Here is a 57,671-nt window from a genome sequence, read left to right as displayed (position 1 = left end):
ATGGGCCGGCCAGCGTGTGGTACCAAATCTCCATGGTGCCGTTCACCATCGCCATTCTGCGCTATGCCGCCGATGTGGACCGCGGCAATGGCGGTGCACCGGACGAGATCGCCTTGGAGGACCGCGTCCTCCAGATTCTGGCCCTGGTGTGGCTGGCATGCATTGCCATGGCGGTCTACATCATGCCGGTAATGGTGGGCTAGCCAGCGGCGATCGGGAACAGGGCAAGGCAAGTGCTAAACTCTCTCCTCATGCGAAAATCCGATACACGTACCGCGGCCGCGCTCAGCGCGCTGGCCTCGGTCATCGTGATCGGAGTTTTCTCGTTTTGGGGTGGATTCGCCCGCCGCTGGATCTCCGACGACGGTTTGATCGTCCTGCGCACTGTGCGCAACCTTGAGGAGGGAAACGGGCCCGTTTTCAACGCGGGGGAGCGCGTCGAGGCGAATACCTCGACGCTGTGGCAATACCTGATCCTCCTCGTGCGGTGGGTAACGAACGCCCCGCTGGAATCCATCGCCGTCAACCTGGGCCTCGTGCTGGCAGTTGCGGCGATGGTGCTGGGGGCGTGGGCCACGGCACGCGCCTTCTTCCGCTCGGGCCAGTTTGCCGCACCGCTGGTGGCTCCCGCGGGCGCGCTGGTCTACCTCGCGCTGCCCCCGGCCCGTGACTTCTTCACCTCCGGGCTCGAATGGGGCCTGTCCATTTTCTACCTCGCGGCCCTATGGGCGCTGCTGCAGCACTGGGCGCAGTCCCGCGATAGCGCCAGCGCCTACTGGCTAGCGCTGTGGGCCGGGCTGTCCTGGCTCGTACGCCCGGAGTTCGCGCTCTACGGCGGACTGGCCGGCCTGCTGCTTTTGGCAGCACACCGTAATTGGAAGGCGTGGCTGGGCATCCTCGGCGCGGCCCTTCCCATTCCCGCGGGCTACCAATTCTTCCGCATGGGCTACTACGGCCTGGTGACTCCGCACACGGCGGTGGCCAAGTCGGCGTCGTCAAGCGCGTGGGGCAGCGGCCTGAACTACCTGAAGGATTTCGTGGGGCCTTATGCCCTGTATCTGCCCGTTCTCGTGCTGGTGGGTGCGGCATTGTGGACCTTCCGCACCCAGCTGCGCCCGGCGGCGCTGCGCAGCGCCACGACCGTGACCTACCTGATGGTCGGGGCCGCGGCGGTGCACGTGCTGTACGTGCTGCGCGTTGGCGGTGACTTCATGCACGGCCGCATGCTGCTGCTACCGCTCTTTGCCGCGCTTCTCCCCGTTTTCGTTCTGCCGCTCAAGGGCCTTGTGTCTTCGCTCGCGGTGGCCTTCTGTGCGGCGTGGGCATTCATCATCGTGCTGCGCGGGCATCCGACGGATTGGGATGCCTATGAAAAGCCGCTGTCCATCGTGGACGAGCGTGATTTCTGGACCTATGCCACCAACCGCGAGGCGGGCCACCCGCCGCGCTCGGCGCGGGATTACCTGGGGATGAAGTTCATGCGCGGCTATGAAGAAGCCGGCGAGAAACTCGTCGGCGGAGATGCCCTGGCCACCATCTATGTGGAGGATAAAGAAAAGGACCTGCTCAACTGGCTCACCGTTCCGCGCGAGCCGGGAATGAACGAGCCGCCGACGGTGTACTTGGTGAACTTGGGTATGACGTCGATGAACGCGCCGCTCGATGTCCGGGTTCTCGACACGATCGGTCTGGCCACGCCGATGGCCGCACGCATGCCCCGCGAGGAAGGCGGGCGCGTGGGCCACGACAAATCCCTCGAGCTGGAATGGCAAGCAGCACTCACGGGCGCGGACATCGAGTATCTCCCGCCGTGGTATGACAAGGATAAGACCCGCCAGGCGCGCGCCGCGCTGGACAGCCCAGAAGTGCAGGAACTCATCGCTTCCTATAGCGCGCCCCTGACATGGGAGCGCTTCCGCGCGAACCTAGCTTTCTCGCTGACCTCGGGGCGCACGCTCATGTTGCCGTCTGACCCGAGCGATTATCCTGTCCATTAGCTTGGCGTGAGCTGGGGAGCACCCCCATGGGTAGGCGAAAATTGCCAGGGTGCGTTACGCTAAACAAGATTCTTGTTATTGATCTGTAACTATCGCTGGCGTGTTGGCGATGTAGTAGTGGCAGTAAAAACGTTAAGGAGAAACATGAGTTCACTAAGCTCTGGCCTGCGGACTCGGGTCCTCTCAGTGGTGGCAGCCATCGCTGTGGCTTTGGGCCTGGTAGTGACCGCGGGTACGCAAGAAGCATCCGCCGCCAACCGGGACTGGCTGCGTGGCGACGCCACCGGTGCCTGCGAGTGGGACCGCGTCGGCTACTGGGTACAGCGCTGCGACGTGTGGTCCCAGGCAATGGGCCGCAACATCCCAGTGCAGATCCAGCCGGCTAAGAACGGCGGCAACGCAGGTCTGTACCTGCTCGATGGCCTGCGCGCTACCGATACCACCAATGCCTGGATCAATGACGTCAACGCCGCGCGCACCTATGTCGACCACAACATCACCCTGGTGATGCCGGTGGGTGGCGCAGCGTCCTTCTACGCGGACTGGAACGGCCCGGCCACCTATGACTTGGTCAAGCCGGTCAACTACCAGTGGGAGACCTTCCTGACCCAGGAGCTGCCGGCCTACCTGGAGGGCAACTTCGGAGTGGCCCGCAACAACAACTCAGTTGCCGGCCTGTCCATGGGCGCTACCGCTGCCATCACCCTCGCTGGCAAGCACCCGGGGCAGTTTCGCCAGGCGCTGTCCTACTCCGGCTACCTCACCACGACCTTGCCGGGCGCTCAGACGTTCATGCGCTTGGCGCTTCTCGACGCCGGCGGCTTCAACATCAACGCCATGTACGGGTCCATCATCAACCCGAAGCGCTTCAGCAATGATCCGTTCAATCTGATCCCGGAACTGGCTGCGAACGGAACGGATGTTTATGTCTCCGCCGCGTCCGGCATCCCGGGGCCGGTGGATCAGCAGCGCTACCGTCCGGAGCACATCGCGGCCGGCGTGGCCCTGGAAGGCTTTGCCAACGGCACCACCCGCCTGTGGGAGCTGAAGGCCCGCGCAATGGGCGTTCGCCTGCAGACGAATTACCCGGCACAGGGCCTGCACAACTGGGAGCAGTTCGGATACCAACTCGAACGCTCCAAGCCACAGGTGCTTAACGTAATGAACGCTTGGTAATCATCTCCTGCGTGGCCGCCGTGCTCTTGAGCACGGCGGCTTTTTCATAGCCATGGTGGGCGTGTCCCCCTTCCCAAAGTCTCAAGTTAAACTTAAACTTGAGAACACATTAGACCGCTCACTACGCGTACGGTGGCGAGTTCCGCAGGAGGGGAACCTGCGGAGCCCGCTCGCGGTAGCGCGTGCCCTCATCTCGATTTACCCCTAACAAGGACTCTTCAATGCCGAACACTGCGTCAACTCAGCCCCGCCGGTCCGCCAAGGCTTCCGGCCTGCGTTCCCCGTCCGCAGCCCGCAAGGGCCTGACCATCGCTGCACTGCCCACCGCCGTGGCCGTGGGCTTTGCGCTGCTGCCTATTGCAAACGCGCAGTCCTCCGGCTCTTCCAGCGACGGAATTACCGATCTTCTGGGCAGCTCCAACCTCTCCGATTCCTTCGCCCCGTCCAATCCGCCGCAGCGCACTCCGGTGGAGACGGAATACCCGAAGATCGAGGGCTTGCCGGAGGGCGTGTCCGTGTCCCGCGTTGAGTACCTGACCAACCGCCACCTCAAGGTCTACATCAAGTCCGCCGCCATGCCGGACAAGGAACAGGTTGTGCAGATCCAGCTCGCGCGTGACTGGTACTCCAACCCGGACAAGACCTTCCCGGAGGTCTGGGCGCTCGACGGCCTGCGTGCCCGCGACGACGAGTCCGGCTGGACCATCGAGACCAACATCTTGTCCCAGTACGCTGACCGCAACGTCAACCTCATCATGCCGGTGGGCGGCGAGTCCTCCTTCTACTCCGACTGGCAGAAGGAAGACAACGGCAGGCACTACATGTGGGAGACCTTCCTGATGAAGGAACTCATCCCGATCCTGGAGAAGGGCTACCGCTCCAACGGCAAGCGCGCCGTCACCGGCATCTCCATGGGCGGTACCGCCGCTGTCAACCTTGCTGAGCGCAACCCCTGGGCCTTCAAGTACGTTGGCTCCTTCTCGGGCTACCTCGATACCACCACCACCGGCATGCCGGAGGCCATTACCGCCGCGCAGGCCGATGCCGGCGGATTCACCTCTACCAATATGTGGGGTGACCTGTACTCCCAGGATTGGATCGACCACGATCCGAAGCTGGGCATCGAGAACCTCAAGGACATGAAGGTCTATGTCTCCGCCGGTAACGGCAAGGATGACTACGGCCAGATCGGCTCGGTGGCCAAGGGCCAGGCCAACATGGCCGGCGTGGGCCTGGAGGCCATCTCCCGCATGTCCACCCAGACCTTCGTTGATTACGCTAAGCGCGCTGGCGTCGAGCCGGTGGTCAAGTTCCGTCCGACCGGCGTTCACAGCTGGGAATACTGGCAGTTTGAGATGACCGAGGCATGGCCTTACATCGCTGATTCTCTCGGCCTGGACAAGAGCGACCGCGGCGCGGACTGCACCCCGGTCGGGGCCATTGCGGAGGCCACCAAGTCCGGCATCATCGGTAACTGCGTGAACAACGAGTATGACGTCGCCGAGCGCGGCAAGGCCCAGGACTTCCAGGCTGGTACCGCCTACTGGTCCCCGGAGACCGGCGCACACGCCGTGATTGGCCGCATCGGCGCTCGCTACTCCGAGCTCGGTGGCCCGACCTCCTGGCTGGGCTTCCCGACGACCGGCGAGGAAAAGACCCCCGACGGCCGCGGCCGCTACGTCCACTTCGAGCACGGCTCCATCTACTGGACCCCGGAGACCGGCGCTTGGCCGATCCCGAAGGACTTCTTCGATGCATGGGGCAAGAACGGCTTCGAGGGCGGCGACCTCAAGTACCCGGTTGCCGAGGCCCGCAAGGTCGGCGACGGCCAGGTCCAGGATTTCGAGGACGGCGTGCTGACCCGCAACCTGGACGGTTCCTTCCACATCGTGCACGGCGCTATCGGCGCGAAGTACAAGGAGCTGAAGGCTGCTGAGTCCGAGCTGGGCTTCCCGGTTGGTGAGGAAAAGGCCGTCAACGGCGGCTTCTTCCAGGAATTCGAGCACGGCAACATCTACTGGTCCATGGACTCCGGCGCGCACTACATCCTCAAGGGCAAGATTTTCGATGAGTGGGGCAAGCACGGCTGGGAGCAGGGCGAGTTTGGCTGGCCGACGGAGGACTACGCCTCCATTCCGGCCGGTGGGCTGACCCAGTCCTTCCAGCATGGCGTCATCCGTGAGGTCATGGGCCAGGTCCAGGCGGATAAGAAGTAGGAGAACCGCCATGCGTCTTTTCTCCGCGCGTCCCGCCGCGGCAGCCGGCGCGGCCGTGCTGCTCGCCGCCGGTGCCCTGTTGAGCGGTTGCGGTTCCGCCACCGTCGAGGAGGGCGAGGCCACCGACACCTCCGTGGCGCCGTTGGAGCGTTCCTCCGCGGCGAGCGGCGGGGCGTCGGCAAGCTCGGCGTCAGCTAGTGGGGCGTCGGAAAGCTCTTCGTCGGCGTCGCGCACCGAAGAGGAACAGGACGGGGAGCCGGAAGACCGCGGCGCACACGAGATCTCCGAGATCCCCGCCCCCGCTCCCGCGCAAGGCCCAGACCAGGACTTCCTGGCTGCGGTGGCGAAGGCCGGCGTAAACGTCGACGGCGTGGAAGACCAAGTGGTGGGTGCCGCGCAGGCCTCCTGCCAGGGCGATGCCGTCACCGCACCGGCAGTGGCCGGACAGCTCATCGAGCAGGGCCGCACCGAGCTTAGCCACGAGGAACTAGTCCGGCTCATCACCGAGCAGGGCCGCAAGCTCTGCGCTCAGTAACGTGGCAGGGATTTTCCAGACAATCCCGTGCCTTCTCGAGGTAGAAATTTCTTCATGCGTAAAACACTTACCGTCCTTGCCGTCGTTGTTCTCCTCGCCGTGATTGGCGGGGGAGCGGTCCACTTCCTCAACACCCGCGAGGAAGGAGAGCAAGGAAACCTTGCGGAGCCCGCCCCCTCCCAGGGGGAGGGCGAAGAAAACGCAACCCCCGAGCAACCGGATTGGTGCCCGCGCGTGGAGTTCATCTCCGCGCCGGGAACGTGGGAATCCGCCGCGGACGATGATCCGATCAACCCGGGGGCGAACCCGAACTCCTTCATGCTGTCGATTACGAATCCGCTGAAGGAGGCCTACGTTCCCGAGGACGTCAAGGTGTGGACGCTGCCGTACACCGCGCAGTTCAAGAACATTAACGCGCAGCACGAGATGAGCTACGACGATTCCCGCAACGAGGGCACCTCGCGCCTGGAGGGCGAGCTGACCTACATGCACGAAACCTGCCCGAACACGAAGTTCATCCTGAGCGGCTTTTCGCAGGGCGCGGTCATCGCGGGTGATGTGGCGGACCGAATCGGCGGCGGCAACGGGCCCGTGCCCGCAGAGAGCGTGGCGGGTGTCGCACTCATCGCGGACGGGCGGCGCCAGGACGGCGTGGGCATTAACCCGGGCGCGCACGTCGGGGGCGTGGGCGCGGAGATTGCCCTGCAGCCGGTCTCAACGTTGATTCAGGGCATCGTCCCGGGCGCCACGATGCGCGGTGAGCGCGCCAACGGTTTCGGAACGCTAGCGGACCGCACCTTCCAAATCTGCGCGCCGAATGACTCCATCTGTGATGCGCCACTGGACGTTAGCAACGGTCTGGAGCGCGCCCGCGATCTCATCGACGCCAACGGCGTCCACGCACTGTATGCCTCTAATCCGGACACTATCGAAGGCACCACCGCCAACCAATGGGTGACGCAGTGGGCCAAGGACACCATCGACGCACAATAGCGCTTGGCGACGTCCCGCCTGCGCGCCATGTAACGGTCGGCGTAGTCCTTCTGATATTTTTAATGTCAAAAGTACGTGATGCAGGGGTATGTGCCCCGCTCTACCCTACGAAGGAGCTTTCCCACATGGACCTGAAAGCCTTGATCGGCCAGTTCTTCGACGAGAAGGGCAACATCGCCCTGCCGCCCCACCTCACGTTGGCGGGCCTTGCCGAACACGTCTATGCCGCGGAGCAGCAGGCGGGTATCCCGGACCGCCCGGTAATGCGCCAATGGGTCTATAGCGATAACCCGGAGGGAACGCCGCGCGATGTCACCCGTTCCCAGGTCAATACCCGCATCAAGGCAGTGGCTGCGCGCCTGCAGCAGGTAGGCAAGATGGGGGACCGCGTGGCGATCCTGGCGGGCAACTCCCCCGAGTACATCTTCGGCTTCCTCGGCGCGATGTACGCGGGCATGACCCCGATCCCACTCTATGATCCGAACGAGCCCGGCCACACCGACCACCTGCGGGCGGTCTTTGGTGACGCAAACCCGTCGATCGTGCTGACCAATAACATCTCGGCCGCCGCGAACCGTGCATACTTCTCGGACCGCCCGGCGGCCGAGCGCCCGCGCATCATCTCCATCGACTCCCTGCCGGATTCCCTGGCGCAGAGCTGGGTGAACCCGCTGGAGACGGAGGAGGGCAAGGCGGCCTTGGCCGCGCTGCAGACCGCGCCGGTGGACCACCCGGCCTTCCTGCAGTACACCTCCGGCTCCACCCGGACACCTGCGGGCGTGCTGCTGACCAACCGCAACATCATGACCAACGTGCTGCAGATCTTCACCGCGGTACAGATCAAGCTGCCAGCGCGCGTGGTGTCCTGGCTGCCGATGCACCACGATATGGGCATCATCCTGGCGGTCTTCGTGACGATTCTGGGCCTCAACCTGGAAATCATGACGCCGCGCGACTTCGTGCAGCAGCCCAAGCGCTGGATTGATCAGCTCAAGCGCCAGCCCATCGATGAGCAGCTGCAAGGTACCTATGCCGTGGTTCCGAACTTCGCCCTCGAGCTCGCCGCGCGCTACGGCGCCCCGGCGGAGGGGGAGAAGCTGGACTTCAGCAACGTCGACGGCATCGTGATCGGCTCGGAGCCGGTGACCGAGTCTGCGGTGAATTCCTTCTGGGAGACCTTCGGCAAGGAAGAGTTTGGCCTGCGCCGCGATGCCCTGCGCCCGTCCTATGGCATGGCGGAGGCCTCGTTGATTGTCACCACGCCGCAGACCCCGGAGCGCCCGATCATTTCTCACTTTGACCGCGAGCGTCTGGCCGAGGGTGAGGCGGTCATCGTGGAGAAGTCCGCGGACTCCGTGGCCTATGCCTCCTGTGGCCAGAGCGTCGTGGCCCAGCACTTGACCATCGTGGACCCGGAGACCAAGACCGAGCTGCCGGATGGCCGCGTGGGCGAGATTTGGCTGCACGGCGAGAACCGAGCCGCCGGCTACCTGGACCGCGCAGAGGAAACCGCCTCGACATTCCACAACACGCTGGGGGAGCGCTTGGCGGAGGGCACCCGCGTGCCGAATGCCCCGGAGGACAATAACTGGTTGGCCACCGGTGACCTCGCGGCAATCGTGGATAACCAGCTCTACATCACCGGCCGCCTCAAGGACCTCATCGTGGTCGCAGGCCGCAACCACTACCCGCAGGACATCGAGGGCACCGTGCAGGAGGCCTCGGGCCACGTCCGTGCGGATTCCATCGCGGCCTTCTCCGTGGAGGGCGGCAGCACCGAGGAGCTTGTGCTGCTCATCGAGCGCGCCGATGGCGCCAACCCGGCCGATGACGCCGCCGCGTCCGAAGCCATCCGCTCCGCGGTCTCCGCGAACCACGGCGTGACCCCGGCGGTCATCCAGTGGTTTAACGCAAACGAGATCAAGCGCACCTCCTCGGGCAAGATTGCCCGCCGCGTGGCCAAGAAGATCTACCTCGCTTCCTAAAGCCCACGCCGCTTAAACCCCCGTTCCCGCGCTACTGCGGGGCGGGGGTTGCTGCTGCCTGTGGGTATGTCGGTTATGAAACCCAAGTTAACAAAGTGAGATAATTGGTCGATAACCCCTATGTACGCTTCGACGTGCGCGTTTTCGTGCTGCGCAAAATCGAATGCAGAGTTAGATATTTTTTAGTCCGCGTAAGAAAGCTAGAGATTTATGACCGTTGAAGAGCTTCGTGGCTGGTTGCGCACCTGGGTTGCGCAGACCACCGGCCTGTCGGCAGAGGAAATCACGGACACCAAACCGCTGGAGAATTTTGGGCTGTCCTCGCGTGACGCAGTGGTCCTTTCCGGCGAATTAGAAAACCTCCTCGGCATTAAGCTCGAGCCCACCGTGGCCTACGAGTACCCCACCATCGCGCAGCTGGCTGAGCGCCTGGTCAACGGTGCGGCCGCTGCAGGGGAGAGCGCACCGAAGGAGGCGTCGCCACGCCCGGCCACCATCGCGGGCGGTGACATCGCTGTCATCGGTTACGCTGGCCGCTTCCCGGGGGCTAAGAACGTTGATGAGTTCTGGACCATGCTCGTCGAAGGCCGCGCCGGCACCGGCCCGCTGCCTGTCGGGCGCTGGTCGGAATACTCTTCTGATCCCATTACCAGCGAGAAGATTGAGCAGCAGAACACCGACGGTGGCTATATCGAGGACATCGCTTCCTTCGACCCCGAGTTCTTTGGTCTCTCCCCGCTGGAGGCGGCTAACATGGACCCGCAGCAGCGCATCCTCATGGAGGTCTCGTGGGAGGCCCTCGAGGACGCCGGCGTACCCGCCAACCAGCTGCGCGGCACGGCCACCGGTGTCTACATGGGCTCCACCAACAATGACTACGGCATGCTCATTACCGCCGACCCGGCGGAGATGCACCCTTATGCCATGACGGGTACGTCCTCAGCGATCGTGGCTAACCGCCTTTCCTACGCCTTCGATCTGCGCGGCCCTTCCATCAACGTGGACACCGCGTGCTCCGCCTCCCTCGTGGCGGTCAACCAGGCGGTCAAGGACCTGCGCGTGGGTGCGGCTGATACGGCACTCGCCGGCGGCGTGAACATCCTGGCTTCACCCCACGCCTCCATCGCCTTTAGTGAGCTGGGTGTCACCTCTCCCACCAGCGCCATCCACGCCTTTTCCGATGATGCCGATGGCATCGTCCGCGCGGATGCCGCGGGCGTGCTCGTGCTCAAGCGCCTCGAGGACGCCGAGCGCGATGGCGACACCATCCATGCCGTCATCAAGGGCACCGCGGTCAACTCCGACGGCCACTCCAACGGCCTGACCGCCCCCAACCCGGAGGCGCAGGTCGACGTCCTCGAGCGCGCCTATGCCGACGCCGGCATCCGCCCGCAGGACGTGGACTACGTCGAGGCCCACGGCACCGGCACCATCCTCGGTGACCCCATCGAGGCCACCGCGCTCGGCCGCGTGTTGGGCCCGGGCCGCCAGGCCGCGAACCCGACCCTGCTGGGTTCTGCCAAGACCAACATCGGCCACTCCGAGTCCGCCGCCGGCGTGGTGGGCCTCATCAAGGTCATCGAAGGAATGCGCCACGGCGTCATCCCGCCGAATATCAACTACGCGGGCCCCAACCGCTATATCGATTTCGACGCCGAGCACCTCGAAGTGGTCGAGGATCCGCGCGAATGGCCCGAATATTCCGGCCAGAAGGTCGCGGGTGTCTCCGGCTTCGGCTTCGGCGGCACCAATGCCCACGTGGTGTTGACCGACTACCGCGGGCTGACCCACCAGGACGCCCCGCAGGTCGCCATCGGCGAGGGGCAGCCAGTGGCCCTGCCGGTCTCCGGCCTGCTGCCCTCCCGCCGCGCCGCAGCGGCTTCCGACTTGGCGGACTATATCGAGGCAGAGAACCCGAACCTGCTTTCCCTGGCCCGTACCCTTGCGCGCCGCAACCATGGGCGCTCGCGTGCGGTAGTGGTGGCGTCGTCCAGCGAGGAAGCTGTCAAGCGCCTGCGACAGGTCGCCGAGGGAACCGTCTCCGTGGGCATCGCCGCGGCGGATTCTCCCTCCGTCCACGGCCCCGTCTTCATGTACTCCGGCTTTGGCTCCCAGCACCGCAAGATGGCCAAGGACATGATTGAGATCTCGCCGCTGTTCAAGGAGCGCCTGGAGGAGCTCGACGCCATCGTGCAGCGCGAATCCGGCTGGTCCATCCTGGAGCTGGTGCACGACGACGCCCAGACCTACAACACCGAAACCGCGCAGGTGGCCATCACCGCCATCCAGATAGCGCTGACGGATCTGCTCGCCACCTTCGGCGTGCGCCCTGCCGGCGTTATCGGCATGTCCATGGGTGAGATCGGCGCGGCCTATGCTGCGGGCGGCATCACGGCGGCCGACGCCATGCTCATCGCCTGCCACCGCGCACGCCTGATGGGGGAGGGCGAGGCCTCGCTTCCCGACGATCAGCAGGGCGCCATGGCCGTCGTCGAGCTCTCCGCCGAGGAGATTGACGCCCTTCCGGGTTCCATCGAACCTGCCGTGTACACCGGCCCCGGCATGACCACCGTCGGTGGTCCGCGCGAAGAGGTCCTCGCGCTGGTGGAGCGCCTCGAAGGCGAGGGCAAGTTCGCCCGCGCGCTCAACGTCAAGGGCGCGGGCCACACCTCCGCCGTCGACCCGCTCCTCGGTGAGCTCTATGCGGAAATCGCTGGCATCGAGACCCGCCCGCTGCACACGACGCTCTTCTCCTCCGTCGACCGCGGCAAGGTCTACCGCCCCGGTACGGTGCTGCACGATGAGGACTACTGGATCCGCATGACCCGCAAGCCCGTCTACCTGCAGGACGCAGCGGAGGCAGCCTTTGCGGCGGGCCACATGCAGATCGTTGAGATTTCCCCGAACCCGATTGCGCTCATGGGCCTGATGTCCACCGCCTTTGCCGCGGGCAAGGCGGATGCGCAGCTGCTTTACAGCCTGAAGCGCAAGGTGGACCCTACCGAGTCGCTGCTGGATCTGCTGGGCAAGCTCTACGTCGCGGGAACTCCGGTGAACTACACCAAGGTCTTTGGTTCCGGCGCGCTTGTCGCCGCCCCGCATACCCGCTTCCGCCGCCAGCGTTTCTGGACCAACGCTCGTCCCTCGTCGGGCGTGTCCGGCCTGCCGGGCGCGCGCGTGACGCTGCCGGAGGGCGCGGTGGCGTTCTCCACGAACGCTGACCAGGCGCCGAGCGCGCTGGCCATCCTGGAGGCCGCCGCCGAGGCCGTCACCCCGGGCGCGCACATCGCGGCGAGCGAGGAGCACCTGGATCTGCCCGCGAAGGGCGAGGTCACCACCATTGTTCGCCGCACGCTGGGCGGGCTGTCGGTGGCGGTGCACTACGTGGATGGAGCGACCACCAAGCTTGTTGCGGAAGGTTTTGCCTCGACCCTCAACCTTGCAGAACCCACCCCGACGGCCGAGCCGAGCCTGCCGCAGGCCGTGACCGCGCCGCAGTTTGCTGACCCCGACGTGGGCGTCGACGCCGTGCGCTGGGACCCGGAGAAGGAGAGCGTGGAGGAGCGCTTGGCGCTCATCGTGTCGGAGTCCATGGGCTACGACGTCTCCGATCTCCCGCGCGAGCTGCCGCTCATTGATCTGGGCCTGGATTCGCTCATGGGCATGCGCATCAAGAACCGGGTGGAGAATGACTTCCAGATTCCGCCGCTGCAGGTGCAGGCGCTTCGCGACGCCTCCCTCGCCGACGTCATCACCATGGTCGAAGAGGCCGTGTCCGAGCAGCCCGATGCCGCAACCGCAAGCGCCGACGCGACCGCCGACGCACCCTCCGCGCTCACCGAGAGCGACGACACCACCCCAGACGCCTCCGCGGTGAGCGCGAAGGGCGGCGAAGGCGTGGGCGTTGCACCGCGCGATGCCTCCGAGCGCATGGTCTTCGGCACCTGGGCCACCTTCACAGGTACGGCCGCAGCCGGCGTGACCTCCGCGCTACCGCAGGTCAGCGATGAGGTGGCAGAAAAGATTGCCGAACGCCTCACCGAGCGCGCTGGCATCGAGGTCACTGCGCACCAGGTCCACGAGGCCGAAGCGCTGGAGAACCTGGCGGACCTCGTCCGCGAGGGCCTGGAGACTGAGGTCGAGGGCAATATCCGTGTCCTGCGCGAGGCCGATGGCCCCGCCGTCTTCATGTTCCACCCGGCCGGCGGCACCACCGTGGTCTACCAGCCGCTGACCCGCCGCCTGCCTGCCGACGTCGCCGTCTACGGCGTGGAGCGCCTTGAAGGCAGCCTGGAGGAGCGCGCCGCCGCCTACATCGAGGACATCCTGCACTACGCGCGCGGCCGCAAGGTCGTGCTTGGCGGCTGGTCCTTCGGCGGCGCGCTGGCCTATGAGGTGGCCTACCAGCTGCAGGAGCGTCAAGCTCGCGGCGAGGATACTGCTGAGGTTGCCTTTATCGCTCTGCTGGATACCACCCAGCCGGCTAACCCAGCGCCGAAGACACTGGAGGAAACCAAGGCCCGCTGGGGGCGCTACGCCGCCTTCGCCAAGAAGACCTATGGCCTCGACTTCGAGCCGCCCTACGAGATGCTGGAGACCGTGGGCGAGGATGCACTCATGGCCATGCTCGCGGAATTCCTTAGCTCCACCGACGCCTCTGAGCACGGCCTGTCCGCCGGCGTGCTCGAACACCAACGTGCGTCCTTCGTGGATAACCAGATTCTGGGCTCGCTGGATATGGGACGGTGGGCGTCGGTAAGCGTGCCCGTCATCCTCTTCCGCTCCGAGCGCATGCATGACGGCGCCATCGAGCTCGAGCCTGCCTATGCGGAGATTAACCCGGACGGTGGCTGGGGCGTTATCGTGAAGGATCTGGAGATTGTGCAGCTGCCGGGCGACCACCTGGCGGTTCCCGACGAGCCCGCAATCGGTATCGTGGGCAAGCACATGGAGGAATGGATCGAGGAGAAGATTCGGAAGTGACTAGCACCGCTGACAAGCTAGCGGACCTACGCGAGCGCCTCGAGCGTGCCCAGGATCCCGGCAGTGAACGCTCCCGGGCACGCCGCGATGAGGCCGGCCGCTCGACTCCGCGCCAACGCATCGCCGCGCTTCTCGACGAAGGCTCTTTCGTCGAAACCGGCGCCCTGGGCAAGACCCCCGGCGACCCGGATGCGATTTACTCCGACGGCGTGGTCACCGGCCACGGCCGCATCAACGGCCGCCCGGTGTGCATTTATGCGCACGATAAGACTGTGTACGGCGGTTCCGTGGGCGTGACCTTTGGCAAGAAGGTCACGGACATCATGGATTTGGCCATCAAGATTGGCTGCCCGGTTATCGGCATCCAGGATTCCGGCGGCGCGCGTATTCAGGACGCGGTGACGTCGCTGGCCATGTACTCGGAGATTGCCCGCCGCCAGCTGCCGCTGTCCGGCCGCAGCCCGCAGATTTCCATCATGATGGGCAAGTCCGCCGGTGGTGCGGTGTATGCGCCGGTGACCACGGACTTCATCATCGCCGTCGATGGTGAGGCGGAGATGTACGTGACGGGCCCGAACGTGATCAAGGAGGTCACGGGCGAGGAGATTTCTTCCCACGACTTGGGTTCCGCCCGCCAGCAGGAGCTCAACGGCAACGTGTCCGTCGTGGTGCCCTCGGAGGACGAGGCCTTCGACATGGTGCGCGATTTGCTCGACCACCTGCCGCTGACCTGCTTCGACGAGTCCCCGGTCTTCGACGCGCCTACTGATGACGAGGTAGCTGAGGACACCGAGCTGGATTCCTTCATGCCGGATGATACGAACGCCGGCTACGACATGATGGACCTGCTCACGCAGCTTGGCGACGATGACGATCTCATCGAAATCCAGGAAAACTACGCCCCCAACGTCATCACCGCCTTTGGGCGCATCGACGGCAAGGCCGTGGGCTTTGTGGCGAATAACCCGATGCATTCGGCGGGCTGTATCGACGCGGATGCCGCCGATAAGGGCGCGCGCTTTATCCGCATCTGCGATGCCTATAACATTCCGCTGGTCTTCGTGGTCGATACGCCGGGCTACCTGCCGGGCGTGGACCAGGAGAAGGCTGGTCTGATTCACCGCGGCGCGAAGTTCGCGTTTGCCGTGGTGGAGGCCACCGTGCCAAAGGTTTCGCTCATCGTGCGCAAGGCTTATGGCGGTGCATACGCCGTGATGGGTTCGAAGAACCTGACCGGTGATATCAACCTGGCGTGGCCGACAGCCCAGATCGCCGTGATGGGCTCGGCCGCCGCGGTGGTCATGATTGCCGGCAAGCAGCTCGAGGCTGCCGAGACCCCGGAGCAGCGCGCCATGACGAAGAAGGTGTTCATGGACTTCTACGACGAGACCATGACCGCGCCTTATGTCGCCGCGGAGCGTGGCTACCTCGACGGCATGATTAAGCCCTCCGAGTCGCGCTTGGCTCTGCGCCGCGCGCTGCGCCAGCTTGCCGATAAGCAGGAGAAGGACCTGCCCAAGAAGCACACCATCTCCCCGCTCTAGCGTCGTTTAAGCCTGGCGGCGGGCGAAGAAGGCCTGCGGATCGCGCTGAATTTTGTGTCTCGGCGTAACATGTGAGCCTGTTTTATCCGATAAGCCTAAAGACTAGGAATTCAATCAAAGGAGAAACCCAATGCTCTCTAGCGTTCTTGACCTCAGCGGTGACATCATCAACCTCGTCATCATGCTGCTCAACCAGGCCGGCGTGGACGTTTCCGCCCTGAGCTCGAAGTAAGCCAGCGCTTCTAGCCCCTCCTTGCGGAGGGGCTTTTTTAATCCCAGACCGGGCTGGGGAGGGGGACTGGTGGTCCGCCGTCGGGAGGCAGCCACGCCATGCGGCCTTCGATGCGGTCGATACGCCCGCGATGCGTAGGGCGGGCGGGGTCATCGTCATTGATGGCGTTGTGGTATTTACACAGCGGCACGAGGTTGTCGAGGTTCGTCGGTCCGCCATCTTGCCACCTTCTGATGTGGTGCATTTGGCATTCCGCGGCAGGTCTTGTGCAGCCGAGCCAAGCGCACGTCGGATGCTCTGCGCTGAGCAGGATTCGTTGCTTATCGTTGGCGAAGCGGCTGCCGTAATACACATTGACCGGCCCCTCGACCGGATGGAAGAGGGAGACGAAGCCACGCTCAGAAAACGTGGTGCGGAGGAACTCCGCGCCTGTCATCGTGCCGCCGTCGGTTGCCTGCAGAAGGATGTCATCGCCCTCGCCCCGCACAATCTTGTCCAGCTGTTCGAGGCGCACAATGACGTGAGCATGCAACGCCGGCTTCGGCGCGCCGCTTCCGGAAAAGACCTCGTGGACTGCCTTGAGCAGGTCCTCCGACGTGGCTTTGAGAGTGCCTACTAGATTGGCAATCGCGCGCGGGCGATCCGTGATGATGAGCTTGTGCATGCCGCCCGTGCTGCGTCGCACGCGGACGCCAGGAGTGGGCTCGGGTGTGAGCTCCGCGAGCCTGCGCTTCGCCACACCCGCAATCTCGCCTTCTGGGGTCGCACACAATTCCACGCGCAAGTCCCATGCCTGGCGCGAGTTCTTGACGCGCGCCACATGCCGCTCAATCTGCAGCAGCGTATCCAGCGCATGGTTAGTCTCCCGGGCGCGGCGCTGCTTGGCGCTGAAAGCAGTTTGGCCAAAATAAACGCGGTGAAGTCCCTCGAGCTGCCGCGCCACGCGCGGCGTCGCGCCCAGCGCCAGCATGTCCTCGTGCGTGTGCCCCGCGCACAAGGAGACGACGTGCATGCCGCGAGCGAGTACCCCGAGTAAGTCCCCCAACTTCATGCCTCACACACTAAACCGCCCCTAACTATCCCGCAACCGGAACGCCAAACTCCCAGCTCAAACGTCCATTTGCAAGGGCGTAAAGGGGTGAAAGGAGGTCGACGGGTAACCGACTATGTCACAGATTCTAGGCGCGGGAGCGGGAAGCAAAGGCCGCGATGGCTCGCCAGCCAAAGAAGAACAGCGCCGACATTACGGTGGCCACGATGAGGAAGGACCAGTGCGGCAGGCGGCCGTTGACCAGCATCCACAGGGCCATACCGCCAATGATGGCGCTCAGCCACACGACGACGCCCTCCTTCCACAGGCCGCTCAGCTTCGTCGCCATGATGATGATCCAGCCCACGAGCGCGCCCACGGTCCACGGCCAGAAGGCATCAACCCAGGAGCTAAAGCTCAGGCCACCATGCGCCAGGCGGGCGAAGATGGCGAAGAGGGCGAGAGCGAGGACGTCGATAAGCGGGGCAACGCGCATTTAGGATTCCTTCCGGTTCAACGCCGCGTAAGAAAAGCCATCGCGGGCGTAGTGGGCGAAGTAGATGACCCATCCAATGATAGTGATGAGCGCAAAGGAAATAAGCCGGTAGATGATGGCCGCGGAGGTGGCGTGCACCACGGTCAGGCCTGTCGCCACCAGAGGGGTGATGAGCGCGGCCTCCACCGTGCCCACGCCACCCGGGGTGACCTGCGCGGAGCCAGCCAGCTTCGCGGCCAGGAAGGCCAGGGCCACACCGGCCAGGGTGGTGTCATCAGCACCCGCGCGCAGCCACGGAATCTCCCCGGTCACCGCCCACACGGATGCCCACAGCGCAGCCATATCCCCCAGGCGGTGAACTAGCGACGCCCCGGCAACCACAGCAAAGGGGCCACGCGAAAGGTGGACCTCGCCGAGGTTGCGGACCTCCTGAATCGCGCGGTCCCGTTTCGGGCCGGGCCGTAGCTTGCGCAGCCAGCCCTCGAGGGTCACCGGGTGCGAGGTCAGCCAGAAGACGCCGCCGAGGGCGGCGAGCATGAGGACAACCGTGGTGATGAGCGACCCCAGAGCCATATCCGCGTTGAGGAAAAACACCCCGCCCAAGCCAATGAGTGCGAGGAACATCGAGCTAATGATCGAGGACAAAAACAGGAAGTAACTGCACAGCGCCACCGACGCACCCCAGCGGCGCTGCACCTGGAAGGTGAGCAAAGCCGAAAAGGCAGGGCCCGCCGGCAAGGTCGTGGACCAGGCATTGGAGGCCAGCGTGATGGCGTAGGTTTCGCGCAGCGGCACCTTGACGCCGCCCGCTCCGATGAGCCGCTTCATCACTTCCGCCATGCCCGCGATGGACAGCAGCGCGAAGAACACCACCAGCACCACGGGGAAAGGTTCAGTGTGGCGCAGGCGTTGTAGCCCCTCGGAGATGAAGTCCAGCTGGTCGCGGAAGAACCACGCCAGCGCGGCCAGAATCAGCAGGGAGACTATCCAGGTCAGCCAGTTCTTCTTCATCGATCATCCGTGGACTTAAGGCGCTTGACCAGCTCGGAGAAGGGGATGAGCTCGGTGTCGGTGTCGGCGCTGCGGTCCCCGCGTACAGGAGCATCGCTTGGCGACGCCTCCTCAACCTGTTCTGCTGAAGTCACAGGGGAGTGGGGCGCGTCGTCCTGCGCAGCCGGTGCGGCCTCTTCGTAGTTCAGCGCTGGGGCGGTGGGCGTTGGCGCGGCAGCGGATGCGGTGGCCAGGGCCGGCTCGGCAGCCGGGGCGTTGTCGCCGCCGAGGCGATGGGTAAGGCGGGTGAGGAAGCGCGGAGCCCACCAGTTGTCCTCGCGCAGGAGGTGCATGACGGCGGGGACGAGGAGCATGCGGACGATGGTGGCGTCGATAAGCAGTGCAAAAATCATGCCGAAGGCGATGTACTTCATCATCACGATGTCGGAGAAGCCGAAGGCCCCCGCCACCACGATCATGATGAGCGCGGCCGCCGTGATGATGCCGCCTGTGTGCGCGGTGCCCGCAGCGATGGCCTCGTCCGTGGACGCACCCCGGCGGCGGGCCTCCACCATGCGCGAGACCAGGAAGACCTCATAGTCCGTGGACAGGCCAAAGACGATGGCGATGATGAGCACCAGAATCGGGCTCATCAGCGGACCGGCGGTGTAGTTGAGTAGGCCGGAACCGAGGCCATCGACGAACATGAGCGTCAAAATGCCCAGCGTCGCACCCAGCGAGAGCAGCGTCATGATGATGGCCTTGAGCGGCAGGATGAACGAGCCGAAGACCAGCGCCATGAGGATGAAGGTGGCCAGAACCACGTAGAGGGCCATCCAGGGCAGTGTGTCGAAGAGCGCGTCGAGGGACTCGACCTCCATCGCCGGGGTGCCGCCGACATAAAGCTCCACGCCGTCGGGTGCCTCAATGTTCTCGAGCTCGTGGACGATGCGCGCGTAGTCCTCGCGGTCCTGGATGCCGGCGCCGAGGACGGTCGTGCCGTCGACGGTCGCGGTCTTCGGGCCCATCGGTTCGGTGAGGCCTTGGATGGAGCGGGCTTGCATGACGACGTCGACAAGCTGCTCGTTGGTCGCGTTCTTCACCACGAGCTTGACCGGCTCGGTGCGGAAAGAGGGAAATTGCTCGTTGAACTGGTCCTGCGCCACGCGCGCGTCCTGGTTGGGCGGCAGGTAGGTCTCGTTGATGCCGCCGAATTTCACGCCCAGCACCGGCATGGCCAGCGCGATGAGCAGGGCGCAGATGGCGGTGGTCATTAGACCCGCGCGGCCCATGGCCCAGCGCGGCATCCGGTACCACCACGTGTCCTCGATGCGGCGCCCGCGGCGCGAGGTCTTTCGCACAGTCCACTTGTCGATGTTGGGGCCCAGCATGCCAAACAACGACGGCAGCACCATCACCGACAGGAGTGCGGCGAGGCCGACGGCGGAGATGGAACCATAGGCCACCGACTTAAGGAAGGCCTGCGGGAAGAGGAAGAGCCCGGAGAGGGACACGGCCACCATCGCGGCGGAAAAGACCACGGTCTGGCCGGCGGTGGCGGTGGTGATCGCCACGGCCTCCTTGGTATCGCGGCCCTTGTCCAGCTCCTCGCGGAAGCGCGAAACCATGAACAGGCCATAGTCGATGGCCAAGCCCAAGCCCAGCAGCGTGACGACGGCCTGCGCAAACACGTTGACCTGCTGGAAGCCAGCCAGGATGGACAGGATACCCAGGGAGCCCAGGATGGACAGGCCGCCCACGACGAGCGGCATGAAGGCCGCGACGACGGAGCCGAAGACAATCAGCAGCAGCAGTCCGACGAGCGGCAGCGCGGCCTTCTCCGCGCGGGAGATGTCCTTGGCCATGCCCTCATCCAGCGCGTCGGCCACGGCCGTGGCGCCCGCGACCTGCACGGGGACGTCGGCAGCGTGCAGCGAATCCTCGATGGTGCGGAAGTCCTTGAGAGTCTGCTCGCCGTCGCCCTTCAGCCCGATGGCGGCGAAGGCCGTGGAGTGATCCTGCGTGATGAGGTTCGGGTTGCGCTTATCAAAGTAGCTGGTGACGGAGTCGATCTGCTCCGGGTGCTGCGCCTTGAGCTCATCCAGGAAGGCCTTGGCCTCGGCGGCGTGGGCATCGGGGTCATCGAAAAGCAGGATGACGTCGCCGGAATTGTCCCGGCCGAAAGTCTCGAGCTCGATCTGTGTCGCGCTTGTCGACGCCGCCGAAGGATCCTCCCAGCCCTCCTGGCTCATCCGGTCACCCAGGCGGGTGCCGAAGCCGAAGAAGAGGCCGAGGATGAGACCCACGATGATGAGCGGGATGACCTTGCGGTGGGCATAGGAGAAGCGGCCCCAAGAATAAAACATGCGGCTCCTACTTGTGCTCGGGCGCGCGGTCCGGCAGCAGCGCGGACAGCGGGCGGAAAGGCTGCAGCCAGGCGCCGCCTGGAGGCAGGTTGTCCAGGTTCACGCGCGGCAGCGGTTCGCGGAAGACACCCTCGATGTCTTCGAGGTCGACGAACTCGATATCGGGATGGGTCAGCGCCCAGGAGGTGTGCTCGTGGAATCCAAGCACGCAGGTGGGCAGGCCGGAAGCGGAGAGCTGCTCAAGCAGGTGCTGGAAGTTCTGGCCGTCGGCAGAAGCCACGATGACACCGGAGAGGTTCTCGCGGTTGGCCTTGATGTATTCGACCATGTCGGGGTCGACATCATCGTCCTCGTGGAGCTTTGGCTTGGCAAACACGGCGAAGCCGACGTTGCGGATAGCCTCGACCCAGGGGCGGATGACGTCGGCGCCGCCGGGGCTGACGTTGGTGAAAACGGCGGCCTCGGGGGTGGCGTCGTTATCAAAGGCCAGGTCCACCAGCCAGCGGCCGATGGCGTCGAAGCGCGGGCGGTAGGCGGCGGTGGGGCGCCCGCCGAGGATGGCGCCGAGCCCCATGTCCATGTTGGGTGCATCCCACACCAGAAGGTAGGTTCCGGCCATTACTTCTTCTCCCACAGGTACTCGGTGATGACGTGTTCCTTATCCAGGCCTTTGCCCTCAAACTTGGTGATGACCTGGCGGTCGGTGAGGATGGGGCACTCCGGCCAGGGCCAGCCCTTGTAGTCGAGGGAAGGCTCGACCTCGACGAGCTCATTAATCCACTCGGCATAGCCGGCGTGGTCGGTGGCCACATGGAGCACGCCGCCGGGTTTCAGGCGGGAAGCAAAAAGATTGAGCGTGCCGGATTGGATGATGCGCCGCTTGTGATGGCGGGCCTTGGGCCACGGATCCGGGAAGAAGATGCGGATACCGTCGAGGGACTCGGGCGCGAACATGCGCATGAGAACCTCGATGCCATCGCCGCGGACCATGCGGATGTTCTCAATATCGTTGCGCACGATGGAACCTAGCAGCTTGGCCAGGCCCGGCTTGTAGAGCTCGACGGCGATGATATTGGTGTCCTGCTCGAGTGGCGCCATGGCTGCGGTTGAGGTACCGGTGCCGGAGCCGATCTCGACGATGGTCTTCGCCCCCTCGCGGCCGAACCAGGCGGGGATGTCGAGGGGTTCGTCGGCAAGCAGGCGCCCCAACCGTGGCCAGTGCTCCTCGAAGAGGGCGTTCTGGTTGTCGGTGAGGGTGCCGCGACGGAAGGTCACGTTGCCGAGGCGTGGGTAGTCCAAATCATTGTTGAACTCGGCGTTGAAATCCGTCTGGAGGCCGCGGCCGTGAGGCATCTGCGCGGCGGGATTCTGGGAAGAGTCTGCGCTATTCATCAGTTGACATTGTTCCCTTAAGCAGGGGTGAGGGGCAACGTGCCGCGCCGTGGAGGGTGGAGGGGCGCCTCGGTGGAGGCCACACAGGACGCCGTGGGGGTAGCGGGACGGGCGTACGGGATGGGTGATCCACAGAAACGAAACCCCCGTATGGGGGCGATTGAGGGCGGTGGGTGCCACATTTCACACTCCGCTGTCCTCGACATAGTCGATATGAACTGGGTGGATATAACCGGGGTGGCGGGCATTACACATTCTGTTATCACCAGTGTCCGTACTCTGGTTGGTGAAACGTCGTTGGGGGAACCTTCGGCGAAATAAAGCACCCTGGCCACACCGACCACAGGAGAATGTGAGATGACCGCAACTATTAAGGGCCTTGTAGGTGAACTGCCCACGAAGAACGAGAAGCTTATTTCGTGGATCAGTGAGAGTGTCGAGCTCTTCCAGCCGGAAGAGGTCGTCTTCGTAGACGGCTCCCAGGAGGAGGCTGACCGCCTCGCCGCCGAGCTAGTGGAAAAGGGCACCCTAATTAAGCTCAACGAGGAGAAGCGCCCGAACTCCTACCTGGCTCGCTCGAATCCTTCGGATGTTGCCCGCGTGGAGTCCCGCACCTTCATCTGCACTGAGACTGCTGAGGACGCTGGCCCGACCAATAACTGGGCCCCGCCGGCAGCCATGAAGGAAGAGATGACCGAGGCCTTCCGCGGCTCCATGAAGGGCCGCACCATGTACGTCGTGCCGTTCTGCATGGGCCCGATTAGTGATCCGGACCCCAAGCTCGGCGTGCAGCTCACCGACTCGGCTTATGTTGTGCTCTCCATGCGCATTATGACCCGCATGGGCCAGCAGGCCCTAGACAAGATCGGGGACAACGGTGACTTTGTCCACGCTCTGCACTCCGTGGGTGCCCCGCTGGAGCCGGGCCAGGAGGACGTCGCTTGGCCGTGCAACGACAAGAAGTACATCACGCAGTTCCCGGAGACCAAGGAGATTTGGTCCTACGGTTCCGGCTACGGCGGAAACGCCATCCTGGCTAAGAAGTGCTACGCGCTGCGCATCGCTTCCGTCATGGCGAAGGAAGAGGGCTGGATGGCAGAGCACATGCTCATCCTGAAGCTCACCAACCCGGAGGGCAAGAAGTACCACATCGCGGCCGCCTTCCCGTCCGCCTGCGGTAAGACCAACCTGGCCATGATTACCCCGACGATTCCGGGCTGGTCGGCTGAGGTCGTGGGCGATGACATCGCGTGGATGAAGCTGCGCGAGGACGGCCTGTACGCCGTCAACCCGGAGAACGGTTTCTTCGGTGTGGCACCGGGCACCAACTACGATTCCAACCCGATTGCCATGAAGACGATGGAGCCGGGCAACACCCTGTTCACCAACGTCGCGCTGACCGACGATGGCGACGTCTGGTGGGAGGAAATGGGCGAGGCCCCAGAGCACCTCATCGACTGGCATGGCAACGACTGGACCCCGGCTTCGACCACCAAGGCGGCTCACCCGAACTCCCGCTACTGCGTGCCGATTACGCAGTGCCCGACCGCTGCGCCGGAATTCGATGACTGGAAGGGCGTCAAGATTGACGCCATCCTCTTCGGCGGCCGCCGCGCGGATACCGTCCCGCTGGTGACCCAGGCCTTCGACTGGAACCACGGCACCATGATTGGCGCCCTGCTCTCCTCCGGCCAGACCGCTGCCGCCGAGGGCAAGGTCGGCGCCCTGCGCCACGACCCGATGGCCATGCTGCCGTTCATGGGCTACAACGCCGGTGACTACCTGCAGCACTGGGTAGATATGGGTGAAAAGGGCGGCGACCGTATGCCGGCCATCTTCCTGGTGAACTGGTTCCGCCGCGGTGAGGACCGTCGCTTCCTGTGGCCGGGCTTTGGCGAGAACTCCCGCGTTCTCAAGTGGATTGTGGACCGCATTGAGGGCAACGTCGACGCCGTCGAGACCGTCGTGGGCCACACCGCCCGCCCGGAGGATATCGACCTCACCGGCATCGACTTCGACATCGAGGACGTCCGCGAGGCCCTTTCCGTGAACCCGGCCGATTGGGCTGGTGACATGGAAGACAACAAGGAGTACCTGACCTTCCTGGGCTCCCGCGTTCCGTCTGAGGTGTGGGACCAGTTCACCGCGCTCAAGGAGCGCGTTGAGTCTGCCTCCTAATCATCGCGGTTAAACGGATGCTCCCCTGCGGGGGAGCTTTCGTCGTTTTAGGGGCTTAAGCGCGCAGGACGAGGACCAGGTTGGAGGTGAGGAACTCGCGCAGCACCGGCACCTTTGTTACCCACCAGGCCCAGGCAGGGTGGTAGCGCGGGAAGGCCGCGAGGAACTCTGCGCCCTGTGGGCTAGGCGGAGCCACGCTGCGCGCCCAGTCCAAGCCCTCGCGGGCGGAGAGCGCAAAGAGCGAGGTGCCGAAGACATTCTTCGGCGGGTGATCGTGGCGGCGGGTATAGCGGTCGCGGGCGAACTCGCCGCCCACGTAGTGCTCCCACAGGCCGGTTTCATGCCCGCCAAAAGGCCCTAGCCACACCGTGTAGCTCAAGATCACCAGCCCGCCGGGCTTGGTTACGCGCAGCATCTCCTCACCCATGTCCCACGGGTTGGGGATGTGCTCGGCCACGTTGGAGGAATACGTGATGTCGAAGATGTCATCCGCGAAGGGCAAACTAGTGCCGTCGCCGCGCACGGCCTGGGCCACCTCGATGCCGGCGGCGGCCATCTCGCCCACGTCCGGCTCCAGCCCGACATAGCTGGCCCCGCGCTGGGCAAAGGCCGAAGCGAAATAGCCGGGCCCGCCCCCGACGTCGAGCACGCGCGCGCCGGTGAGGGAGAGGGAATGGTCGCGGGAGAGGGCGTCGACAAGCGCGGCGGTGTCCTCAGCCAAGCCGCCATAAAAGACCGCGGGCGCTGTCTGCTCGAAGCGGAAGGAGCGCAGCAGCCGCCAGGAGCGGCGCAGTGTGGCCAAGGCACGGGTGCGTTTCATAACCCACTAGGCTAGTTCCTCGACATGAAAATCCTTCTTTTGTGCTGGCGCGATTCCACCCACCCGCAAGGTGGTGGCTCCGAGCGCTACCTTGAGCGCGTCGGGGAATACCTCGCTGCCCAGGGCCACGAGGTGGTCTTCCGCACCGCGCGCCACATGAACGCCGCCAAGCGCGAGCGTCGAAACGGCGTGCTCTATTCGCGCGCCGGGGCCAAGTTCAGCGTGTATCCGCGCGCGCTGTTGTGGATGCTGTGTGGCGCGCGCGACGTTGACGTTGTGGTGGATACCCACAACGGCATCCCCTTCTTCGCGCGCCTGGCCACTCGCGCGCCCGTGGTGATCCTGACGCATCACTGTCACCGCGAGCAGTGGCCGGTGGCCGGGCCCGTGCTGGCGCGGCTGGGGTGGTTCCTGGAATCCTGCGTGGTGCCAAGGATCTACCGTGAGAACACGTGGGTGACGGTCTCGGAGGCTTCGAAGCGCGACCTGGAGAAGCTGGGGATTCACGGCGCGCACATCATTGAGAACGGCGTGGACCCCCTGCCGTCACACGTGCCCACCTTGGAGCGCGAGGCCGATATCCACCTGGTGACGCTGTCGCGCCTCGTGCCGCACAAGCAGATTGAGCATGCCATGGACACCGTGGCGCGGATTCCGGGCGCGCTTCTCGACGTCATCGGTTCCGGCTGGTGGGAATCCCACCTGCGCGAGTATGCGCGTGCCCACGGGGTGGAAGACCGCGTGCGCTTCCGTGGTCAGGTGACGGAGGACTATAAACATGCGTTGCTCGCGCGCGCTGATGTCCACCTCATGCCGTCTCGAAAAGAAGGCTGGGGTTTGGCAGTCATGGAGGCGGCCCAACATGGGGTGCCCACGGTAGGTTATGCGTTTGGCCTGCAAGACAGTGTTATCGACGGCAAGACCGGTGTGCTGGTGCGGTGCGAGGAGGAGTTCGCGCCGGCGGTGCGCATGCTTGTCGACGACCCCTCCCTCCGCCACCGTTTAGGCAACGCGGCACGCGAGTTGGCGGCTACTTTTTCGTGGGAGAAAACCGGTGCGCGCTTCGAAGAGTTGCTAGAAGCGGAAGTGCGCACCAGGCGGCGCTAAGCCCCCACGGGGCGGGTGCCGGTTGCGCGTTGGTGGTGGCAACGATGCCTCCCGCTTCGACGACCGCGCCCACGCCGAGCTCCTCCAACCGGGCGAGGTCGCGCGTGTTCCAGGCTTCGGTGGCCGCCAGGTAGCGCGGCGCAGGCTGATCCACGTTTATGCCGTCGACGGTGAGCTCGCCGGAGTCGAGCTTGTTGGCGGCCTTGGAATAGGGGTCGAGGGCAATGCCGCCGTCAAGCGGCACCATGGCTGAGCGGTCGGCGAAGAAGGTCAGGCGGCCGTCAAGGTCTTCGACGAGCTGGCGGTCGATGCCCGTTTCGCGTGGGAGTAACACGGCGAGCTCCCGCGGTGCATCGGGAGCCTGGAGCAGGCAGGCGCACAGCGCGAGTGCGGCAGGAAGTTGGCGCAGGGATGCGATACCCGCCACGGCCAGCGGCAGGGCGAGCAAGGTGAGCTTGGAGGAATCGCGCAGTAGGCCCGCACCGGGGACGTGCTCCACGGCGAAGGCGGTGAGACCTGGGGCGAGTGCGCCGAGGATGGCCAGGCCCATGCCGAGAACCGCCAGGGCCGCGAGCGGGCGCAGCTCGCGCCGGGGAAGGCGGGCAGCGCCCAGGACAGCGAGGGCGGCGACGGCAAGTCCCGCCAGGGCGAAGCCCTGCTCGCGAGAGGCCGGCACCGCCGCGGCATTCCAGATGCCGCCGAAGCCGAGCAGCGAGCCGACCGCACCCACGTAGGCCTCCGCGCGCGGGGCAAAGGCCGCGGCTTGGGCGGCGGGGTCGCCGTGGGTGGTAGGCGAACCGGCCACGAGGCTTGGAACTAGCCACGGCAACCACAGCAAAACTGAGCCGCCCGCGAAGAGCCACCGCCTTTCGCGCTCACAGACAACCGCGATGAGTCCCCCGAAGAGCCCGCCGGTGGGCGTCAAGGACGCGGCCCACAGCGCCAGCCACGCCACGCGCGGGTGGTAGCTTAAACAACCCCACGCGATCACGGGCGCTAACCAGGCGGCGACTGCCAGCGACCACTGGCCCTGCAGGAGGCGCTCGATGACGAAAGGATTGGCCACCGCGCACGCCATCGCAGCGGCCGCCGCCCACGGGCTGGACTCGCGCGCCCACCGGCCCGCCACCCACGCCGAGGCACTCGCAGCAGCAAGGATGAAGACCCTGGCCAGCCACGCCCCGCCGAATAAGGCAAGCACCCCGTCCTGCGGTGCATTGCGGGCGGGAAGGTCACCGGCGCCGAAGGCGGCAGCGCTCAGGGCTGGGCGGTCAAGCAGCACCATGTCGCGCCACAGGAACTCGCCGGGCAGCACGAAGGGCCAACACACCGCGAGCACGAGCGCCACGCCCCAGGCGCAGAGGGCGGCGCGCACCGCAAGGGATGCTCGGGACGTAATCACGGGCGCCTACGCGCTCTGCGCTGCATGGCGGCGCATGAACATCGCGGCCGCCACCGCCAACAACGCCACGCCGATGGCCTTGCCCAGCCAGCCGACGAGGCTCAAGATTTTGACTGTGTCGATGACCCGGCGAACAGAGTCGAGGCGTTCGGTGCGGGTGGAATCGGACCAGGAGAGGGGGACGTCGAGAAGCGCACGCTCGTGTGTGTCATCGGCATCGACCATGGCCTGGGCCTGGCGCGCGTCCGTGGCCCAGAAGATGCGCGGGTGCTCCTCCTCGTTGACGATGGTGCCGGTCGTGGGCTCCACCCACACCGTGCGGCTCACGGCGTAGAAAGGCTCGAGGATGACGTGTGATTTCGGCTTGAGGTTGTAGCGCTCCAAGGACTCCGCGGAGTAAAAATCGCCCGCGGGGCCGGAGCGGTGGGCTTCGAAGGCGAAGACCTCCCCGAGCGAGACCGGCGCGACATCCTGGTGGAAGACGTAGGTGGGGATGCTGTCGAGCTTCTCATCGCGCAGGAAATCGATGGGCTCCGTGTCCTGGGTCAGCGGATCGAAGAAGGGATAGGAGCGCTGCTCCGCGCCGGAGGGGAAGAAGTAGCTGATGCCGTCGCGCTCCACCCGGTCTTCCACCTGTACGTCGAAGGCGGGCAGCTCGATGTGCTGCGTCGTGTTCGGCCCCGCCACCGGGTAGGTGGATTCGCGGTTGAGCTGGGATTCCTCGGTGATGTGCGCGATGGTCTCGCCGTTGAAGGTGAGGTCCACGGTGGACTGCGCGCGGGCCACGGAATCCTTCATCGCGGGGGCGGTGGTGGTGTGGCGGGTAAACGTGGCTCCGTCGTGCTCTGCGTGGATCTCTAGGTTGAGGTCCCTGGGCAGTGGGCGGGATTGGTTGTTGTACAGCGGCGGAAGGATGGACCCGAGTATGAGGAACACCGCGGCGGCAATCGTCACCTGCGCTAGGCGGGAGCGAAGGAACACGTCAGCTCCGATCGGTCGAGGGATTCACTGCAGAAATAGTATCGTAGTGGGCCATGCGCTTTCTCCCTGAGCTCGAAGGCGTGCGTGCGCTGGCAGCATTGGCAGTCGTGGTCACGCACGTGTCCTTTCAGACGGCCACCGGCTGGGCCTGGGCTGAGCGCCTGGATTACGGGGTGGCGGTCTTCTTCGTCCTCAGCGGTTTCTTGTTGTGGCGCCGGCGGCACGCGCACACGGCGGGGCAGTACGTGCTCTCCCGCGTGGCGCGCTTGGCACCGCTGTATGTGGTGTGTGTGGTGGTAGTCCTCGCCTTGCTTCCCGACGCTTCCCCCTTAACCCTCCCGCAGGTCATCACCAACCTGACTGGCACGCAGCTCTATATTGCTGATGGCCTGGTTCCCGGGTTAACGCAATTGTGGTCGCTGTGCGTGGAGTTCGCCTTCTACGCGGTGTTGCCGCTGTTGGCGTGGTTGTTGGATAAGCTCTCGGCGCGCCCGCGGGTTGCACTTATTGCTGGAGCTGGCGTGCTGAGTTTGTTCTGGGGTTTTCTGCCGTTTGTGGCCGGATATGAATCCGGCGATGTCAATACGCAGATTTGGCCGCCCGCGTATTTCTCGTGGTTTGCGGTGGGAATGTTGGCCGCGGAGGCCGAGGCCGCGCAGGTGCGCCTGCGTGCTGGGCGGATTGTGCGTCCCGCCTGTTGGGCGGTGGCGGCGGGCTGCGTGTGGCTGGCCAGCCGCGAGTGGTTCGGCCCGCAGGGCTTGGTGCATCCAGAACCGGGTGAGTTTGCGCGGCGCATTGCGGCGGGGGCGGTGTGCGGGGCGTGCATCGTGGTGCCGGTGGCGCTGGCCCCGCGGGAAAGCTGGCTTTCTTCCGAGGTGATGCGAGCGCTGGGCCGCTGGTCTTATGGTGTTTTCATGTGGCACGTAGCGGTGCTGGCCATTGCCTTCCCGCTGTTGGGCGTGTCTGCTTTCTCCGGCTCTGCCGGGGATTTCGCGGTGGTGTTGGTCTTCACGGTGGTCGTTAGCTGTGTGCTTTCTGCTGCGACCTACGCGCTTGTCGAGGTCCCCGGCCGCGACCTCATCCGCTCCTTCGCCCGCGGCCGCATCACCATTCCGCGTTCGCTGCCGCGCCTCGCCGCCGATTCCGCGAGCTCTGGCGGTTCCGGATCCCTTGCCAACGCCGCCGGTTTTACTGATTCCGCCGGTTCGGCGGGGCCGTAGACGGCACTTCACACATGGCATTTTCCAGAAGGCATTAGTCAAACGGTTTACTTGACCCCAAACAAACCTTTTACATCGCCGCAGATGGTTTCCCTGCCCCCAAAGACACCTTTTGACTAGTACCTTTTGAGGGAAACCATCTGGGGCGGGGCCGGGTACTTAGGACGTGCGGCGGGATGGGAGGCAGGCACACGTGATGGCCGCGGCGCAGAGCAGTTGCACGAGCAGCGAGTCGCCGGCGTAGCCGTCCGTGGGCCAGGGTGCGCGGGCGAGCATCGCGCCCGCAGCCAGGGTCAGCGCGCCCGCCAAGTAGTCGGAGCGCAACGTGGTCCAGCGGGTGATGGCCCACGCCGCGGCCGCGGCGGCAACACCGGGCAGGCCCGCGACGAGCGCCATCGTTGCCGCGATGAGCAGGGCTAGAAGGACACGCGCCGAGGTAGACGAGTGGGTAGCAGGGCTGGACGAGGCGGTGTTGTGTGCCGTGTAAGCAGCGGAGGCGGCGGGGGAAGCGGAGTGAGGGCGGGGGCCGCGGGCCATGACGAGCAGGCACAGCGCGGTGGTCAGCGCGGCGAGCGCGCCGCCGAGGCCCAAGCCGACGCGATAGGCGCGGTCGGCAGCAAAAGACATGTGGAAGGTGCCGCCGGCACCGGCGGGAATGAGGAAGGCCTGCGTGTCGGCATCGATGGAGCGCGGTTCGAGGGGCAGTGGTTCCGAGCTGGAGGCAGGCGTTGAGTCCGGCGCTGAGTCTTGTGCTGAACCTGGCGTCGAGACCGCAGCTGTGCTGGGGGAGCGCAGCTCGCCGCGCAGGCCTTCGTTGAAGGCACGGCCGGTGATGAGGAGGCGGTCGTGGTCGGCGGGCTCGATGGTCTCACCGGCAGCGAGCGGGGTATAGCCGTGGTCAGCACCGGATGTGGCGGCTGAGCCGGCGGAAGACCCGGCTGCGGCTGAAGAGCGGTCAGAGGAAGCGGGAAGGGGCGCGGGCAGGGAGGATGCGGTATCGGTCAGCGCCGCCCAGTCGCCGGTGGTGCGCAGGAGGTGCTGACCGGCGGGCAGGTTGAGGGTGGAGTTGGGGGCGTGGGGGGAGCCGTCGATAAGCACTGTCTTCTCACCGGAGACCCGCACCGTCATGTCGCGCGGGGTAGTAAAGGAGCGGATGAGGATGTGCTCGTTGTCCTGCTGGAAGAGGAACTGCTCGGCATCGGGCGAGGTATCGGGCACGGTGACGATGCGCCGCGGGGTGGGCTGATCCACGATGGAGGCTTCCGCAATTCCGGTGCGGCGCTGCGGCTCGATGCGGATGGTGGAGGCTTTCGCGCCGGGCACGCGGATATCGCGGGCGCGGTAGGCCTCCATGGTGACCGTCACCTTGGAGTCGCCGTTGTGGATGGTGACCTCAGTCGTGCCGGTGGTCATCAGCCGCAGCGTGGGCGAGGTCCACGTGGAATCGGAGTGCAGCTCCAGCCAACCGGAATCGCCGGGCGCGGGCCACCACGCGGTGGAGTTCTCGTCGTCGACGGCCGCTGTAAGAGAACGCGCCGGGTTCGCCCCGCCGAAGGCAGAAGCATCCGCGGCAGAGGAGGACGCGGTGACGCGACCATCGTGCTCCACCACCTGGGTCAGCGGGCCGGCGGAGGGGTAATCGCGCAGTCGATTGCGCACGGTGGAAGGGTCATCAGGGGCCAGCGGCGCGGAGACCGGGCCGGAAAGCGTGCCGTAGTTGCGGTCGCGCAGCGCAGGCGTATCGGTGACGATGTCCGCGTTGGAGGCGACCAGTTCGTGAGGTCCGGAGAGGAGCGCGAGCGACTCCCCGCCGCCCGCCACGCGTGGCGGATTCGCAGGCGTCAGGTTCATGGAGAGGTCGCGGTCGAAGACGACGACGTCGACCTCCCCGAAGGTGTGGACCTCGCCCGGTATGTGGTCCGAAGAACCAGATATGAGGTCGTGGCGCACCGCGACGGCCCCGATGCCAAGGCGCTGCAACACCACGGGTGCGGTGGCAGGATCGCGTTCGATCTGCGCCATCGCACCGTCCAGACCACGGATTGCCTCGGGCGGGATGAGGGGAACGGCGTCGCGGACGGCCCAGGGGACGTCGAGAAGCGGCTGCGCCGGCTCATCGCGCGTCCACCCCCAGTCCTGGCGGGCAAAGGACGCCGGTGGGTAGATGAGCACGCGCGTATCCAGGCTGTTCATGAAGGAGGCGGCCTCGTGCCAATAGCCGGGCACCTCCTCGTACGCGCCCTTCGGCAGCAGCCTGCCCGCCCACGCCGGGGCGGTCGCGCCCATCACCACGAGGCACACCAGAAGGCCCGCTGCTTCACGACGCCCCGGGGACAACGTCCGCGGCAACCTCACCCGGGCGGCAATCGCGGCCACGCCGAGTACCAGCGGGATGCGCACTAGCGGGTCGAACTTGTGCACGTTGCGCAGCGCGGCCAGCGGGCCGTCGAGCGCGTCGAGGTACCACGTGGCATGCGTGCCGAGCACGGCCACGCCCACCAGCAGCATGAAGGCCCACTCGCGCGGCAGCCGGGCCAGGCCCATGAGTCCTAAGACGGCAACGCACACGGTGACGAGCACGAAGACCGGCTCGGTGGCCAGCTCGTTGCCGGCGACGCGCTCGGTATCCACAAACGGCGCCCAACTGGTGGTTCCGCGCAGGATTTCTGCCAGGTTGAGCCAGCGCGTGGTCACGCCAGCAGACTCGATGAATTCCGTAAAAGGCGGGGCATAGCGGCCCAGGATCAGCAACGGGGTAATCCACCACGCGGATACCGCAGCGCATCCGGCCAGCCAGGCCAGGCCAGTCTTGCTCGCGCGCCGCCACAGCAGAATCACACCCGCCGGTAGGCAAGCCGCCAGCGTGGCCGTGGCGTTGACCGCGCCCATGCAGGCCACCGCCACCACCGAGGGCGCGGCATCCCGCCAGTACAGCCGGCCCGGCCGCAGGAAGGGAAGCAGCACCCAGGGGGCCAGCATGACCGGCCAGGTCTCCGAGGAAATCGCACCCAGCGTGGTCAGCGTGCGCGGGGAGAGCGCATAGAGGAGGCTGCCCATCAGTGCGGCATAGCCCGGCGCGGCGGGAAGCACTGTGCGGACCACGCGGAAGAAGCCCAGAAAGCCCACGGCCAGGACTAGGAACCACCAGGCACGCTGCGCTATCCAATCCGGAAGCGGATCCGCCAGCAAGAAGAACAAGCCCTGCGGGAAGAGATATCCATAGGCCTGGTTCTGCAGCTGGCCCAGCGTAAAAGTATCGGTATAGGCGTGCAGGGCGCCGGCCAAAAACCCAGCCGGGTTGGCCACCAGGTCGTGCTTAGTATCGGCGGCGGTCAGCCCCCATGGCTGCACCAGGACCACGAGGGCTAAAAAGAAAAGCCCCCCGATGCGTGCGCGCACGCTACTCGCGGGAGCCGTACTCCGGCCCGCCCATCACGGCGTCGGAGGCCTTGACGGAATTATCGTTCGGCACGGCATCTGCCTGCGAGAATTGCGCGATGCCCAGGATGGTCACGACTCCCAGCGCCACGCCGACGACCGCGCTGCCCAGGGCCGGGCCCAGAGTGCGCTTGTTGAGGGAATCGCTGTCGAATGCCATGGCGCCAGATTCTAGCAGCTAAAAGCTGCCTTTAGGAGTCGCTTTCTGCCGCGTCGTCCTCATCGTCGTTCTCCGGCGGCACGATGAAGACTGGGAGACCGGCGTTGCGCACGATGTACTCCGCCGTGGAATTCGTCCACAAGGAGCGGAAGCCGGTGAGCGCGCGGGTGCCGGTGACGATAACGTCGATGTCGAGTTCTTGGGCGGCGTCGACAATCGCGCTCTGAATCGTCGTCACTGATTCCACCAGGTGGGCATGGCCGCGCAGGCCGAGGGACTCGGCCTTGGCAATTCCGTGGTGGCAGATGGCGAGGGCCTCTTCATAGGCCGGGTCATCCTCCACGCTGTCCGGTGAGACCGTGGATTGGTGCAGCCCGGTGCGGCTGACCGCGCGGGCGGCCTGGCGTGCGGACGGCTCCCAGGCGGTGAGGATTTCGACGTCGGTGGGGCGCAGGAGCCGCGCGGCGTACTCGAGGGCGCGGTCGGCGCGGTCGGAGCCGTCATAGGCAATGAGCATGGTCTCTCCGTTATTCATGTGACCATCCTAACAACCGCTTGTTTCCCGCGCGGGTGCTTCAGGCACACTGGTGGGCATGAGAAAAGCAATGCCCGCCCTCCTGTTGAGTGCTACCTGTGCGCTGAGCGCGTGTAGTGAGGAGCCTGTGCTTTCCGACGCCCCGCCCAGCAAATCCAGCGCCGCGGCCCCGAGCGCCGCGTCGGGCGATGCGGCACCACAGGAAGCCGCGCCCGAGGACGTCCGCGCCCGCGCCGCCGCCAAGCTCATGCCGCCTGCGCTGAACTATGACGATGCGCGCGCGAAGCTGGAGGCCGGCGTGGGCGGGCTCTTCATCCCGAGCTGGGCCGACCCCGAGCTGCTGAGCGATGGCCCGCGGGGAGTAAACGCTTTGCGTGAGGAGATGGGGCGCGACTTTGAAGTCTCCATCGATTTCGAGGGCGGGCGCGTGCAGCGCTTCTCCGAAATCTTGGGAGACTACCCCTCCCCGCAGGCCATGGCGGAAGGCCATAGCCCGGAGGAGGTCGAGGCCCTGGCCACGGAGATCGGCCACAGCCTGCGCGCCCACGGCGTGACGGTGGACTTCGCCCCCGTGCTCGATGTGGATGGGGGAGACCTGGAGGTCGTCGGTGACCGCGCCTTCTCCACCGACCCACAGGCCGCCGGCGAGTATGGCGCGGCCTTTGCCCGCGGGCTGCAGGCCGCCGGTGTGAAGGCCGTGTTCAAGCACTTCCCCGGCCACGGGCGCGCCTCCGGGGACACGCACCTGGGGGAGGCGGTGACCCCGCCGCTGGAAGAACTCTATGGACACGAGTTCGTGCCCTTTCACAACGCTCTCCCGCAAGCCCCGGAAGCAGCACTCATGATGGGACACCTCGTGGTCCCTGGTCTCGGCGAGGAGCCTGCCTCCCTCAACCCGCGGGCCTACCAGCTGGCCCGCGAGGAACTCGGCTTCGAGGGCACGATTTACACCGATGACCTGGGCGGAATGGCCTCTATTTCGGAGAACTTCAGCGTGCCGGAGGCCGTGGCCGCAGCCCTTGCTGCAGGTGCCGATATGCCGTTGTGGTCCACCGACGAGGACATTAACGCGGTCATTGATGCAGCTGCCGAAGTCGTGGTCCAGCAGGAGCGCGACTAGTAAAAACCAGCTGGCAGACGTTAATCTCGTACACGTGAAAAAGGCAATCGGACATAGGCAGCAGCAACGCAAGGGGCTCCAGGTGACTCTTGGCGTGCTCGTCGGCCTCCTACTCATCGCCGGCATCGCCTACGCGTGGGACGTGATGGCCAACCAGCACAAGGTTCCGCGCGCGACGTCGGTCGGCGGCGTGGACATCTCCCAAATGGAGCGCACCGCCGCGGTGGAGAAGCTGGAGCAGGAGCTTGGGGACGTCGCGGCCCAGCCCGTGGATATCCACTCCGGGGAGAAAAGCTCGCAGCTTATCCCCCAGGACTCCGGCCTGAGCCTGAACTATCAGAAGGCCGTCGACGGCATCCCCGATGCCTCCCTGAACCCCTTCTCGCGCCTGTACAGCTTCATCAAGCCCACCCAGGAAATCCCTGTTGCCGTGGACATCGATGAGAACCAGCTCTCCGGCCAGCTCGAGCGCGTGGGTAACGAGCTGAAGATCGAGCCGAAGGACGGAAACCTGGAGCTTATCGACGGCTCCCTCAAGGAGACCGCACCCGTATTGGGCCAGGCGGTGGACGAGGGGGAGCTGCACGAGGGCGTCGTCAAGCACTGGCTCGACCCCGAGGGCGTTGAGATTAAGCCGATGGTGGTGGAGCCGCAGATTAATGATGAGGCCATTGAGGCCATGCGCACCGGGGATGCCGCCCGCGCGCTGGATAACCCGCTCACCCTGAAGGGCGAGAACAACACCACCGGCACCCTGCGCAAGCCGGAGATTTCCCAGTTCGTCTCCATCGCCGCCGAAGACGGCGAGCTGCGCCTCAAGGTGGACAAGAACCGCGCACGCGAGCTTTTCCAAGAGCGCATGCAAGGCTCCGAGGTGCCCGGCACCAACGCCAAGATTTCCTTCAGTGGCAATGACAAGCAGATCACGCCGTCTGTGGATGGCTCCATCATTGACTGGGATAAGACCTTCGAGGGCTTCGAGGACCGCGTGAGCAGCGAGGACGACCGCGAATGGGATGCCGACTACAAGCCGGACCCCGCGGATTTCACCACCGAGATGGCGGAGAAGGCCACCTTCGATGACACCGTGTCTGAGTTCTCCACTGGCGGCTTCTCCGGGGCCTCCGGAACAAATATCCGCCTGGTGGCCCAGCAGGTCAACGGCGCCGTGGTCAACCCGGGTGAGACCTTCTCCCTCAACAGCTACACCGGCCCACGCGGTACCGCGCAGGGCTACGTGGAATCCGGCATCATCATCGATGGTCACGCGGGCGCTGCCGTGGGCGGCGGCATCTCCCAGTTCGCCACCACCTTGTACAACGCCGCCTACTTCGCCGGCATGGAGGACGTCGCGCACACCCCGCACTCCTATTACATCTCGCGCTACCCGGCAGGCCGCGAGGCCACCGTCTACGAAGGTGCGATTGACCTGCAGTTCAAGAACACCTCCAACCACCCGGTGCGCATCGAGACCAGCTTCGGCAACGACATCACCGTGCGCTTCAAGGGCGTGAAGACAGTCGACGTCGAGTCCATCAACAATGGCCGCTGGGCCAAGACGGAGCCGCAGCGCAAGTCGGTGAGTGAGGACTGCTCGCCGTCGTCTGGTGCGCCGGGCTTCACCACCTCGGATACCCGCGTGATCAAGGACCTCTCCGGCAAGGAGATCTCCCGGGAGACCACCACCACGGTCTACGACCCGCAGCCCATCGTTACCTGCGGTTAAGCCATGACCCGGCCGATGCACACCGCGGTGAAGGACCCCGCGGACGTCGATCAGCTGGCCCAGCACCCGGTGAAGTTTGGTCGCGTCGCCGGCCTCTTCGCCCCGCACCGCGGCACGCTGCTTGTGGTGGTGGCACTCATCATCGCCACCTCCGGGCTGACGGTGATGCAGCCTTTCCTGGTGCGCCGCACCGTGGATGAGGCCATTCCTGAACACGACACCGCGCTGCTGCTGTGGCTCGTCGGCGGCATGCTGGCCATCACCGTGGTCTCCCAGGCCATCGGCGTTATTCAGTCCTTCCTGTCGGCGCGGGTGGGGCACACCATCATGCACGAGCTGCGCACGCAGGTCTTTGCCAACCTGCAGCGCCAATCCCTGCAGTTCTTTACCAACAACCGCGGCGGGGAGATTCAGTCGCGCCTGACTAATGACATCGCGGCGATGCGCGGCATGGTGACCACCACGGCGACGTCTGTGGCCAGCAACCTCACCATGACGGTGGCCACCCTGGTGGCGATGGTGGCGCTCTCACCCACGCTGTCGCTGCTGTCCTTGCTGGTGCTGCCGCCGGCTGTGTGGCTGACCCGCCGCGCCGCCGTGCTGCGTCGCAGCCTCATGGAGAAAAACAGCCGCGCGCAGGCAACGTTGCAGCAGACCATTTCGGAGAACCTGTCGGTCTCCGGCATGCGACTGGCGGCCACGTTGGGTGCGCAGGAGCGGGTCTATGGCGCGTTTGAAAAGACCTCGCGCTCCCTCATCCGCTTGGAGCTCGAATCGCAGCTGGCCGGGCGCTGGCGCATGGCGCTGACGCAAATCATCTTCGGCGTGATGCCGGCCCTGATTTACCTGGTGGCTGGCCTGCGCCCGGGGATTACGATTGGCACGCTCATCGCCTTTTCCACCCTGCAGACCCAGATTTTCCGCCCGATTACCGGCCTGCTCAACGTGGGCGCGCAGTGGGTGGCGTCGATGGCGCTGTTCAGCCGCATCTTCGAGTACCTGGACTTGGAGCCCGAACTCACTGAGGCCACCCAGCCCGCCCAGCTTGCCGACGCCTCCCTCACCCTCCACCACGTCTCCTACCGCTACCCCGGCACCGACACCGACGCGCTGAGCGACGTCTCCCTTTCCATCCCCGCCCACACCACCACGGCCCTTGTGGGGCATACCGGTTCCGGCAAGTCCACTGTCGCCGCACTGTTGGCACGCCTAGCCGATCCCACCGAAGGCACCGTGCACCTGGGCGGGGTAGATCTGCGTGACATTCCACCGGCGCAGCGCGCGGCGGTCATAGGCGTGGTTTCCCAGGAGACCTACCTCATCCACGGCACCGTGCGGGAGAACCTCCTCTTTGCACAGCCCGATGCCAAAGAGGAACAGATGTGGGCGGCGCTTAACGCCGCGCGCGTGGACGAGGTCATCGCCGCGCTTCCCGACGGGCTGGATACTCTCGTGGGCTCGCGCGGCTACCGTTTCTCCGGCGGTGAGCAACAGCGCCTCTCGCTGGCGCGTACGCTGCTGCGCCGCCCACGGGTGCTCATCCTGGATGAGGCTACCTCGGCCCTCGACAACGAAACGGAGCGCGCCATCCAGGATGCAGTGCTTGGTGCGGACGCCACCCGCCTGGTCATTGCGCACCGCCTGTCCACCATCCGCGATGCCGACCAGATCGTCGTCCTCGATGCCGGCCGCATCGCCGAACGCGGCACCCACGCCGAACTCCTCGCGCGCAACGGCGCCTACGCCGCGCTCCTTCGTGCCGCCGACGAGGCTCAGAGTACGTAGAGAGCTCTTGTCAGGAATCTTAACGCAATTAGCTCTTTGGTACGTGGGCTGTTGAAGGCTGAGAATCTAAATGAGTTCAGGGTGCCTTGAGCGCTCTTGGTGACGCTTCCTTTTATGGGTCATCAAAGGGGATGTTCTATCTGGTGGTATTGGCAGCATATATGGTTCGTTTCGTCGTCGTTGGAAGGTGCTCTCTGGGAAGCTACTCTCCTGCGTGAAGCTTGCATTCTATGTAACGGGTGTAAAATCGAGCAGGCTTACCCCCTTAAATGGGCAATGTGTTCAATTTCACACGAAACTAGATGACGTCTCGAAAACATTAGTTGAACTGCAGAAGGAGTCTTCACGTTTGGGTGGACCGTGCGGATTCTTGAGACGTTTAGCCGGTTTTGCGGGGGAGGAGCTTTAGTCGGGGACTTTGCCCAACACGCTGGGATAGAATCTAGTTATGTAATCCACAGGCTATCGTTAGTTAAGGTTGGCGCCTGCGTAGACGTTTCCACCTGAAAACTACTCTCGGCAGGCGAAAGATTCTTAGCAACGAGTCAGGTCATGGTGCGTGAACCGTGGGGAATGGATTGCACACAGCCAATGAGGCGCGGTGCCTCATTTCAGAACTCGTGTAAAGGACCAGTTTCCGTGAACAAGATCTCTCGTACCGCTCGTTCGGTTACTTTCGCTGCCGTCGTTGGCCTCTCTATGGGTATCTCCGCTCCGGGGGCCCTGGCGCAAGACGGTGCTGTCGATGCACAGCCTGCTGCTGAGCAGGGCGCCGTGAACAAGGCAAACATCAATTTCAACCAAAAGGGCTCTATTACCCTCTTCAAGAAGAAGGGTGCTGAGTCTGGTACTGCAGCTACCGGTCAAAAGATGGAAGGCGTTCCGGGCGAACCGCTCGCTGGCGTCACCTACAAGATCACCAAGCTGAATTACGACCTGCAGAATGGTGACTGGTCCAAGTTCCCGAAGGCTGCTGCAGATGTCAAGGACGGAGATAAGACCGATACCACCTTCGAGAAAACCACCGCCGGCGAGGGTGAGGCGAAGTTCTCTGATCTGCCTTTGGGCATCTACTTGGTAGAGGAAACTAACGCTCCGGCCGGCATCGTTGCCGGTGCTCCGTTCATCGTGTCGGTGCCGATGGTTAACGAGGCATCGGATGCCTGGAACTACGACGTCATTGCGTACCCGAAGAACACGGAAACCAAGACCGAGAAGACTGTCAAGGATGCAGATCAGAACATCCAGGACGCGTACACCTACACCATCAACGCGGATGCTCCGACCTGGGGCGAGGGCAAGAGCTTGACGGCCTTCCGCTTCGAGGATCGGCTGGACCAGCGCCTTGATTTCCAGAAGGTCACTGAAGTTAAGGCTGGCGATACGGTTCTCACTGCGGGTGACTACACGGTCAATGACCCGAAGGCCAACGGCAACAAGCTTGTCGTAACCCTTACCGACCAGGGCCTTGCCAAGGTCAAGTCCGGTGCCAAGATGTCCCTGACCTTCGAGGTTAAGCGCAAGGCGGTTGGCGACACCACTGAGCTGAAGAACCAGGCTGATGTCATCTTCAATAACCCGAACACCGGCAAGGAAGTCAAGAACCAGACCAACGAGGTCGTGACCTACCACGGCAAGCTCAAGGTTGTTAAGAAGGACGGCAAGGAGGCCGGCAAGGTCCTGGAAGGCGCTGAGTTCGAGCTCTACCGATGTGCCTCCGCGCAGGATAAGCTCGAGAACCCGCTGACGGTAAACGGCGCGAAAAAGTGGACCACCGGCGCCGACGGTACCTTCACCATCGATGGCCTGCACGTCACCGACTTCGAGGATGGCAAGGAGGTTGTTCCGGCAAGCAAGAAGTTCTGTCTGAAGGAGACCAAGGCTCCGGCTGGCTACGCCAAGCTGGACAAGCCGGTGGAGATCAACTTCACCCGCAAGGACATCGCAGCTACCGGAGAAGGTGACGACGCGGTGACTCTGGTTGCTAACGTTGACAACGTCAAGCAGGATACCCCGAACCTGCCGAATACTGGTGGTGCCGGTGTGGGCATCCTGGCTGCTATTGGCGCAGCGATTGTTGCTGCTGGTGCTTGGTTCGCTCGTCGTACCGCGCGCAACTAATAGCCGGGCATAGTTCCGGTGGCGCAGACTGTCCATGATGGTCTGCGCTGCGGGTCGGGTAATCAAAATATGGTGCTCGACCCAGTGAGGGGACTGGGCTAGGTATAGACTTCAGTCCCCTTCATTCTCTTTCGTTGTAATCCCGGTCGCGCTGCGCTAGCGCGTGGGACATTCTTTTGGGTGGTGCGGGTCGTTGACTACGGTGGTAGGCCAAAATGCAGGCCGACGGCACAGGCGCCGTGGAGGCCTAGTCCTTCCGGCGGTAATCGTTGTCGTTGGGTTGTTGGTGATGCTGTACCCAGTGGTCTCGACCGCATGGAACAATTGGAACGCCTCAAGAGTGGCGCAGGAATATGCGCGACTGGATAAAGAGACACCGGCGCAGGTGCAGGATTCGGTGTGGGATGCTGCACATGCATACAACGAAGAACATACGTCGGGTCCGATCTTGGATCCGTGGCTGAACCGTATCGGGGTAGACAATCCCGACTATGAGGCTTATTTGAAGCAGTTGGGTGAGACCGAAGCGATGGCCCGCCTCGTGTTCCCAGCAGTAGACGTTGATCTTCCGGTGTTTCATGGCACCGCAGATAAGACACTGCAGCGTGGTTTGGGGCATTTGTATGGTTCTGACCTGCCGGTCGGTGGATCAGGAACCCATTCCGTCATTACGGGGCATACGGGTCTGGCAAATTCGACGATGTTTGATCACCTCGACTCTGCCACCGAGGGAGATGTGTTCTATATCCAGGTTGCTGGCCACAAATTGAAGTACGTCGTAGACGACATTCAAGTTGTGCTGCCGAGCGAGGTAGATGGCCTACGGCCAGTCGCTGATCAGGATTACGTCACACTGATTACGTGCACCCCGTACGGGATCAACACGCATCGCTTGCTGGTGCGTGGCCATCAGGTTCCTATGGAGCCTGGGGAGGAGTCGGTGTTTGAAAACTCCCATGGTCCGGGCTGGCAATGGTGGATGTACGCGCTGTTGGCTGCGGTGATTGTCATTGGGTGTTGGCTGGTGTGGTGGCTGCGTCGCCAGAAGGCGGCTACCGGGGTGCAAGAAGTTATTAATAAGGAAAGTAGCGTGCGGGAGTAAGGCGATGAAGAGGTTGACAAATGCATGGTCGGCCCGAGTGGTTGCCGTCGGAGTAGCGTGTGCGGTTGCGTTCGCAGGGCCGGGCGTCGTTGCTGCAGAAGCGGTGCAGGTTGCCGGGCAGCAGTCCACTGGTGCGGAACGCACTTCGGCTACGGATACAGTGACAATCCGGCTGACACAAGGCAATCCCAACGACGATGGCCAGCCGCCCTCGGGAAAAATCCAAGGTGTCACAATTCATCTGGACCGGCTTGCCGGCTTGGACCCGACCAACGCTGACGACGCAGCCCGCGTACGGAACGCGAATCTCGACGAGGTTCGTGATTGGCGCACCGATGTGCACGTGGATCTGGTCACCAATGCCAATGGCGAGGTGACGTTTGATGGTCTAGCTCATGGCTTCTATGTGGTGACGTCTACAGCGCCGGATGATTCCTACCGAGAGATAAACCCGTTTGTGGTGGCGGTTCCATTCCACACGGTGGTAGATAACCCGAAACCAGTACCAGGAGTAATCGTGGCTAAGACCCACAAACCGGGTGAAACGCCGACGCCACCCACGTCGTCATCTGCTCCGAGCGCTCCGCCGTCACGCCCGGATACCCCGCAAACACCTCCGAACTATCCACCGACTAAACCAGGGAAGCCACCTCACCAACCCGAGACAACGCCGCCGGGTACTCCAAGTGCCGGTAAGACCTCAACCCCAGTAACGTCGTCGGGCAATGGTGGCTCATTGGCGATGACCGGTGCACAGGTAATCGGTGTAGTAGCCGCAGCGTTGGCATTGATTGCCACTGGTTTCGTGATGATTGCCTTTAGCCGTAGGAAGAATTCAGAAAGCGAGGGACGCTAATGTCCTGGACAGATTCTCATCCGGTCGAGCCGGTTGTGTACCGCTGGCGTGCTCTTGCGGCGTTCATTGCTGCACTGGCTCTCGTTGTTGGTGTTGCTGCACCGGCTGCTCTGCCCGGAATCGTTGGTGCCGTAGCCGAAGCACAAACCACAACCCTGCGCACCAAGCTCGATTCCGCAGACCAACTGAGCCTGACTGTTGGCGACTCCGCAACATTTGAAGGCCACTTTGTTGACGCCGGAACCGTGGAGGAGTTGGAATTCACTGTTGAGACTGCAGGACTGGAGTTCGACGGCTCGGCCTACACACTGACTATCGACGGCGAAGTGATCCCCGTCCGCGAAGGAGACAACCTCGTTGTAAAATCAACCAGTTCTTCAGTGACTTTCCGAATCGCTGGCCTTTCTACTGACGTGCCAGCAGGGGCAGCTTTCTCACTGAAGATCCCAGCGGTCGCAGAGGAATCCGAACTGAGCGGGATGTCCGTCGACGTGCGTGGAGTAGCCGAGGAGACTACCAGCACGTCATCACCTGAATCCAGCGAAGCCTTAGAAGCCCCTTCGGAGGTGACTGAGCCGCTTGATATTGCTGACGTTGACGCGGCCCCAGCCCGTCTGATGGCGGCGCCGAACATTACCCCGTACGCTGCAGGCGACCGCACCATCACGATGGTAAACGATGGATACGTGCTCAAGGGAAGCCGCTATATCCCGAACTTTAAGATTCCGGCCGGTGAGCTTTTTGGCGGCCAGCTGTCCATTCCGCAAGGCACGGTGGTTACCCTCAAATCCAGCGTTAACAGTTATTTATCGACTAACCCTGATGACCTGACGATCTATTACACCGGTGCCAACGGAGGTTGGTATGAGGCGAAGGTGACCTACAAAAGGATTAGCGCCAAGGAATACCAAGTCATCCTGCCGCAGATTACTATTGGTGGCACCGCACAGATTCAGTTTAAGGGTGTTCACCGCGGGCCAGCCGATACAGTGTTTACAGCTTCCTTCACCGTTCCTGCGAAAGAGGAGTGCCAAGATCCGGTTACAAGCAGACAGCCAAAGCGCGATCTCACCCCAGCTGAATTTGCCGACGGTAGCCCTGTCTACGTTGTAACCAGTGAACCTAAGGATCTTCGCCGAGACACTTCCATTCTGAGCCGGCAAGTAAATCAAGGCCAAGACTTCCGGTCGGTGGGGGAAAAGTCGCGGTGGGTTTACAACGCCCTCGCCTTCAACTCGAGTGATAACTGGCTTTATGCGGTAAGCCAGATTCGCGGTCAAAATGGTGATCCCTGCTACCCTGCAGGAAATCTCCTGCAGATTAATCCGGCGACCGGTGTGGTACATAACCTTGGGCCTATCCTTACGTCCGGAAGCACCGGTACCCCTTTCGAAACGAGCAGCGACCGGGATCTGCTTAACGCGGGCGTGTATACCAGCGAGGGTTTCTTCGTGGCTAACACGTCTACCTCTGGTACTCGGCGCCTTTATAGAATCGATGTCGATAATGTCACTGCTAAACGCGTGTTCGGAAACCAGCAGTCTTTTTCGGAGGACTGGGCGGTGCTCCCGCAGGCCCAGAAGTACATGTGGGGCTTCCAGAGTAGATCTCAGGCCGGCGACAAGCTGATTCTTGAACGCATCGATACTCAGACCGGGGCAGTCAAGACCTGGGATCTCACGGGAATCAAGACTTTGGACGGGCGCACTATCTCCAACCCCTCCGCCTCGTGGGGCAAGGCGTGGACCTATTCCAATGGAAACCTAGGGTTTGGATCGGGTAGTTCGGCTGCGAATCAGCTGGGTTTTGAGCTAAAAATCAGTAACCCGGACTCCGAAAGTCCGACGTTCGAGTTGGTCAACATAATGAACAACCTGCCTGCTTCATTTAACACGGATGCTGCTTCCGATCTGGTGCCGCCGCCGCCAGCGCTGCAATCCAACATTGCAGTGAAGAAGCAACGCTCGGAGACCAAGGCGGTAAACGGCGAGGTCCGTACTTTCTGGACCATTTCGGTGGAAAACACCACAGCTAACGCCAGCTCGGGAGGCACGTTCTGGGAGTACCTACCAACGGATACTCACTATGGGGTGAATGCTTCCGGTCCCACTGCTAAGTTCGAAGGCTTTGGGCCTGGATCCACACTCGTCAACGGGCGTAATCCAGGGCCTAACGAGATTGGCCCGGGGGCCGGTATTTATGCAGGCATGACTGTCCCGTCCGGAGCGGACGGTGAGTCCCGATACATGAAGGGCTATGTTGGTACACTTCCAGGACACGCGAAGGTAGAGTATGTCGTCTCTGCGCCGGTGCGAACGGATAAATACGGCAACCTCAAGACGGTGTGTAGCCCGAACAAAGTGGCTTTCCAAGCCACTGATGGTGAGGCCGGTAGCGACAACGTTGCTACTGAAGCCTGCTTCAGCAAGGTTGCTGTCGACAGTGCACCGCAACCTGTTCCTGGTGCGGCGAATGAATATACCGCGAAGTACAACGTCGTAGTAGCCGCCCCGGATGCTCCCGGCTTCGACACCAATGAGGTGATCTACGGAAAGCTGACGGATACCCCGAAGTTCGTTGGTGCCGCCACGGTTACTGGGGCCACTGTGGTCTTCAAGGACGAGTTCAACAAGCCCAGCCAGCCGCAGTCGTACCAGGGGGCCGGTCCGTATGAACTCAACAAGAACGACACTCCAAAGATCATTAAGCCCAAGGGCGTCAATGGAAGCTCCGGGCAGCACGTCTACGAGGTAACGGTGCGCTTCAAGCTGGATCGCTCAAAACTGGACAGCACCTCCGTCCCAGCCGGCTACCCGAGCCAACCTGCAGGAAACACCCGCTGCTACACCAAGGATGGCCTGCACGAGCCCAACTTTGGCCTCATGAACGAGGCAGAAATGGGTGGCTGGAAGGATACTGACTGTATCCCGCTGGAGACCAAGGAAACGATGGACGTTCTGCTCGAAAAGGCGAGCTACAACCCAGACAAGCCGAAGGAGATTCAAACCGACGGGTTGCTCGATGGCGCGCAGTTCACCGTCCACCGCGGTGACGCTGACGGAAACCTGAAACTAAACCCAGATGGCAGCGTCAACACTGATGCTAACCCCGTGGTGAAGCAGTCCACGACCACCACCACAGGCCGCGTCAAGCTCGAAGGCTTGGACGCCCCTGGCGTGTACTACCTCATCGAGACCAAGGCGCCGAACGGCTATAACCTGCTGCCCGCGCCGATCAAGTTCTCGACGGAGTGGGATCAGAACGGCAATGCAGTCATCAAGGTGCTCTCCGGAAAGACCGCGATCACGAGTAATAGGTGCGCTGAGTCCGACACCGCTGCCAATTGCGTGAAGAAGATCGGCGTCCTTCAGGTCGCTGACATCACCAAGGGTGCACTGCCCAAGACCGGTGGTGAGGGCGTAGGCCTGTGGGCTCTCGCTGGTGCCGCTATTGTCGCGGCAGGGTGCCTCGCTTTGCGACGTCGCCGGGTATAGAACCAGCGCTTGCGGTGACTTTTAGAAAAGGCCCGCTCTTCCAGGGAAGGGCGGGCCTTATTGCATTTTTATTGGCGGTTAGGAATCCTGTGGGTCGTCGTCAATCACGGTGTCCTTGGCATTGCTGACATATTTGCGCCACCAGTAGATGAGAAGAAGCACGATGATGGCAGCGGCAGCCAGAATGGCCCACATCCACCACTGCCAGTGAATACCAGAGCTGATGAATGCGGCCTCGTCTTCCGGATCCATTGGCACTCGGTGGCCGGTGACGAGCAAGCGGTGGGTATTTACACCGTAGGGGGTGCAGGTAATGAGCGTAACGAGGTCCTGGCCTGGCTCACGGTGGAGCGAGCTGGTGTCCGCAGGCTCGACGACCCGAATATCGTGCACCTCGTACTTGAGCTTCTCGCCGCCGGCGGCGATGTAGAAAGCATCGCCCTTCTTGACCTTGGTGAGGTTGTCCCACAGCGTGGCATTCTGTAGACCCGTGTGAGCAGAGAGCGCTGCGTGCCTGCCCTCGCCGTTCCCCACGCCACCGACAGGTAGGTCCGTGCCGTAGAGGTGGCCAGCGCCGCGGGAGAGTGCTTTTTCTGAGGTGCCGTGATAAATGGGCAGATCGGAATCAATAGAGGGGATGACGATGCGACCCATGGCATCGGTCTCCGACAGCACAGACAGGTATTGGCGGTAGCGCTGGTACTCGGGAGAGTTCTCGTCATCGGTGGTGGTCCAAGCGTCTTCCACACTGATTTGGCCCAGCTGGGCGTTGTAGGCCTGTGCCTCCTCCCAGGCGGTGTGCAGTACTTCTGGCGGGGCTTGCTTCTCCAGCTTGGCGTATTCCTCGGCGGCGCGGGATTGGGTGTGGTTGTTCCACTGCGTGGCCACGACGGGGTAGAGCAAGACACCGAGACCGACGAGGATCAGAATTAACGCAATGATGGCGTTGGGGTTGACGCCCTTCTTCTTGGGTGCGTCGCTGATTTCCGCTGGTTCGTGCTTGCCCATTGTGTCCTGCCTGTGGGGTTTGTTACCGCACGCCCTGGTATTGACGTGGGGGTAATTTTTGAATCTCAGGCTAGGGACGATGTAGCTCTGAGAGAAAACGTGTCTGTCTAGTCGCCGATAACGAAGCACAGGGCTTCATACCGATTCAGAGTGGCCTCGTCGATGGCTAAAATTTGATCAACCGCGCGCTGTTCGCGGAGCTCATCGATTGTGCGGGGCGCAAGATCTTGAAGTACATGCTCACGTTCAGCGCGAAGCTCCGCTGTGGTTTTGGGCGTGAAGATAGGGGCTGTCATGGTCCATCCTGTAGGTATGAAATTAGTCCATGAACTGGGAAAATACGTGGAGCCGACGACGGGAATCGAACCCGCGCCAGCAGCTTGGGAAGCTGCAGTTCTACCATTAAACTACGTCGGCGCAATGCAGAATGTGCATCGTCATAAAGCTTAGCACCGCCGCCGCCCGAGGCCATAAAAGGCCCAGTGGGGAGGTAGACTATCAACCGTGCTTCTTTCTGATCGTGATATCCGTGCCGCCATCGCCGCTGATGCTCCTGAGCGTTTGAGCATCGAGCCTTTCGACGCCGAGATGGTCCAGCCTTCCTCCATCGATGTGCGCCTAGACAAGTTCTTCCGCGTGTTTAATAACTCGCGCTACACGCACATCGACCCCAAGCAGGAGATGCCGGACCTCACCAGCGAGGTGGAGGTGGCTGAGGGCGATGCCTTCGTCCTGCACCCCGGCGAGTTCGTGCTCGGCGCAACGCTGGAAAAGTTCACTTTGCCAGCCAACCTCGCGGGTCGTTTGGAAGGCAAGTCCTCCCTGGGGCGTCTGGGCCTGCTGACTCACTCCACGGCCGGCTTTATCGATCCGGGTTTCTCCGGTCACATCACGCTCGAGCTGTCCAACACCGCGAACCTGCCGATTACTCTGTGGCCGGGGATGAAGGTGGGGCAGTTGGCCATCTTCAAGATGTCCTCGCCGGCGGAGGCGCCGTATGGCTCCGGCGCGCTGGGTTCGAAGTACCAGGGCCAGCGCGGGCCGACGCCGTCGAAGTCCTATCTGAACTTCCGTTAAACTTTTCGTGCTCGCCGCGCGCTTCTGGTCAACCGCGCCTAAAATTCCCGGTTATGCGTATGACTGTGATTGGTACCGGCTACCTGGGCGCGACGCACGCCGCCTGCATGGCGGAACTCGGCCACGAGGTGCTCGGTGTAGACGTGGATGAACACAAGATCGAAGCGCTCAAGAACGGCCGCGTGCCGTTCTACGAGCCTGGCCTGCCGGAGGTGCTCGAGCGCAACATCGAGTCCGGCCGCCTGGGTTTTTCTACCAGCTATGACGACGCCGCGGAGTTCGCCAACCTGCACTTCCTCGGCGTAGGAACCCCGCAGGCACACGGCTCCTATGCGGCGGACCTAACCTACGTGAAGGCCGTCATCACGGAGCTCGTGCCGCGCCTCAAGGGCGAGCACATCATCTTCGGTAAGTCCACCGTCCCCGTGGGCACCGCAGCGGAGCTGCAGCAGATGGCCAATGAGCTTGCCCCGGAGGGCACCAGCGTGGAGATTGCGTGGAACCCGGAGTTCCTGCGCGAGGGCTACGCCGTCAAGGACACCATCACCCCGGACCGCATCGTCCTCGGCGTCGGCGAATTCGCCGAGAGTCGTGCCGAAGAGGTTGCCCGCGAGGTCTATGCCAAGCCGCTGGCGCAGAACACCCCGTTCATCGTGACCGACCTGCAGACCGCGGAACTGGTGAAAGTCTCCGCCAACGCCTTTTTGGCCACCAAGATTTCCTTCATCAACGCGGTCTCTGAAATTTGCGAGATTGCCGGTGCGGACGTGGTCAAGCTTGCCGACGCCATCGGCTACGACGAGCGCATCGGCCGCAAGTTCCTCGGCGCTGGCCTGGGCTTCGGCGGTGGTTGCCTGCCCAAGGATATCCGCGCCTTCATGGCGCGTGCCGGCGAGCTGGGTGCGGACCAGGCCCTGACCTTCCTGCGCGAGGTCGACGCCATCAATATGCGCCGCCGCGACCGGGTGGTGGACCTGGCCAAGCAGGCTTTCGATGGTTCCCTTTTGGGCCACCGCGTTACCGTGTTGGGCTGCGCTTTCAAGCCCAACTCGGACGACGTCCGCGATTCGCCAGCACTCTCCGTGGCCGGTTCGCTTTCCCTAGCAGGAGCCGCCGTGACGGTCTATGACCCGCAAGGTATGGAGAACGCTAAGAAGGTGTTCCCGACGTTGAACTACGTGGCGTCGGCAAGCGAGGCGCTCAAGGACACCGAGCTGGTCATCCTCGCTACTGAGTGGCAGGAATTCCGCGACCTCGACCCGGCTGAGGCCGGCGAGCTCGTGGCCCGCCGCCACATCATCGATGGGCGCAACGTGCTCAGCGTCGATGCTTGGCGCGAGGCTGGCTGGACCGTCGAGGCGCTTGGTCGCGTCCTTCCGGCACAGTAAACGCCGCAATCGCGGTGGTCAGCGGTACCGCAAGTGTCAAGGCCATCGCGCCCAGCAGGGAGCGCAGAACCTCCGTGGCGACGAGGTCACTGGAGAGGATCTGCAGGGCTGGGCGCTGCGCCGCCGTGATGAGCATGAGCAGGGGCAGGGCCGCGCCGGTATAGGTCAGCACGATGGTATACACCATGGAAGCGATATGGTCGCGGCCCACCTTCATGGCTGACATGAAAAGCGCGCCGGGCCCGGCTGCGGGGTCGGCGGCGTGGAGCTCGCGCACGGTGGAGGCCTGCGCCACCGCGATGTCGTTGAGGCTGCCGAGCGCGCCGATGATGAACCCGCACAGCAGCACGCCCACCACGGAAACCCCTGGCATGTAGAGCAGTAACTTGAGGTTATCTTCCGAGCTCGAGCCTGTTAGCGCCGTGCTGCTTATCGACGCCCACCCCAACGCCCCCGACAACGCTAGCGCCACCAATGCGCCTCCCAGGGCGGAGGCTGATTTCCAGTTCACGCCGTGCACGAGAGGAACGGCGAGGAAAAGGATGGCCGCGCAGGTCACGAGCGCTAGTGGCAGCGCCGAATGGCCCTCAATGAGAGAGGGGATGAGGTAGAAGAAGACGATTGCCAAGCTGATTACAAGACCCACCAATGCGCGCAGTCCGTGCCAAGCGGCGAAGCCGACGATGACAAGGGCCGCGATGATAGCCCACAACGCAAGGTTTCCATTGCGCTGAAAATCAGCGAAGGCATAGGTGCCGTCGCTGGAAACTGTCAGAATTACCTCGTCACCGGGGTGGAGGGTCGGGTCACTGGCCACGCCATAGAATACGAGCTGCGTCTTGCGGCCTGCGTCTGCGCCGGAGGTCAGGTCAATGAGGGCGCGGGAGCAGGAGGTGTCGTCGCCCTCGGCGGGGATGAGCGGGGCCTCATCGAAGGCGCGGCCCGTGTGGGGATCGGAGCACAGGTGGTTATCCACGGTCTCGACGGTGCCTTCGACTTGTGGATGATTGAGGGCGTAGGTGGTGGAAAAGTCCGGGCTGGTGTGCTCAGTGAGCGCGCTGGTGGGGCGGAGGATGAATAGTCCCGCGAGGGTTGCGAGGGCCGTGATGGCAAGAAATCCTAGGAGCCCCGTGCGCCACGGGCTGAGGTTAGTCATGCCTACTATTGTGAATGAGATTCATAATAAAGAAAAGTATTGCTGATACGGTCAACAAGTTATCCACAGGCTGGCGGCGGTGCCGTTGTGCGGTGCGGGTGGGGCGTTTAGCGTTGCTGGCATGAACCTCGTGGCCGGCGTTGCGGGGCTCAGCTTCGAGCAGCTCCGGGCGTGGGGTCCGGAGTCTGTGGCGCGTTCCTTGCTGGCGCTTTACGACGTCTACTTTGCCCCCACCTCCTTTAACCGCAAACAAGCGCGTGCCGTTTCGGCGGCGCGCGCTAATGGGCACGACCTGCCCACGCTGCTGCTCATTGAACGCTTCGCAGGACAGCTTAAGAAGCAGCGTGAGGCGTGGGATTTGCGCGTTGAGTTGTGCGGCATTGCTGGTGATGAAAAGGCCGTGGCCCGCTATGCGCGCAAGCGCATTCGTGAGCTCAACCCACCGCCCGCGCCGAAGCCGGGCGTGACAATTCGCCGCGGCAAGGAACTGTCGAAGCTCACGCTCACGGCCCCGGCCGCGCTCATCGAGGACCTGCGTCCCAACATCGACGAAGACGATCCCGTCGGCTCGTTTACGGCTGCGTTTCGAGAAGGCCGCCTCGCCCGCCCCGCACCCCAGACCCTCGCCGTCATGGAGCTTCCCGAGTACGCCACAATCTTGGGCCGCTTGGGCGACCCGTCCACCCCGCGCCCCGACTCCGCAGAATCGAATGCGCCTTCCTCGGCACCTCTTTCCTGCACAACAGCGTCTTCTGCAGCCACAACTCCTGCTTCCAGCCAGCCCGCCGACGCATCACCGTCTAATGATTCTGACGAGCCTGCCATTGGAGAGACATCCGGCCACGACACCACAGCGTCCGGTGAGCGCACAGCGCCGGACCTTGGGGATATCGTGATTCAGCTATCCAACGGTGCCAAGATCACGGGCAAAGAGCTCATCGAGCGGGAGCTCGCGGAAGAAGGCCTCGTCATGCTCGTCGACCGCGTCAAAGGCCCCGTCGAACTCCACCGCACCCAGCGCGTTGCTTCGGAGAAGCAGCGCATCATGGCCAGCGGCGAGCAACCCACCTGTGCCTGGGGCCGTTGCCTGTGCGGCGCCGACTATTGCCAGATACACCACATCCAAGAATGGAGACACGGCGGCGAAACGAATCCTGAAAACCTCACCCCGCTGTGCAAATACCACAACGCTATTAACGGACTGCCGGGTCGTGGCCGCATCGTGCGGGAAAACGGCAAGGTTAAGTGGGTGCCGGCTGCTCCCCGCGATCCGCGGGAACCGGTACATCCGCACCGCGCACCACGCGCCCAGCGGATTCACGAAAACCGTCAAGACACAGTAAGCACCGTTGCGGTGCCTAGCACAAGCCGTCGCGCCCAGACCGCAAAGCCGGCCGAACCACCGACATCCACACGTTCTGAGCCGGGAAGCCCCGCCCCGCCGGAGCGCTAACGCTTGAGGCAAAGGGGGGCGCATCCTGCGCGCACTCTTTTGTGCTGAGTGCGGCTCTTTGCGCCTGCCCGATCGCGCGAAGTCCCGTCCCGCTGGACCTGCGCGCCGTAGATACTGCACAACAAGGCAGGGATGTCGGTGGCGCGCTACTGGCGGTAGCTCACCAGGAAGTTGCCGAGCCGCTCGATCGCGTTCTCCAGCTGCGAAGCCCACGGCAGCGTGACCACGCGGAAGTGATCCGGCGTGGGCCAGTTAAAGCCGGTGCCCTGCACCATGAGGATTTTCTCGGCGCGCAGGATGTCGAGCATGAGCTTCGCGTCATCGTGAATCTCATACACCTCCGGGTCCAGGCGCGGGAAGCAATATAGCGCGCCCATCGGCTTCGTCACGGACACGCCTGGAATCTCGTTGAGCTTCTCGTATGCGACATTGCGCTGCTTGAGCAAGCGCCCGCCCTCACCGGTGAGCTCATAAATCGACTGCCGCCCACCAAGTGCGACCTGAATCGCGTGCTGCGCCGGTACATTCGGGCACAGGCGCGTGCCCGCCAGCAAATCCAGGCCCTCAATGAAACCGCGGGCATGGGACTTCGGGCCCGTCAGCACCATCCAGCCCGCGCGGTAGCCGGCCACGCGGTAGGCCTTCGACAGGCCATTAAACGTGATCGTCAGCAAGTCCGGCGCCAGCGAGGCAATCGAAATGTGCTTCGCGCCGTCATAAAGAATGCGATCATAAATCTCATCCGCCAGAATCAGCAGGTTATATTCGCGCGCTACGTCCACGATTTTCTGCAGCGTTTCACGCGAGTACACGGCACCCGTCGGGTTATTCGGATTAATGACCACAATGGCCTTGGTCTTCTCCGTTACTTTCGCGCGAATATCTTCAATGGAGGGATTCCAATCGTCCTCCTCATCGCACAAATAGTGCACAGGCGTGCCACCCGCCAGCGACGTCGCCGCCGTCCACAGGGGGTAGTCAGGGGCGGGGATGAGAACCTCATCGCCGTCGTCAAGCAGCGCCTGCGTCACCATCGAAATCAGCTCGGACACGCCGTTGCCCAAGTACACGTCATTGACGTCGAAGCTGGGGAAATCCTCCAGCTCATAGCGGGTTACAATCGCGCGCCGTGCCGGGATAATACCCTTCGACGTGGAGTAGCCCTGCGAGGTCGGCAGCGCCGCAATCATGTCGCGCATGATGACATCCGGCGCATCGAAACCAAACACCGCCGGGTTGCCGGTGTTGAGCTTCAGAATGCTGTGCCCGTCGAGCTCCATGCGCTCGGCCTCCGTGGAAACCTCGCCGCGAATATCGTAGGCAACGCCTTGTAGTTTGGTGGATTGATCAAAAATCCGGTTGTGTGTCATGCCGGATATGTTACTTCTGGTTCCACTGCTCCAGCTTGCGTTTGGCCAGATTCATCGCATCGCCGGTGATTTCGCTTGCTTGACGACGCCTCTCCGCCCACTGCGCCTGCTCCAACGCCCGCATCTGCGCGCGTTCCTCCGCGCCCGCGGCCTTGAGCTCGCGCATACGCTGGCGCTCGATCTGGCGCGGCGACGGGCGATGCCAGGATTCCGGGCCCACCTTGGCCACGTACAGCATGATCCACAGCGCAGGGATGAGGAAGAGCAAACCCGTTCCGGTCAGCGCGGCGGTGACGCCGGACAGGGCACCGAAAGATGCAATCGAACCGAACAACAACCCCAGCGTGCCCACCATGGCCGTGGCCAGTCGAGGCTTCTTCGTAGCCTGGTAGGCGCGCTCCATTTCACCTTGGGAGTAAATCTTGAGCTCCGTGCTGGCCTTGGTGGGGATATCCATGAAGACGGCCGCCAGCTCGCGGCGAGTCGTCGCCTCCATTATCGCGTCGGTGCGCTGTTCAAACTCGTCCATCGATAGACGGCCTTCACCCAAGGCTTGGGCGAGGTCATTGACGGCGTTGGTCCGTTCGGCGTCGGAAAGCCGCATGCTGAAAGGATTAGTCACAATAGCCATCCTAACAGTCTATTTAGCTTGCTCCTTTTCGCGCACGAGCCCGGAGAGGAACGGGAAGATAGCCACGGTGAGCGCGCCACCGGCGATGAAGATCGAGGCCATTTCTGTATCGACGATGCCCGAACTCACCGCAAGCGTCATCACCGCCACGATGATGGGCAGGCCGGTTGCCGCATAGAGCGCCACTTGGAGGCGCTCGCGGGTGGTTTCGACGTCGGAGCCCGTGTGGTGGATATTTTCGCGCAGGAACACTGGCAGGCCGCGGGTCACCAGGATAAGAAGCGGGATGCCGAGGACCTTGAGGGGCTCGTCCACGATGACCTTCCAGTCAATCGCCATGCCGGAAACCACGAAGAAGACCGGGATGAGCATGGAATAAAACACCACGTCGAGGCGGTTCTCCAAGCCCTTATGGAACTCATCGGGCACGATGCGGTTCAGGATGATGCCCGCTGCGAAGGCCCCCAGCACGATATCGAGCTCAAAGACGGCGGTGACCGCCATGAGGATGGCCAGAATCAAAATGATGAGGCGCATGATGGTCTGGTTCGTTGAACCCGCCCCAGAGATGAAGGCGTCCTTGAACCACGGCATGAGCGTCGTAATAGCAAAGGGCATGATGGCCACGGCGACCGCGATTGCGATGAAGGCCAGAAGAATCAACATCGTGGTCCACGTGGAGCGCGTTCCCAAAAGGAGCGCCATCGCGGTAATCGGCGCAACCTCACCGATGGCGCCGTGGATGACCACGGAATCGCCCACCCGCGTGCCAAGCAGCTTGTCCTGCTTGAGCATCGGCGTGATGGTGCCCAGTGCCGTCGACGTCAAAGCAATTGCCATGACGATGGCACCCGGGATGTCATCCATGAGGAAGTACGCGCCGACGCCACACACCACCATGCAGATGAGCCACGTGGACAGCCCCGTCGCGGCTTCCTTCGACTTCAGGCTGGCGAGGTCAATTTCAAAACCCGCAAGCAGGAACAGCGCGCCAACGCCAAGCTCCTTGAGCATCCCGATGCCGGGGTCTTCATGGGCCAGGCCCAACATCGATGGGCCGATGAGCATGCCGAAGAAAATGAGCAGCGCCACGGCCGGCATCTTCTTGCCCAAGGCATGAGACACCAACGGCGCCAACAGCGCCACCGCCATAATCCATGCGAAGGACACCAGCGAGTTGGTGTAGTTGGTCTCGCCCGAGGCGAGGACGTAGGTTACGTCAATTTGCATGGGGTAGAGCGTACCTGTGGGGTATCAGGCACGCCTACCCCGTGCGTTGGTGGTGTGGCCGACGTCGCACTAGTCGCCCTTGCTTGCCGACGTCCCCGGAGCCTTCGGCGCCGCTGGCGCGTCTGGCACAGATGGTGCCTTCGGTGCGGCTGGTGCGCTTGGCGCTGCTGGAGCAGCCGGCACACTGGGCGCAGCCGGCGCTGCGGGCGCCTGAGGTGCGCTGGGCGCGGCTGGAGCCTTTGGTGCCGCGGGTGCGCTGGGTGCCGCCGGTGGTGTCGGAGCGGACGGCGCTGCAGGAGTGCTGGGCGCAGTTGGAGGTTTCGGTGCCGAAGGAGCCGCCGGCGCATTAGGCGCTGCGGGTGCTTGCGGCGCGCTTGGCGCAGTCGGAGCTGCGGGTGCCTGAGGTGTGCTGGGGGCCGCCGGTGCTCCAGGGGCGGATGGAGCCGTTGGGGCAGCCGGTGGTGTCGGTGCGGACGGCGCGGCGGGTGCGCTGGGGGCAGCCGGAGCCGCCGGTGCAATCGGAGCGCCAGGGGAGGAAGGAACTGCTGGAGCAGTAGGCACGGTTGGCGCGGACGGAGCTTGGGGCGCAGTGGGTGCTGCAGGAGCGCTGGGGGCAGCCGGAGGCGTCGGCGCTGCAGGTGCCTGCGGCGCAGAGGGAGCGCTTGGTGCGGACGGCGCTGTGGTGGGGGCCTGCGGGGAGCTTGTCGGTGCAGATTGCGCAGCGGGTGCTTCCGGGGAAGGCGCGGTGGAGACCGGCAGGCGGCGAGGCGTGTCGAGGAAGGCCTTCTCGCGCGGGGCAGGGAGGTCGCCGGAGGGGGCGATGGCGCTGCGCAGCATGAGCGCCACATCGCTGACCTGAGTTTCCGGTGCGATGGACTTCACGCCGCCCGTGAGCATGACGTTGCAGAACGGGCAGCCCGTCGCGATCTGTTCCGCGCCCGTTGCCACGGCCTGCTCCGAGCGGAACTCGTTGATGCGCTTGCCTAGCTTTTCCTCCATGAACATGCGCGCGCCACCGGCGCCGCAGCAGAAGGCCTCGTCGCGGTTGTGGTCCATCTCCGCTAGCGACGCACCGGTCGCCTCCACGAGCTCACGCGGCGGGTCGAAGACCTTGTTGTGGCGGCCCAGGAAGCACGGGTCGTGGTAGGTCACCGGCTTGCGGTTCTCCGGGGAGCGCGGCACCGGCACAAGCAGCTTCTCCCGCACCAAACGGTTAAGCAGCTGCGTGTGGTGCAGCACGTCGAAGTGGCCGTCGAAGTCGGGGTACTCGTTGCGAATCGTGTTGAAGCAGTGCGGACACGTCGTGATGATTTTGCGCTGGCCTTTGGGGACGCCACGGAAGGCGTCGTTAAGCGTGGCGACGTTCTGCTCCGCCATCACCTGGAACAGGAACTCATTTCCGGCACGGCGCGCCGGGTCACCGGTACAGGTCTCGCCCGTAGCCAACACACCGAACTTCACGCCGGCGGTGTGCAGCATGTCCACCACGGCGCGCGTCGTGGCGCGGCCCTTGTCGTCATACGTGCCCGCGCAACCGACCCAGAACAGATACTCCAGGTCCGAAAAGTCTTCCGCGTCCTCACCAATAATCGGCACCTCGATGCCATCGGCGCGCGCCTCGTCGATCCACGCGCGGCGCTCCGAAGCATTGCGTCCCCACGGGTTGCCCTTCGTCTCCATGTTCTTAAACAACCCGGTCAGCTCCGACGGGAAGTCGGACTCCGCCAGCACCTTAAACCGGCGCAGGTCCGCCACGTGGTCGATGTGCTCGATGTCTACCGGGCACTGGTCCACGCACGCACCGCAGTTGGTGCAGGCCCACAGGACATCATCATCAATCGTGCCCGCCATCGCCAGCACGTTGAGCCCCTCGTGCGGGTTGTAGTTATCCAGCGCGCCCTGGCGCAGGTCCATCATGAGCTTCTTCGGGCTCAGCGGCTTCTCAGTGTTCCACGCGGGGCACAGGTCCTGGCAGCGGCCGCATTCGGTGCAGGAGGAGGCGTCGAGAAGCATCTTCCAGCTCCCCGGCTCGAGGTCCTCCAGGTCCGGCGTGGGCACAGCCCCCAGCGCTTTTTCACCCGTGGCGTTGCGCTGGAAGAAGATGTTGAAGAAGGCCATGAAACGGTGCCACATCACGCCCCACTGGAAATAGCGCGCGATGCATGCGATGAACACCAGGCCCGTCAGCAGCTTCACCAGGGCAAAGAATTGCACCGTGCTTGGCGACGCCTGTATAACCCCCGCCACACGCATGGTCAAGAAATCAGCCCACGGGGAGCCGCCGCCATAGGTGGCGATGGCGGAGGCCTTGACGGCGAGCATGCCGAGGCCCTCGAGGAGCACGATGGCCTCCACCAGGCGTGCGGGGAAGACCTGGG

The 57,671-nt window shown here is 63.7% G+C and carries 41 protein-coding genes and 1 tRNA gene (2 of these 42 cut by a window edge); 22 read left to right on the top strand and 20 right to left on the bottom strand.

Annotated elements, in window-relative coordinates; all coding sequences use genetic code 11:
- The 9 genes from HMPREF2912_RS06865 to HMPREF2912_RS06825 all read left to right on the top strand — a co-directional run.
- Window positions 1-203, top strand: partial view of a decaprenyl-phosphate phosphoribosyltransferase gene (locus HMPREF2912_RS06865; RefSeq protein WP_070597014.1) — the 3' portion only. The gene continues 805 nt to the left of window position 1, outside the view; only the last 203 of its 1,008 coding nucleotides appear in the window; the start codon falls outside the window, past its left edge; its stop codon occupies window positions 201-203.
- Window positions 204-251: 48 nt separating this feature from the next.
- Window positions 252-1,997 (top strand): arabinofuranosyltransferase AftB family protein, encoded by a 1,746-nt coding sequence (locus tag HMPREF2912_RS06860; RefSeq protein ID WP_070683674.1) that lies wholly within the window; start codon window positions 252-254, stop codon window positions 1,995-1,997.
- A 144-nt stretch (window positions 1,998-2,141) separates the two neighbouring features.
- Window positions 2,142-3,173 carry an alpha/beta hydrolase gene (locus HMPREF2912_RS06855; protein ID WP_070683672.1) on the top strand — a complete coding sequence of 344 codons (1,032 nt, stop codon included), beginning with the start codon at window positions 2,142-2,144 and terminating at the stop codon, window positions 3,171-3,173.
- 302 nt (window positions 3,174-3,475) lie between these two features.
- Window positions 3,476-5,389 carry an alpha/beta hydrolase-fold protein gene (locus HMPREF2912_RS06850; protein ID WP_371441105.1) on the top strand — a complete coding sequence of 638 codons (1,914 nt, stop codon included), beginning with the start codon at window positions 3,476-3,478 and terminating at the stop codon, window positions 5,387-5,389.
- A 10-nt stretch (window positions 5,390-5,399) separates the two neighbouring features.
- Window positions 5,400-5,924 (top strand): DUF732 domain-containing protein, encoded by a 525-nt coding sequence (locus HMPREF2912_RS06845; RefSeq protein ID WP_070624343.1) that lies wholly within the window; start codon window positions 5,400-5,402, stop codon window positions 5,922-5,924.
- A 54-nt stretch (window positions 5,925-5,978) separates the two neighbouring features.
- The gene (locus HMPREF2912_RS06840; RefSeq protein WP_070624342.1) at window positions 5,979-6,917 is read left to right on the top strand and encodes a cutinase family protein; all 939 of its coding nucleotides are present in this window, start codon (window positions 5,979-5,981) and stop codon (window positions 6,915-6,917) included.
- A gap of 125 nt (window positions 6,918-7,042) precedes the next feature.
- On the top strand, window positions 7,043-8,902 hold the full coding sequence (locus HMPREF2912_RS06835; RefSeq protein WP_070683668.1) for a FadD32-like long-chain-fatty-acid--AMP ligase: 1,860 nt from the start codon (window positions 7,043-7,045) through the stop codon (window positions 8,900-8,902).
- 210 nt (window positions 8,903-9,112) lie between these two features.
- Entirely contained in the window at window positions 9,113-13,885 is a 4,773-nt protein-coding gene (locus HMPREF2912_RS06830) for a type I polyketide synthase (protein ID WP_070624341.1), read from the top strand.
- A complete protein-coding gene (locus tag HMPREF2912_RS06825) occupies window positions 13,882-15,429 on the top strand; it encodes an acyl-CoA carboxylase subunit beta (RefSeq protein WP_369815759.1) in 1,548 nt (515 codons plus the stop codon). The genes HMPREF2912_RS06830 and HMPREF2912_RS06825 overlap by 4 nt, the downstream gene beginning before the upstream one ends.
- A gap of 269 nt (window positions 15,430-15,698) precedes the next feature.
- On the opposite strand, the gene HMPREF2912_RS06820 is transcribed toward HMPREF2912_RS06825, so the two are convergent.
- The 6 genes from HMPREF2912_RS06820 to trmB all read right to left on the bottom strand — a co-directional run bounded on the left by HMPREF2912_RS06820 (window position 15,699) and on the right by trmB (window position 21,935).
- A complete protein-coding gene (locus HMPREF2912_RS06820) occupies window positions 15,699-16,712 on the bottom strand; it encodes an HNH endonuclease signature motif containing protein (protein ID WP_070523786.1) in 1,014 nt (337 codons plus the stop codon).
- Between the two features lie 127 nt (window positions 16,713-16,839).
- A complete protein-coding gene (locus tag HMPREF2912_RS06815) occupies window positions 16,840-17,187 on the bottom strand; it encodes a DUF3054 domain-containing protein (RefSeq protein WP_070523783.1) in 348 nt (115 codons plus the stop codon).
- Window positions 17,188-18,198 carry a lysylphosphatidylglycerol synthase transmembrane domain-containing protein gene (locus HMPREF2912_RS06810; RefSeq protein WP_070523780.1) on the bottom strand — a complete coding sequence of 337 codons (1,011 nt, stop codon included), beginning with the start codon at window positions 18,196-18,198 and terminating at the stop codon, window positions 17,188-17,190.
- Complete coding sequence (locus HMPREF2912_RS06805; protein ID WP_070683666.1) at window positions 18,195-20,543, bottom strand: MMPL family transporter; 2,349 nt, start codon at window positions 20,541-20,543, stop codon at window positions 18,195-18,197. Before HMPREF2912_RS06805 ends, HMPREF2912_RS06810 begins: the two co-directional genes overlap by 4 nt.
- A gap of 7 nt (window positions 20,544-20,550) precedes the next feature.
- Entirely contained in the window at window positions 20,551-21,162 is a 612-nt protein-coding gene (locus tag HMPREF2912_RS06800; RefSeq protein WP_070597005.1) for an NYN domain-containing protein, read from the bottom strand.
- Window positions 21,162-21,935, bottom strand: coding sequence for a tRNA (guanosine(46)-N7)-methyltransferase TrmB (gene trmB / locus HMPREF2912_RS06795; RefSeq protein ID WP_070531906.1), 774 nt, complete (start codon window positions 21,933-21,935; stop codon window positions 21,162-21,164). Before trmB ends, HMPREF2912_RS06800 begins: the two co-directional genes overlap by 1 nt.
- 357 nt (window positions 21,936-22,292) lie before the next feature.
- Here trmB and HMPREF2912_RS06785 point away from each other — a divergent pair, with 357 nt between their 5' ends.
- Window positions 22,293-24,113: a phosphoenolpyruvate carboxykinase (GTP) gene (locus HMPREF2912_RS06785; protein WP_070523769.1), complete on the top strand. Its 1,821-nt coding sequence runs from the start codon at window positions 22,293-22,295 to the stop codon at window positions 24,111-24,113.
- 55 nt (window positions 24,114-24,168) lie between these two features.
- Here HMPREF2912_RS06785 and HMPREF2912_RS06780 read toward each other — a convergent pair whose 3' ends face one another.
- The gene (locus tag HMPREF2912_RS06780) at window positions 24,169-24,933 is read right to left on the bottom strand and encodes a class I SAM-dependent methyltransferase (protein WP_070597003.1); all 765 of its coding nucleotides are present in this window, start codon (window positions 24,931-24,933) and stop codon (window positions 24,169-24,171) included.
- A 24-nt stretch (window positions 24,934-24,957) separates the two neighbouring features.
- Here HMPREF2912_RS06780 and HMPREF2912_RS06775 point away from each other — a divergent pair, with 24 nt between their 5' ends.
- The gene (locus tag HMPREF2912_RS06775; RefSeq protein WP_070683664.1) at window positions 24,958-26,040 is read left to right on the top strand and encodes a glycosyltransferase family 4 protein; all 1,083 of its coding nucleotides are present in this window, start codon (window positions 24,958-24,960) and stop codon (window positions 26,038-26,040) included.
- Here HMPREF2912_RS06775 and HMPREF2912_RS06770 read toward each other — a convergent pair.
- Both HMPREF2912_RS06770 and HMPREF2912_RS06765 read right to left on the bottom strand, forming a co-directional pair.
- Complete coding sequence (locus tag HMPREF2912_RS06770; protein WP_232755645.1) at window positions 25,964-27,442, bottom strand: MmpA family trehalose lipid delivery protein; 1,479 nt, start codon at window positions 27,440-27,442, stop codon at window positions 25,964-25,966. The genes HMPREF2912_RS06775 and HMPREF2912_RS06770 overlap by 77 nt on opposite strands.
- A 6-nt stretch (window positions 27,443-27,448) precedes the next feature.
- Window positions 27,449-28,423: a PorA family protein gene (locus tag HMPREF2912_RS06765; RefSeq protein ID WP_070523757.1), complete on the bottom strand. Its 975-nt coding sequence runs from the start codon at window positions 28,421-28,423 to the stop codon at window positions 27,449-27,451.
- 53 nt (window positions 28,424-28,476) lie between these two features.
- Here HMPREF2912_RS06765 and HMPREF2912_RS06760 point away from each other — a divergent pair, with 53 nt between their 5' ends.
- Window positions 28,477-29,643, top strand: coding sequence for an acyltransferase family protein (locus tag HMPREF2912_RS06760; RefSeq protein WP_070683663.1), 1,167 nt, complete (start codon window positions 28,477-28,479; stop codon window positions 29,641-29,643).
- A gap of 159 nt (window positions 29,644-29,802) precedes the next feature.
- On the opposite strand, the gene HMPREF2912_RS06755 is transcribed toward HMPREF2912_RS06760, so the two are convergent.
- The 3 genes from HMPREF2912_RS06755 to HMPREF2912_RS06745 are packed head-to-tail and all read right to left on the bottom strand — an operon-like array spanning window position 29,803 to window position 33,776.
- Window positions 29,803-33,042, bottom strand: coding sequence for an alpha-(1->3)-arabinofuranosyltransferase domain-containing protein (locus HMPREF2912_RS06755; RefSeq protein WP_070683661.1), 3,240 nt, complete (start codon window positions 33,040-33,042; stop codon window positions 29,803-29,805).
- A 1-nt stretch (window position 33,043) separates the two neighbouring features.
- Complete coding sequence (locus HMPREF2912_RS06750; RefSeq protein WP_010188604.1) at window positions 33,044-33,241, bottom strand: DUF2613 domain-containing protein; 198 nt, start codon at window positions 33,239-33,241, stop codon at window positions 33,044-33,046.
- A gap of 31 nt (window positions 33,242-33,272) precedes the next feature.
- Window positions 33,273-33,776 (bottom strand): universal stress protein, encoded by a 504-nt coding sequence (locus HMPREF2912_RS06745; protein WP_070683660.1) that lies wholly within the window; start codon window positions 33,774-33,776, stop codon window positions 33,273-33,275.
- A gap of 58 nt (window positions 33,777-33,834) precedes the next feature.
- Between HMPREF2912_RS06745 and HMPREF2912_RS06740 the strand changes: the two genes are divergently transcribed.
- From HMPREF2912_RS06740 to HMPREF2912_RS06715, 7 genes are all read left to right on the top strand, one after another.
- A complete protein-coding gene (locus tag HMPREF2912_RS06740) occupies window positions 33,835-34,896 on the top strand; it encodes a glycoside hydrolase family 3 N-terminal domain-containing protein (RefSeq protein WP_070683658.1) in 1,062 nt (353 codons plus the stop codon).
- Between the two features lie 34 nt (window positions 34,897-34,930).
- Window positions 34,931-36,622, top strand: a complete 1,692-nt coding sequence (locus HMPREF2912_RS06735; RefSeq protein ID WP_210396378.1) for a VanW family protein — start codon at window positions 34,931-34,933, stop codon at window positions 36,620-36,622.
- 3 nt (window positions 36,623-36,625) lie between these two features.
- Window positions 36,626-38,407, top strand: a complete 1,782-nt coding sequence (locus HMPREF2912_RS06730; protein ID WP_070683654.1) for an ABC transporter ATP-binding protein — start codon at window positions 36,626-36,628, stop codon at window positions 38,405-38,407.
- A gap of 639 nt (window positions 38,408-39,046) precedes the next feature.
- Entirely contained in the window at window positions 39,047-40,528 is a 1,482-nt protein-coding gene (locus HMPREF2912_RS06725; protein ID WP_070683652.1) for a SpaH/EbpB family LPXTG-anchored major pilin, read from the top strand.
- Between the two features lie 193 nt (window positions 40,529-40,721).
- Window positions 40,722-41,630 carry a class C sortase gene (locus HMPREF2912_RS06720; RefSeq protein ID WP_049378962.1) on the top strand — a complete coding sequence of 303 codons (909 nt, stop codon included), beginning with the start codon at window positions 40,722-40,724 and terminating at the stop codon, window positions 41,628-41,630.
- Window positions 41,631-41,634: 4 nt separating this feature from the next.
- The gene (locus tag HMPREF2912_RS12680; protein ID WP_083312490.1) at window positions 41,635-42,486 is read left to right on the top strand and encodes a SpaA isopeptide-forming pilin-related protein; all 852 of its coding nucleotides are present in this window, start codon (window positions 41,635-41,637) and stop codon (window positions 42,484-42,486) included.
- Entirely contained in the window at window positions 42,486-45,980 is a 3,495-nt protein-coding gene (locus HMPREF2912_RS06715; protein ID WP_070683650.1) for a prealbumin-like fold domain-containing protein, read from the top strand. Before HMPREF2912_RS12680 ends, HMPREF2912_RS06715 begins: the two co-directional genes overlap by 1 nt.
- A 78-nt stretch (window positions 45,981-46,058) precedes the next feature.
- Here the strand turns inward: HMPREF2912_RS06715 and HMPREF2912_RS06710 are convergent, their stop codons facing one another.
- From HMPREF2912_RS06710 to HMPREF2912_RS06700, 3 genes are all read right to left on the bottom strand, one after another.
- Entirely contained in the window at window positions 46,059-46,988 is a 930-nt protein-coding gene (locus tag HMPREF2912_RS06710; protein ID WP_070683649.1) for a class C sortase, read from the bottom strand.
- Between the two features lie 107 nt (window positions 46,989-47,095).
- A complete protein-coding gene (locus HMPREF2912_RS06705; RefSeq protein ID WP_070448130.1) occupies window positions 47,096-47,284 on the bottom strand; it encodes a hypothetical protein in 189 nt (62 codons plus the stop codon).
- A gap of 47 nt (window positions 47,285-47,331) precedes the next feature.
- Window positions 47,332-47,405 (bottom strand) — tRNA-Gly (locus HMPREF2912_RS06700).
- Window positions 47,406-47,492: 87 nt separating this feature from the next.
- On the opposite strand from HMPREF2912_RS06700, the gene dcd reads away from it, so the two are divergent.
- Together dcd and HMPREF2912_RS06690 are read left to right on the top strand one after the other, a co-directional pair.
- Window positions 47,493-48,065, top strand: a complete 573-nt coding sequence (gene dcd, locus HMPREF2912_RS06695; protein ID WP_046647118.1) for a dCTP deaminase — start codon at window positions 47,493-47,495, stop codon at window positions 48,063-48,065.
- Between the two features lie 53 nt (window positions 48,066-48,118).
- The gene (locus HMPREF2912_RS06690; protein WP_070683648.1) at window positions 48,119-49,453 is read left to right on the top strand and encodes a UDP-glucose dehydrogenase family protein; all 1,335 of its coding nucleotides are present in this window, start codon (window positions 48,119-48,121) and stop codon (window positions 49,451-49,453) included.
- Here HMPREF2912_RS06690 and HMPREF2912_RS06685 read toward each other — a convergent pair.
- Window positions 49,383-50,609 carry a YibE/F family protein gene (locus HMPREF2912_RS06685; protein WP_070683647.1) on the bottom strand — a complete coding sequence of 409 codons (1,227 nt, stop codon included), beginning with the start codon at window positions 50,607-50,609 and terminating at the stop codon, window positions 49,383-49,385. The genes HMPREF2912_RS06690 and HMPREF2912_RS06685 overlap by 71 nt on opposite strands.
- A 121-nt stretch (window positions 50,610-50,730) precedes the next feature.
- Here HMPREF2912_RS06685 and HMPREF2912_RS06680 point away from each other — a divergent pair, with 121 nt between their 5' ends.
- Window positions 50,731-52,062 carry an HNH endonuclease signature motif containing protein gene (locus tag HMPREF2912_RS06680; protein WP_070683645.1) on the top strand — a complete coding sequence of 444 codons (1,332 nt, stop codon included), beginning with the start codon at window positions 50,731-50,733 and terminating at the stop codon, window positions 52,060-52,062.
- 146 nt (window positions 52,063-52,208) lie between these two features.
- Here HMPREF2912_RS06680 and HMPREF2912_RS06675 read toward each other — a convergent pair whose 3' ends face one another.
- The 4 genes from HMPREF2912_RS06675 to HMPREF2912_RS06660 all read right to left on the bottom strand — a co-directional run.
- Window positions 52,209-53,432 carry a pyridoxal phosphate-dependent aminotransferase gene (locus HMPREF2912_RS06675; protein ID WP_070683643.1) on the bottom strand — a complete coding sequence of 408 codons (1,224 nt, stop codon included), beginning with the start codon at window positions 53,430-53,432 and terminating at the stop codon, window positions 52,209-52,211.
- 10 nt (window positions 53,433-53,442) lie between these two features.
- Entirely contained in the window at window positions 53,443-54,063 is a 621-nt protein-coding gene (locus HMPREF2912_RS06670; protein WP_246816481.1) for a DUF1707 SHOCT-like domain-containing protein, read from the bottom strand.
- 9 nt (window positions 54,064-54,072) lie between these two features.
- Window positions 54,073-55,293, bottom strand: a complete 1,221-nt coding sequence (locus tag HMPREF2912_RS06665) for a cation:proton antiporter (RefSeq protein ID WP_070683641.1) — start codon at window positions 55,291-55,293, stop codon at window positions 54,073-54,075.
- A 69-nt stretch (window positions 55,294-55,362) separates the two neighbouring features.
- Window positions 55,363-57,671: the 3' portion of a (Fe-S)-binding protein gene (locus HMPREF2912_RS06660; protein ID WP_070624233.1), read on the bottom strand. The gene runs 427 nt beyond the window's last position; only the last 2,309 of its 2,736 coding nucleotides appear in the window; its start codon lies off the right edge, out of view; the stop codon is at window positions 55,363-55,365.

The sequence above is a fragment of the Corynebacterium sp. HMSC056E09 genome, from assembly GCF_001813425.1.
GTDB lineage: Bacteria > Actinomycetota > Actinomycetes > Mycobacteriales > Mycobacteriaceae > Corynebacterium > Corynebacterium hesseae.
This window is presented reverse-complemented; position numbering and strand designations above follow the sequence as displayed.

Excerpts from the sequence above, each read along its gene's own strand:
- HMPREF2912_RS06830 (WP_070624341.1), top strand. The coding sequence starts at position 9,113 with ATGACCGTTGAAGAGCTTCGTGGCTGGTTGCGCACCTGGGTTGCGCAG.
- HMPREF2912_RS06815 (WP_070523783.1), bottom strand. The coding sequence starts at position 17,187 with ATGCGCGTTGCCCCGCTTATCGACGTCCTCGCTCTCGCCCTCTTCGCC.
- HMPREF2912_RS06675 (WP_070683643.1), bottom strand. The coding sequence starts at position 53,432 with ATGACACACAACCGGATTTTTGATCAATCCACCAAACTACAAGGCGTT.
- HMPREF2912_RS06860 (WP_070683674.1), top strand. The coding sequence starts at position 252 with ATGCGAAAATCCGATACACGTACCGCGGCCGCGCTCAGCGCGCTGGCC.
- HMPREF2912_RS06740 (WP_070683658.1), top strand. The coding sequence starts at position 33,835 with ATGAGAAAAGCAATGCCCGCCCTCCTGTTGAGTGCTACCTGTGCGCTG.
- HMPREF2912_RS06845 (WP_070624343.1), top strand. The coding sequence starts at position 5,400 with ATGCGTCTTTTCTCCGCGCGTCCCGCCGCGGCAGCCGGCGCGGCCGTG.
- HMPREF2912_RS06745 (WP_070683660.1), bottom strand. The coding sequence starts at position 33,776 with ATGAATAACGGAGAGACCATGCTCATTGCCTATGACGGCTCCGACCGC.
- HMPREF2912_RS06805 (WP_070683666.1), bottom strand. The coding sequence starts at position 20,543 with ATGTTTTATTCTTGGGGCCGCTTCTCCTATGCCCACCGCAAGGTCATC.
- HMPREF2912_RS06775 (WP_070683664.1), top strand. The coding sequence starts at position 24,958 with ATGAAAATCCTTCTTTTGTGCTGGCGCGATTCCACCCACCCGCAAGGT.
- HMPREF2912_RS06730 (WP_070683654.1), top strand. The coding sequence starts at position 36,626 with ATGACCCGGCCGATGCACACCGCGGTGAAGGACCCCGCGGACGTCGAT.
- HMPREF2912_RS06705 (WP_070448130.1), bottom strand. The coding sequence starts at position 47,284 with ATGACAGCCCCTATCTTCACGCCCAAAACCACAGCGGAGCTTCGCGCT.
- HMPREF2912_RS06680 (WP_070683645.1), top strand. The coding sequence starts at position 50,731 with ATGAACCTCGTGGCCGGCGTTGCGGGGCTCAGCTTCGAGCAGCTCCGG.
- trmB (WP_070531906.1), bottom strand. The coding sequence starts at position 21,935 with ATGAATAGCGCAGACTCTTCCCAGAATCCCGCCGCGCAGATGCCTCAC.
- HMPREF2912_RS06785 (WP_070523769.1), top strand. The coding sequence starts at position 22,293 with ATGACCGCAACTATTAAGGGCCTTGTAGGTGAACTGCCCACGAAGAAC.
- HMPREF2912_RS06840 (WP_070624342.1), top strand. The coding sequence starts at position 5,979 with ATGCGTAAAACACTTACCGTCCTTGCCGTCGTTGTTCTCCTCGCCGTG.
- HMPREF2912_RS06760 (WP_070683663.1), top strand. The coding sequence starts at position 28,477 with ATGCGCTTTCTCCCTGAGCTCGAAGGCGTGCGTGCGCTGGCAGCATTG.
- HMPREF2912_RS06855 (WP_070683672.1), top strand. The coding sequence starts at position 2,142 with ATGAGTTCACTAAGCTCTGGCCTGCGGACTCGGGTCCTCTCAGTGGTG.
- HMPREF2912_RS06810 (WP_070523780.1), bottom strand. The coding sequence starts at position 18,198 with ATGAAGAAGAACTGGCTGACCTGGATAGTCTCCCTGCTGATTCTGGCC.
- HMPREF2912_RS06835 (WP_070683668.1), top strand. The coding sequence starts at position 7,043 with ATGGACCTGAAAGCCTTGATCGGCCAGTTCTTCGACGAGAAGGGCAAC.
- HMPREF2912_RS06780 (WP_070597003.1), bottom strand. The coding sequence starts at position 24,933 with ATGAAACGCACCCGTGCCTTGGCCACACTGCGCCGCTCCTGGCGGCTG.
- HMPREF2912_RS06715 (WP_070683650.1), top strand. The coding sequence starts at position 42,486 with ATGTCCTGGACAGATTCTCATCCGGTCGAGCCGGTTGTGTACCGCTGG.
- HMPREF2912_RS06670 (WP_246816481.1), bottom strand. The coding sequence starts at position 54,063 with ATGGCTATTGTGACTAATCCTTTCAGCATGCGGCTTTCCGACGCCGAA.
- HMPREF2912_RS06685 (WP_070683647.1), bottom strand. The coding sequence starts at position 50,609 with ATGACTAACCTCAGCCCGTGGCGCACGGGGCTCCTAGGATTTCTTGCC.
- HMPREF2912_RS06690 (WP_070683648.1), top strand. The coding sequence starts at position 48,119 with ATGCGTATGACTGTGATTGGTACCGGCTACCTGGGCGCGACGCACGCC.
- HMPREF2912_RS06820 (WP_070523786.1), bottom strand. The coding sequence starts at position 16,712 with ATGAAGTTGGGGGACTTACTCGGGGTACTCGCTCGCGGCATGCACGTC.
- HMPREF2912_RS06665 (WP_070683641.1), bottom strand. The coding sequence starts at position 55,293 with ATGCAAATTGACGTAACCTACGTCCTCGCCTCGGGCGAGACCAACTAC.
- HMPREF2912_RS12680 (WP_083312490.1), top strand. The coding sequence starts at position 41,635 with ATGAAGAGGTTGACAAATGCATGGTCGGCCCGAGTGGTTGCCGTCGGA.
- HMPREF2912_RS06710 (WP_070683649.1), bottom strand. The coding sequence starts at position 46,988 with ATGGGCAAGCACGAACCAGCGGAAATCAGCGACGCACCCAAGAAGAAG.
- HMPREF2912_RS06750 (WP_010188604.1), bottom strand. The coding sequence starts at position 33,241 with ATGGCATTCGACAGCGATTCCCTCAACAAGCGCACTCTGGGCCCGGCC.
- HMPREF2912_RS06800 (WP_070597005.1), bottom strand. The coding sequence starts at position 21,162 with ATGGCCGGAACCTACCTTCTGGTGTGGGATGCACCCAACATGGACATG.